The 51847-nt window shown below is 61.5% G+C and carries 73 protein-coding genes (1 of these 73 cut by a window edge); 34 read left to right on the top strand and 39 right to left on the bottom strand.

Translation table 11 applies throughout. From position 1 onward, the window contains the following. Positions 1–475, bottom strand: partial view of an NAD-dependent deacylase gene (locus KYK83_RS10945; RefSeq protein ID WP_196846889.1) — the 5' portion only. 227 nt of this gene lie to the left of the window's left edge; 475 of the gene's 702 nt are visible here — the first part of the coding sequence; the start codon lies at positions 473–475; its stop codon lies off the left edge, out of view. 81 nt (positions 476–556) lie between these two features. On the opposite strand from KYK83_RS10945, the gene dapB reads away from it, so the two are divergent. Genes dapB through KYK83_RS10930 form a run of 3 tightly spaced genes read left to right on the top strand, consistent with a single transcriptional unit; the run spans position 557 to position 2380 of the window. Then, entirely contained in the window at positions 557–1288 is a 732-nt protein-coding gene (gene dapB / locus KYK83_RS10940) for a 4-hydroxy-tetrahydrodipicolinate reductase (RefSeq protein ID WP_222828267.1), read from the top strand. Next, complete coding sequence (gene nth, locus KYK83_RS10935; protein ID WP_222828266.1) at positions 1285–1956, top strand: endonuclease III; 672 nt, start codon at positions 1285–1287, stop codon at positions 1954–1956. The genes dapB and nth overlap by 4 nt, the downstream gene beginning before the upstream one ends. A gap of 31 nt (positions 1957–1987) precedes the next feature. Next, the gene (locus tag KYK83_RS10930) at positions 1988–2380 is read left to right on the top strand and encodes a hypothetical protein (RefSeq protein WP_222828265.1); all 393 of its coding nucleotides are present in this window, start codon (positions 1988–1990) and stop codon (positions 2378–2380) included. 3 nt (positions 2381–2383) lie between these two features. Here the strand turns inward: KYK83_RS10930 and KYK83_RS10925 are convergent, their stop codons facing one another. Then, on the bottom strand, positions 2384–3622 hold the full coding sequence (locus tag KYK83_RS10925) for a dicarboxylate/amino acid:cation symporter (RefSeq protein WP_103022344.1): 1239 nt from the start codon (positions 3620–3622) through the stop codon (positions 2384–2386). Between the two features lie 21 nt (positions 3623–3643). Then, positions 3644–4780, bottom strand: coding sequence for a succinyl-diaminopimelate desuccinylase (dapE, locus tag KYK83_RS10920; RefSeq protein WP_222828264.1), 1137 nt, complete (start codon positions 4778–4780; stop codon positions 3644–3646). 29 nt (positions 4781–4809) lie between these two features. On the opposite strand from dapE, the gene KYK83_RS10915 reads away from it, so the two are divergent. Further along, the gene (locus KYK83_RS10915) at positions 4810–5277 is read left to right on the top strand and encodes a cupin domain-containing protein (RefSeq protein WP_222828263.1); all 468 of its coding nucleotides are present in this window, start codon (positions 4810–4812) and stop codon (positions 5275–5277) included. Here KYK83_RS10915 and KYK83_RS10910 read toward each other — a convergent pair. Beyond that, a complete protein-coding gene (locus KYK83_RS10910) occupies positions 5274–6164 on the bottom strand; it encodes a S1/P1 nuclease (RefSeq protein ID WP_196846896.1) in 891 nt (296 codons plus the stop codon). The genes KYK83_RS10915 and KYK83_RS10910 overlap by 4 nt on opposite strands. After that, positions 6131–6790, bottom strand: coding sequence for a glutathione S-transferase family protein (locus tag KYK83_RS10905; RefSeq protein WP_103022340.1), 660 nt, complete (start codon positions 6788–6790; stop codon positions 6131–6133). Before KYK83_RS10905 ends, KYK83_RS10910 begins: the two co-directional genes overlap by 34 nt. Positions 6791–6962: 172 nt before the next feature. On the opposite strand from KYK83_RS10905, the gene KYK83_RS10900 reads away from it, so the two are divergent. Continuing rightward, a complete protein-coding gene (locus KYK83_RS10900; RefSeq protein WP_221598071.1) occupies positions 6963–7382 on the top strand; it encodes a VOC family protein in 420 nt (139 codons plus the stop codon). A gap of 31 nt (positions 7383–7413) precedes the next feature. Here the strand turns inward: KYK83_RS10900 and KYK83_RS10895 are convergent, their stop codons facing one another. Next, positions 7414–8709 (bottom strand): mechanosensitive ion channel family protein, encoded by a 1296-nt coding sequence (locus KYK83_RS10895; protein WP_248284403.1) that lies wholly within the window; start codon positions 8707–8709, stop codon positions 7414–7416. Between the two features lie 603 nt (positions 8710–9312). Here KYK83_RS10895 and KYK83_RS10890 point away from each other — a divergent pair. Then, complete coding sequence (locus tag KYK83_RS10890; protein ID WP_222828262.1) at positions 9313–9483, top strand: hypothetical protein; 171 nt, start codon at positions 9313–9315, stop codon at positions 9481–9483. A gap of 407 nt (positions 9484–9890) precedes the next feature. Here the strand turns inward: KYK83_RS10890 and KYK83_RS10885 are convergent, their stop codons facing one another. The 7 genes from KYK83_RS10885 to KYK83_RS10855 all read right to left on the bottom strand — a co-directional run bounded on the left by KYK83_RS10885 (position 9891) and on the right by KYK83_RS10855 (position 15238). Further along, positions 9891–10136 carry a hypothetical protein gene (locus tag KYK83_RS10885; RefSeq protein WP_222828261.1) on the bottom strand — a complete coding sequence of 82 codons (246 nt, stop codon included), beginning with the start codon at positions 10134–10136 and terminating at the stop codon, positions 9891–9893. A gap of 722 nt (positions 10137–10858) precedes the next feature. Next, the gene (gene yihA, locus KYK83_RS10880) at positions 10859–11512 is read right to left on the bottom strand and encodes a ribosome biogenesis GTP-binding protein YihA/YsxC (RefSeq protein ID WP_103022334.1); all 654 of its coding nucleotides are present in this window, start codon (positions 11510–11512) and stop codon (positions 10859–10861) included. After that, positions 11509–13305, bottom strand: a complete 1797-nt coding sequence (yidC, locus tag KYK83_RS10875; protein ID WP_222828260.1) for a membrane protein insertase YidC — start codon at positions 13303–13305, stop codon at positions 11509–11511. The genes yihA and yidC overlap by 4 nt, the downstream gene beginning before the upstream one ends. A 68-nt stretch (positions 13306–13373) precedes the next feature. Then, positions 13374–13583: a membrane protein insertion efficiency factor YidD gene (gene yidD, locus KYK83_RS10870; RefSeq protein WP_103022332.1), complete on the bottom strand. Its 210-nt coding sequence runs from the start codon at positions 13581–13583 to the stop codon at positions 13374–13376. Beyond that, positions 13580–13963 carry a ribonuclease P protein component gene (gene rnpA, locus KYK83_RS10865; RefSeq protein ID WP_103022692.1) on the bottom strand — a complete coding sequence of 128 codons (384 nt, stop codon included), beginning with the start codon at positions 13961–13963 and terminating at the stop codon, positions 13580–13582. The genes yidD and rnpA overlap by 4 nt, the downstream gene beginning before the upstream one ends. 87 nt (positions 13964–14050) lie before the next feature. Continuing rightward, positions 14051–14185 carry a 50S ribosomal protein L34 gene (gene rpmH, locus KYK83_RS10860; protein WP_057884309.1) on the bottom strand — a complete coding sequence of 45 codons (135 nt, stop codon included), beginning with the start codon at positions 14183–14185 and terminating at the stop codon, positions 14051–14053. A gap of 123 nt (positions 14186–14308) precedes the next feature. Continuing rightward, a complete protein-coding gene (locus tag KYK83_RS10855; protein WP_222828259.1) occupies positions 14309–15238 on the bottom strand; it encodes an alpha/beta hydrolase in 930 nt (309 codons plus the stop codon). Between the two features lie 119 nt (positions 15239–15357). On the opposite strand from KYK83_RS10855, the gene KYK83_RS10850 reads away from it, so the two are divergent. Next, positions 15358–16866 carry a YifB family Mg chelatase-like AAA ATPase gene (locus KYK83_RS10850; protein ID WP_222828372.1) on the top strand — a complete coding sequence of 503 codons (1509 nt, stop codon included), beginning with the start codon at positions 15358–15360 and terminating at the stop codon, positions 16864–16866. A 22-nt stretch (positions 16867–16888) separates the two neighbouring features. Here the strand turns inward: KYK83_RS10850 and KYK83_RS10845 are convergent, their stop codons facing one another. Next, a complete protein-coding gene (locus KYK83_RS10845; RefSeq protein ID WP_199797711.1) occupies positions 16889–17236 on the bottom strand; it encodes a hypothetical protein in 348 nt (115 codons plus the stop codon). 232 nt (positions 17237–17468) lie between these two features. Between KYK83_RS10845 and KYK83_RS10840 the strand changes: the two genes are divergently transcribed. Continuing rightward, complete coding sequence (locus KYK83_RS10840; RefSeq protein ID WP_346729460.1) at positions 17469–18266, top strand: hypothetical protein; 798 nt, start codon at positions 17469–17471, stop codon at positions 18264–18266. 48 nt (positions 18267–18314) lie between these two features. Here the strand turns inward: KYK83_RS10840 and KYK83_RS10835 are convergent, their stop codons facing one another. Continuing rightward, positions 18315–18869: a winged helix-turn-helix transcriptional regulator gene (locus tag KYK83_RS10835; protein WP_221596192.1), complete on the bottom strand. Its 555-nt coding sequence runs from the start codon at positions 18867–18869 to the stop codon at positions 18315–18317. A 183-nt stretch (positions 18870–19052) separates the two neighbouring features. On the opposite strand from KYK83_RS10835, the gene KYK83_RS10830 reads away from it, so the two are divergent. Continuing rightward, a complete protein-coding gene (locus KYK83_RS10830; RefSeq protein ID WP_103022329.1) occupies positions 19053–19394 on the top strand; it encodes a DUF8200 family protein in 342 nt (113 codons plus the stop codon). A gap of 67 nt (positions 19395–19461) precedes the next feature. Here the strand turns inward: KYK83_RS10830 and KYK83_RS10825 are convergent, their stop codons facing one another. The 9 genes from KYK83_RS10825 to hisB form a co-directional block, all read right to left on the bottom strand. Next, on the bottom strand, positions 19462–20067 hold the full coding sequence (locus KYK83_RS10825; protein ID WP_222828370.1) for an HAD family hydrolase: 606 nt from the start codon (positions 20065–20067) through the stop codon (positions 19462–19464). 89 nt (positions 20068–20156) lie between these two features. Beyond that, positions 20157–20282 carry a type B 50S ribosomal protein L36 gene (ykgO, locus tag KYK83_RS10820; RefSeq protein WP_006833921.1) on the bottom strand — a complete coding sequence of 42 codons (126 nt, stop codon included), beginning with the start codon at positions 20280–20282 and terminating at the stop codon, positions 20157–20159. 126 nt (positions 20283–20408) lie between these two features. Beyond that, positions 20409–20804, bottom strand: coding sequence for a histidine triad nucleotide-binding protein (locus tag KYK83_RS10815; RefSeq protein ID WP_222828258.1), 396 nt, complete (start codon positions 20802–20804; stop codon positions 20409–20411). After that, a complete protein-coding gene (locus KYK83_RS10810; protein ID WP_222828257.1) occupies positions 20804–21118 on the bottom strand; it encodes a phosphoribosyl-ATP diphosphatase in 315 nt (104 codons plus the stop codon). The genes KYK83_RS10815 and KYK83_RS10810 overlap by 1 nt, the downstream gene beginning before the upstream one ends. Before the next feature lie 33 nt (positions 21119–21151). Further along, positions 21152–21313, bottom strand: a complete 162-nt coding sequence (locus KYK83_RS10805) for a hypothetical protein (RefSeq protein WP_196846906.1) — start codon at positions 21311–21313, stop codon at positions 21152–21154. A 73-nt stretch (positions 21314–21386) separates the two neighbouring features. Continuing rightward, the gene (gene hisF / locus KYK83_RS10800) at positions 21387–22157 is read right to left on the bottom strand and encodes an imidazole glycerol phosphate synthase subunit HisF (RefSeq protein ID WP_222828256.1); all 771 of its coding nucleotides are present in this window, start codon (positions 22155–22157) and stop codon (positions 21387–21389) included. Positions 22158–22173: 16 nt separating this feature from the next. Beyond that, positions 22174–22902, bottom strand: coding sequence for a 1-(5-phosphoribosyl)-5-[(5-phosphoribosylamino)methylideneamino]imidazole-4-carboxamide isomerase (hisA, locus tag KYK83_RS10795; protein ID WP_196846907.1), 729 nt, complete (start codon positions 22900–22902; stop codon positions 22174–22176). Next, positions 22899–23525 carry an imidazole glycerol phosphate synthase subunit HisH gene (gene hisH / locus KYK83_RS10790; RefSeq protein WP_222828255.1) on the bottom strand — a complete coding sequence of 209 codons (627 nt, stop codon included), beginning with the start codon at positions 23523–23525 and terminating at the stop codon, positions 22899–22901. The genes hisA and hisH overlap by 4 nt, the downstream gene beginning before the upstream one ends. Next, the gene (hisB, locus tag KYK83_RS10785) at positions 23518–24111 is read right to left on the bottom strand and encodes an imidazoleglycerol-phosphate dehydratase HisB (RefSeq protein WP_103022688.1); all 594 of its coding nucleotides are present in this window, start codon (positions 24109–24111) and stop codon (positions 23518–23520) included. The genes hisH and hisB overlap by 8 nt, the downstream gene beginning before the upstream one ends. Positions 24112–24225: 114 nt before the next feature. On the opposite strand from hisB, the gene KYK83_RS10780 reads away from it, so the two are divergent. From KYK83_RS10780 to gmk, 3 genes are read left to right on the top strand one after another with little or no spacing between them, the layout of a single operon-like run. Then, positions 24226–24729, top strand: a complete 504-nt coding sequence (locus KYK83_RS10780) for an SspB family protein (protein ID WP_103022323.1) — start codon at positions 24226–24228, stop codon at positions 24727–24729. 32 nt (positions 24730–24761) lie between these two features. After that, the gene (locus KYK83_RS10775) at positions 24762–25208 is read left to right on the top strand and encodes a hypothetical protein (protein ID WP_222828254.1); all 447 of its coding nucleotides are present in this window, start codon (positions 24762–24764) and stop codon (positions 25206–25208) included. Between the two features lie 55 nt (positions 25209–25263). Continuing rightward, entirely contained in the window at positions 25264–25911 is a 648-nt protein-coding gene (gmk, locus tag KYK83_RS10770) for a guanylate kinase (protein ID WP_222828253.1), read from the top strand. 40 nt (positions 25912–25951) lie between these two features. Here gmk and KYK83_RS10765 read toward each other — a convergent pair whose 3' ends face one another. The 4 genes from KYK83_RS10765 to KYK83_RS10750 form a co-directional block, all read right to left on the bottom strand. Then, positions 25952–26905, bottom strand: coding sequence for a hypothetical protein (locus tag KYK83_RS10765; RefSeq protein WP_222828252.1), 954 nt, complete (start codon positions 26903–26905; stop codon positions 25952–25954). Between the two features lie 145 nt (positions 26906–27050). Next, positions 27051–27848 (bottom strand): SDR family NAD(P)-dependent oxidoreductase, encoded by a 798-nt coding sequence (locus KYK83_RS10760; protein WP_196847947.1) that lies wholly within the window; start codon positions 27846–27848, stop codon positions 27051–27053. A gap of 14 nt (positions 27849–27862) precedes the next feature. Beyond that, a complete protein-coding gene (locus KYK83_RS10755; RefSeq protein ID WP_222828251.1) occupies positions 27863–29002 on the bottom strand; it encodes an acyl-CoA dehydrogenase family protein in 1140 nt (379 codons plus the stop codon). Between the two features lie 3 nt (positions 29003–29005). Continuing rightward, entirely contained in the window at positions 29006–30190 is a 1185-nt protein-coding gene (locus KYK83_RS10750) for an acyl-CoA dehydrogenase family protein (RefSeq protein WP_103022318.1), read from the bottom strand. A 177-nt stretch (positions 30191–30367) separates the two neighbouring features. On the opposite strand from KYK83_RS10750, the gene KYK83_RS10745 reads away from it, so the two are divergent. From KYK83_RS10745 to KYK83_RS10700, 10 genes are all read left to right on the top strand, one after another. Further along, positions 30368–31228 (top strand): SDR family NAD(P)-dependent oxidoreductase, encoded by an 861-nt coding sequence (locus KYK83_RS10745; RefSeq protein WP_222828250.1) that lies wholly within the window; start codon positions 30368–30370, stop codon positions 31226–31228. Then, positions 31228–32703: an MFS transporter gene (locus tag KYK83_RS10740; protein WP_196846912.1), complete on the top strand. Its 1476-nt coding sequence runs from the start codon at positions 31228–31230 to the stop codon at positions 32701–32703. The genes KYK83_RS10745 and KYK83_RS10740 overlap by 1 nt, the downstream gene beginning before the upstream one ends. A gap of 80 nt (positions 32704–32783) precedes the next feature. Next, positions 32784–34118 carry an acyl-CoA dehydrogenase family protein gene (locus KYK83_RS10735; RefSeq protein WP_222828249.1) on the top strand — a complete coding sequence of 445 codons (1335 nt, stop codon included), beginning with the start codon at positions 32784–32786 and terminating at the stop codon, positions 34116–34118. Beyond that, positions 34118–35206 carry a Zn-dependent alcohol dehydrogenase gene (locus KYK83_RS10730; protein ID WP_222828248.1) on the top strand — a complete coding sequence of 363 codons (1089 nt, stop codon included), beginning with the start codon at positions 34118–34120 and terminating at the stop codon, positions 35204–35206. Before KYK83_RS10735 ends, KYK83_RS10730 begins: the two co-directional genes overlap by 1 nt. Continuing rightward, entirely contained in the window at positions 35206–36285 is a 1080-nt protein-coding gene (locus KYK83_RS10725) for a phosphotransferase family protein (protein WP_222828247.1), read from the top strand. Before KYK83_RS10730 ends, KYK83_RS10725 begins: the two co-directional genes overlap by 1 nt. A 46-nt stretch (positions 36286–36331) precedes the next feature. Next, the gene (dapD, locus tag KYK83_RS10720; RefSeq protein ID WP_222828246.1) at positions 36332–37156 is read left to right on the top strand and encodes a 2,3,4,5-tetrahydropyridine-2,6-dicarboxylate N-succinyltransferase; all 825 of its coding nucleotides are present in this window, start codon (positions 36332–36334) and stop codon (positions 37154–37156) included. 80 nt (positions 37157–37236) lie between these two features. After that, positions 37237–37548 carry a hypothetical protein gene (locus KYK83_RS10715; RefSeq protein WP_222828245.1) on the top strand — a complete coding sequence of 104 codons (312 nt, stop codon included), beginning with the start codon at positions 37237–37239 and terminating at the stop codon, positions 37546–37548. Positions 37549–37567: 19 nt separating this feature from the next. Continuing rightward, positions 37568–37795 carry a hypervirulence associated TUDOR domain-containing protein gene (locus KYK83_RS10710; protein ID WP_103022312.1) on the top strand — a complete coding sequence of 76 codons (228 nt, stop codon included), beginning with the start codon at positions 37568–37570 and terminating at the stop codon, positions 37793–37795. Further along, positions 37795–37986, top strand: a complete 192-nt coding sequence (locus tag KYK83_RS10705; RefSeq protein WP_103022311.1) for a DUF3008 family protein — start codon at positions 37795–37797, stop codon at positions 37984–37986. The genes KYK83_RS10710 and KYK83_RS10705 overlap by 1 nt, the downstream gene beginning before the upstream one ends. Next, positions 37967–38410 (top strand): DUF1810 domain-containing protein, encoded by a 444-nt coding sequence (locus tag KYK83_RS10700; protein ID WP_222828244.1) that lies wholly within the window; start codon positions 37967–37969, stop codon positions 38408–38410. Before KYK83_RS10705 ends, KYK83_RS10700 begins: the two co-directional genes overlap by 20 nt. A gap of 54 nt (positions 38411–38464) precedes the next feature. Here the strand turns inward: KYK83_RS10700 and KYK83_RS10695 are convergent, their stop codons facing one another. Continuing rightward, positions 38465–39739, bottom strand: a complete 1275-nt coding sequence (locus tag KYK83_RS10695; protein WP_222828243.1) for a dipeptidase — start codon at positions 39737–39739, stop codon at positions 38465–38467. 68 nt (positions 39740–39807) lie between these two features. Between KYK83_RS10695 and KYK83_RS10690 the strand changes: the two genes are divergently transcribed. Further along, on the top strand, positions 39808–40110 hold the full coding sequence (locus tag KYK83_RS10690) for a DUF427 domain-containing protein (RefSeq protein WP_222828242.1): 303 nt from the start codon (positions 39808–39810) through the stop codon (positions 40108–40110). A gap of 97 nt (positions 40111–40207) precedes the next feature. Then, positions 40208–40606 carry a DoxX family protein gene (locus KYK83_RS10685; RefSeq protein WP_222828241.1) on the top strand — a complete coding sequence of 133 codons (399 nt, stop codon included), beginning with the start codon at positions 40208–40210 and terminating at the stop codon, positions 40604–40606. A 7-nt stretch (positions 40607–40613) separates the two neighbouring features. On the opposite strand, the gene KYK83_RS10680 is transcribed toward KYK83_RS10685, so the two are convergent. After that, positions 40614–40865: an SWIB/MDM2 domain-containing protein gene (locus KYK83_RS10680; RefSeq protein WP_067463687.1), complete on the bottom strand. Its 252-nt coding sequence runs from the start codon at positions 40863–40865 to the stop codon at positions 40614–40616. 25 nt (positions 40866–40890) lie between these two features. Next, a complete protein-coding gene (locus KYK83_RS10675; protein WP_222828240.1) occupies positions 40891–41475 on the bottom strand; it encodes a YbhB/YbcL family Raf kinase inhibitor-like protein in 585 nt (194 codons plus the stop codon). 254 nt (positions 41476–41729) lie between these two features. Between KYK83_RS10675 and KYK83_RS10670 the strand changes: the two genes are divergently transcribed. Next, the gene (locus KYK83_RS10670; protein ID WP_346729459.1) at positions 41730–43115 is read left to right on the top strand and encodes a S41 family peptidase; all 1386 of its coding nucleotides are present in this window, start codon (positions 41730–41732) and stop codon (positions 43113–43115) included. After that, positions 43115–43450: an Mpo1-like protein gene (locus KYK83_RS10665; protein ID WP_103022304.1), complete on the top strand. Its 336-nt coding sequence runs from the start codon at positions 43115–43117 to the stop codon at positions 43448–43450. Before KYK83_RS10670 ends, KYK83_RS10665 begins: the two co-directional genes overlap by 1 nt. Here KYK83_RS10665 and KYK83_RS10660 read toward each other — a convergent pair. Next, positions 43447–43899, bottom strand: coding sequence for a DUF3429 domain-containing protein (locus KYK83_RS10660; protein ID WP_346729458.1), 453 nt, complete (start codon positions 43897–43899; stop codon positions 43447–43449). The two genes, KYK83_RS10665 and KYK83_RS10660, sit on opposite strands and share 4 nt — an antisense overlap. Continuing rightward, entirely contained in the window at positions 43899–44330 is a 432-nt protein-coding gene (locus tag KYK83_RS10655; RefSeq protein WP_248284402.1) for a COG3650 family protein, read from the bottom strand. Before KYK83_RS10655 ends, KYK83_RS10660 begins: the two co-directional genes overlap by 1 nt. A 208-nt stretch (positions 44331–44538) precedes the next feature. Between KYK83_RS10655 and KYK83_RS10650 the strand changes: the two genes are divergently transcribed. Further along, positions 44539–45159: a hypothetical protein gene (locus KYK83_RS10650; protein WP_222828238.1), complete on the top strand. Its 621-nt coding sequence runs from the start codon at positions 44539–44541 to the stop codon at positions 45157–45159. A gap of 47 nt (positions 45160–45206) precedes the next feature. Here the strand turns inward: KYK83_RS10650 and KYK83_RS10645 are convergent, their stop codons facing one another. Then, positions 45207–45773 carry a hypothetical protein gene (locus KYK83_RS10645; protein ID WP_222828237.1) on the bottom strand — a complete coding sequence of 189 codons (567 nt, stop codon included), beginning with the start codon at positions 45771–45773 and terminating at the stop codon, positions 45207–45209. Positions 45774–45964: 191 nt separating this feature from the next. Here KYK83_RS10645 and KYK83_RS10640 point away from each other — a divergent pair, with 191 nt between their 5' ends. Genes KYK83_RS10640 through KYK83_RS10630 form a run of 3 tightly spaced genes read left to right on the top strand, consistent with a single transcriptional unit; the run spans position 45965 to position 47280 of the window. Then, complete coding sequence (locus KYK83_RS10640; protein WP_222828236.1) at positions 45965–46450, top strand: helix-turn-helix domain-containing protein; 486 nt, start codon at positions 45965–45967, stop codon at positions 46448–46450. Positions 46451–46503: 53 nt separating this feature from the next. Further along, positions 46504–46851, top strand: a complete 348-nt coding sequence (locus KYK83_RS10635) for a hypothetical protein (protein ID WP_221596238.1) — start codon at positions 46504–46506, stop codon at positions 46849–46851. A 3-nt stretch (positions 46852–46854) separates the two neighbouring features. After that, entirely contained in the window at positions 46855–47280 is a 426-nt protein-coding gene (locus KYK83_RS10630) for a hypothetical protein (protein ID WP_222828235.1), read from the top strand. A 57-nt stretch (positions 47281–47337) separates the two neighbouring features. Here KYK83_RS10630 and KYK83_RS10625 read toward each other — a convergent pair whose 3' ends face one another. From KYK83_RS10625 to KYK83_RS10610, 4 genes are all read right to left on the bottom strand, one after another. After that, positions 47338–47925 carry a fasciclin domain-containing protein gene (locus tag KYK83_RS10625; RefSeq protein ID WP_196846929.1) on the bottom strand — a complete coding sequence of 196 codons (588 nt, stop codon included), beginning with the start codon at positions 47923–47925 and terminating at the stop codon, positions 47338–47340. Positions 47926–48109: 184 nt separating this feature from the next. Continuing rightward, the gene (locus KYK83_RS10620) at positions 48110–48454 is read right to left on the bottom strand and encodes an HPF/RaiA family ribosome-associated protein (protein ID WP_103022295.1); all 345 of its coding nucleotides are present in this window, start codon (positions 48452–48454) and stop codon (positions 48110–48112) included. A gap of 183 nt (positions 48455–48637) precedes the next feature. Then, a complete protein-coding gene (locus tag KYK83_RS10615) occupies positions 48638–49099 on the bottom strand; it encodes a hypothetical protein (RefSeq protein WP_222828234.1) in 462 nt (153 codons plus the stop codon). Between the two features lie 48 nt (positions 49100–49147). Then, positions 49148–49570 carry a YbaY family lipoprotein gene (locus KYK83_RS10610; protein ID WP_196846931.1) on the bottom strand — a complete coding sequence of 141 codons (423 nt, stop codon included), beginning with the start codon at positions 49568–49570 and terminating at the stop codon, positions 49148–49150. 111 nt (positions 49571–49681) lie between these two features. Here KYK83_RS10610 and KYK83_RS10605 point away from each other — a divergent pair, with 111 nt between their 5' ends. The 4 genes from KYK83_RS10605 to KYK83_RS10595 all read left to right on the top strand — a co-directional run bounded on the left by KYK83_RS10605 (position 49682) and on the right by KYK83_RS10595 (position 51545). Next, on the top strand, positions 49682–50128 hold the full coding sequence (locus tag KYK83_RS10605) for a hypothetical protein (RefSeq protein ID WP_103022293.1): 447 nt from the start codon (positions 49682–49684) through the stop codon (positions 50126–50128). Between the two features lie 155 nt (positions 50129–50283). Then, positions 50284–50709: an ion channel gene (locus KYK83_RS10600; protein ID WP_103022292.1), complete on the top strand. Its 426-nt coding sequence runs from the start codon at positions 50284–50286 to the stop codon at positions 50707–50709. 129 nt (positions 50710–50838) lie between these two features. After that, on the top strand, positions 50839–50970 hold the full coding sequence (locus KYK83_RS17435) for a hypothetical protein (protein ID WP_255548735.1): 132 nt from the start codon (positions 50839–50841) through the stop codon (positions 50968–50970). A gap of 116 nt (positions 50971–51086) precedes the next feature. Then, positions 51087–51545 carry a YaiI/YqxD family protein gene (locus KYK83_RS10595; RefSeq protein ID WP_222828367.1) on the top strand — a complete coding sequence of 153 codons (459 nt, stop codon included), beginning with the start codon at positions 51087–51089 and terminating at the stop codon, positions 51543–51545. Between the two features lie 6 nt (positions 51546–51551). Here KYK83_RS10595 and KYK83_RS10590 read toward each other — a convergent pair whose 3' ends face one another. After that, entirely contained in the window at positions 51552–51707 is a 156-nt protein-coding gene (locus KYK83_RS10590; RefSeq protein ID WP_222828233.1) for a hypothetical protein, read from the bottom strand. Between the last annotated feature and the right edge of the window lie 140 nt (positions 51708–51847).

Here is a 51847-nt window from a genome sequence, read left to right as displayed (position 1 = left end):
CCATCTCGTAAGGCATTTCGCCGAACCAAACGACGTCGGGGCGCAGTGCACGTTCGCCGCATTCGGGGCAGGCCGGCCGGTCGAGCATCGGCCCGGTCCATTTCGTCCGCATATCGCAGGCCGTGCACCATGCATTGAGATGCGTACCGTGCATGTGCAACACACGGCTCGCGCCGGCCCGTTCGTGCAGATCGTCGACATTCTGGGTGACGATCAGCAATTCGCCGTCCCATGCGGCATCCAGCTTCGCCAGCGCCTCATGCGCCGCATTGGGCTGCTTGGCCTGAATCGCCTCTCGCCGCATATCGTAAAAGCGCAGCACAAGGTCCGGATCACGCTCGAAAGCTTCAGGTGTCGCGACGTCTTCGACCTTGTGCTGTTCCCAGAGCCCCCCTGCGTCGCGGAAGGTGTCGATCCCGCTTTCAGCGGAAATTCCCGCCCCGGTCAGGATCACGATGTTGCGCATATCGGCCATTGCCCTCAAGTAGCGAAGGCGCAGGGCAATTCAAACCACCTGCAAACAGCGATACCAAATCAAACCTCACATGGAGAACCAATGGCGCGGATCGGGATAATCGGAAGCGAAGGTGCCATGGGCCATGCGCTGGCTCACGTCGTCGCGTCGAGCGGACACGAACTGGCCGGCGGTATCGACCGCGGCGGCGATCCGGCGGGGCTGGCCGATGTGAGCGACGTGCTGATCGATTTCTCCGTTCCGCAAGCCCTGGATGCGAACCTTCACGCCGCCATCGGTGCCGGTATCCCCATTGTCATCGGCACGACCGGTCTCGATACATCGCACCATGATGCAATCGACAATGCCGCGCGGGTCGTCGCCGTTCTGCAGACGGGAAACACCTCGCTCGGCGTGACGCTGCTGGCGCATCTCGTGCGAGAGGCCGCGGCGCGGCTTGGCCCGGACTGGGATATCGAAATTCTCGAATTGCACCATCGCCGCAAGGTCGACGCGCCCAGCGGCACGGCGCTCTTGCTGGGCGAGGCGGCGGCGCAGGGGCGCGGCATCGACCTAGCCGAGCAGTCCGAGCGCGGGCGCGATGGGCATACCGATGCGCGGCAGGAAGGGGCCGTGGGCTTCGCCAGTCTGCGGGGCGGGACCGTGGCCGGCGAGCACAGCGTGATCCTAGCAGGCGAGGAAGAGCGGCTGACATTGTCGCACAGCGCGGAAAACAGAAGCATCTTCGCCCGCGGCGCCGTGCGCGCTGCCGAGTGGATGCTCGCGCGCGAGCCGGGCCGCTATACGATGGAAGAGGTTTTGGGTCTTCAATGACGAAGGACCAGATTTTCGAGTTCTTCCGCCGGCTTGCCGAAGACAATCCTTCGCCCGAAACCGAACTGGAATACGGCAATGCCTATCAGTTGGTCGTCGCGGTTGCCCTGTCCGCACAGGCGACAGATGTGGGGGTCAACAAGGCCACCCGCGCTCTGTTTCGCGAGGTGGAAACGCCGGAACAGATGCTGTCCCTGGGCGAAGATGGCCTGAAGGAGCATATCAAGACCATCGGCCTGTTCAATTCCAAGGCGAAGAACGTGATTGCGCTGAGCCAGTTGCTCGTCGACGAATACGACAGCAAGGTGCCCGACACGCGCGAGGATCTCGTGCGGCTGCCCGGTGTCGGGCGCAAGACGGCCAATGTGGTCCTCAATTGCTGGTTCGGGCAGGAGACCTTCGCGGTCGACACCCACATCTTCCGCGTCGGCAATCGCACCGGCTTGGCCAAGGGGAAAACGCCCGAACAGGTCGAGGCAAAGCTTGAACAGCGTGTGCCCCAACCCTTCCGGCTGGGCGCGCATCACTGGTTGATCCTGCATGGCCGCTATGTCTGCAAGGCGCGCACACCCGAATGCTGGCGGTGCGCCGTGGTGGACCTGTGCAGTTACCGCAAGAAGGTGCTAGAGAAGCCAGGCAGGGGCAACACAAAGACCGGTCCGGGCTGATGTGACGGTCCGGGTCAGCTGGAGATGCGCGATGATCCGTACCGCCACCGTTCTCGTTCTGCCCCTTGCCGTGCTCGCTTGTGCACCCGTCGAAGACGATCAGCCTTTCGTCAGCAAGGCCCCTGCAGCCACCGTCACCGGCGAACCCCAGCGGTGCCTCAATGCATCCACGATCAGCCGGACCATTGTGCATGACGATCGCACTATCGATTTCAAGGTGGGGTCGCGAACCTGGCGCAATACGCTTCCCAACAGCTGCCTGCACCTCGGCATCCGGCGCGCCATCAGCTACGACGTACGCGGCAACTCGCTCTGCGCAGGGGAGGTAATTTACGTGCTGGACGGCCACGGCAGCCCATCCCAACGCGGTGTGTCATGCGCGCTGGGAGAATTCGTGCCCGTTGAGCTAGCTAAAGCGAGCTAATCGTCACACGTCGTCCGCCGACACCATTTCCCCTGTGTCGATTTCGCCGGTCATCACCGCCACGGTCGTCGCCACGGCAGCATCGCCGCTGACATTGGTCGTGGTGCGCATCATGTCCATTATCCGGTCGACGCCGGCGACGAAGGCGATCGTTTCCAGCGGCACGCCGACGGCACCGAAGACCAGTGCCATCATGATCAGTCCGGCACCCGGGATGCCTGCAGCGCCCACCGCGCCCAATGTCGCGAGGATCGAAATGAGGAAGTAATCGGCCCAGCTGAGGTCGACGCCGAAGATCTGCGCGCCGAACAGCGTGGCGAGCCCCAGATACATCGCCGTGCCATTCATGTTGATGGTCGCGCCAAGGGCAATCACGAAACTTGCCACCGAGTTCGATACGCCCAGGTTGCGCTCCGCACAGCGCAGCGTCACCGGGAGCGTCGCGTTGGAACTGGCGGTCGAATAGCTCACCGCCATCGCATCGATGATCCCGCGGAAGAAATCGCGGACGGGCAGTTTGGCGAGAAACTTGATCATCGCGGAATACATGACGAAAATGATCAGCAGGCATCCCGCGTAGTTGAGCGCCACGAGTTTTCCAAGCGCCAGCAGCGCATCGAAGCCCAGGGTTCCTGCCACCCAGGCCATCAGGGCGAAAACGCCGAAGGGGGTGAGTTCCATCACCACCATCGTCACCTTCTGCATGATGACGGCCCCGCTATCGAAGACCTTCTGAACCGGGAGCCCTTCCTCCTTCGCCATCAGGATGCCGATACCGATGAGCATGCTGAACACGATCAGGGGGAGGACCGAGACGTCCGCCATGACCTGTACCGGGCTTTCGGGCACGATCGAAAGGATCATGTCGACTGCCGTGGTCGGGTTGGGTTCGGGCGTTGCGCCCATTTCGATCGCGCTAGTGTCTACCCCGCTGCCCGGTGCGACCAGTGTGCCGAGCCCCAGGCCCAGCCATACGGAGATTTGACCGGTCACGACGAAGAGAAGCATTGCTCGCCCGCCGACCGCGCCAAGCTTGCGCAGGTCGCCAATCGCGGCAACGCCTGACACGAGGCTGAAGAAGATGAGCGGAACGACCAGCATCTTGATCGACCTGATGAAGAAATCGCCGATCCACTTGATCGATTCCGCATCCGGGCCCCACGCCCAGCCGGTGAGCACGCCGAGGATGAGCGCGGTTATCACGCGCTGCCACAACGGAATTTCGAACCAGGTCCTCAGCATGCGATCCCTCCCTCGTGCCCGCTAGCGGGCCAGCGCATCCCTAGCAATGCGCGTATAGATGCGGCTTAGCGTCGAAAGGTCGGCCATGGCTACAGCTTCGTCGCGCTTGTGCATGGTTGCGTTGCACAGGCCGAATTCGATGACCGGACACACAGCCCGCAGAAAACGGGCGTCCGACGTTCCGCCGGTGGTGGAAGGTTCGGGCTCGACGCCGGTTTCCGCCTTTACTGCAGCATGGATGATGTCCGAGAATTGTCCCGGCGGCGTCAGAAAGGGTTCGCCACTGACGATAGGCAGGGCGGTGCCGCCATGCTTTCTGGCAATGGCGGCGATCTGATCGGATAGTGACGCGCCCGAATGGCAGTCGTTGAAACGGATGGAAATCCGCGCCTTTGCTTTTTCCGGGATGACGTTATGCGCCGGATTGCCGACCTCGAGATCGGTTATCTCGAGGTTGGACGGCTGGAACCAGTCGGTCCCTTCATCGAGTACCAGTGCATCCAGTTCGGCAAGCATGGCGACGAGCTTCGGGATCGGATTGTCGGCAAGGTGCGGATAGGCGACATGCCCCTGTGTGCCCTCAACCTCCAGCCAGATATTGACCGAACCCCGCCGGCCGATTTTCATCATGTCGCCAAGGCGGTTCACGCTGGTAGGTTCGCCAACCAGGCACAGATCGGGCGTTATGCTCTCTGCGGCCATGTAATCGATGATCGCCCGGGTGCCATGCAGTGCGGGGCCTTCTTCATCCCCGGTAATGATAAAGCTGATGGTGCCGGCATCGGCAGGAACCTGCGCGACCGCATCGACCATGCAGGCGATCGCGCCCTTCATGTCGACCGCGCCGCGCCCGTAAAGCAGGTCGCCGCGCTCTTCTGGCTCGAACGGCTCGCTCGCCCAGCCGCCGCCTGGCGGGACGACGTCCAGATGTCCTGCGAAGGCGAAATGCTTCGACCCTTCGGGGCCGCGCCGGATGGCGAACAGGTTCTCCACCGGCGCTTCGGGAGTGCCCTCCTCCCCGTCGCCGCGCATGAAGCGAGTGACCTCGAAACCGAGAGGGGCGAGCATGGCTTCCATCGCGTCGAACACGGATCCGGTAGCCGGGGTGATGCTGGGTGCGGCCATCAGTCGCTTGGCGAGGTCGATCACTTGCGTCATTCCTGCGTCGCTAGCAGGAGTGTACGACAATGCCCAAGCTCGATCTCGATGCCATTCCCCAGACCAATGCCACCGGTTATCCGGCGCCGTTCGATGCGGACGTACAAGGGCGGTGGTATCGCCGCCTCGCTCCGGCATCGGGCCTCACCCGTATGGGGGCAAGCCACGTGACGCTCAAGCCGGGCGCCTTTTCTTCGCAGCGGCACTGGCACCGCCTCGAAGACGAATTGGTCGTCATGCTCGCCGGCGAGGCCGTGCTGATCGAGGACGAGGGAGAAAGCATCGTTCGACCGGGCGATGTCCTCGCCTGGGCGGCTGGCGTGGAAAACGGGCATCGGCTGCACAATCGGTCCACGTCCGATTGCGTGTTCGTGGCAGTGAGCGCGGGCGACAAGGCCCGCGATTCGGGCGCATACCCGGATATCGACATGGTCTTCGGGCCGGATGGTTATACCCGCAGGGACGGCACGCCCTACCCTACCAAACGCCTTCCCTAATCGCTTGCCGGTTCCGGCAGGGGACCGGGCTCGAACGCCGCGTCGAGATAATCGGCCATGCGCAGTCCGGCCTGTAATACCCGGCGCCGGGCGATCGGCAGCGAGCGGTCGATGATCGCCTGCGACATGTCGACCTGGTCAGGCAGATCCCCCTCGCAAGGATCGCAGCCGAAGGTTTCGGGATAGATGAATTCCCGCGCGATTTCCCAGCTTTCACGGCCCCAGTCGGCGGATGTGCCGCCGGCCAGTTCGGCGCGCTCCTGCGCCGTATACCGCCGCGCTACCGGGGGATCGCCGCTGATCGCACGTTCTGCCAGCGGGCCGTCCCACACCCAGTGGAGATTGAGCCCGGGCACGATCCCATAGGTCGTTTCGCGATCGTTGCCGCCGCGATCGTCGAGGTCGCCCGAATGCAGCGGCATGTGGATGTCGCCGATGAAGTGGACGAGGAACGCCAGCGCTTCCACGCGCACATTGTCGGGCAGGCTTTCATCGGCAAGGATACGCTGGTTGCGTTCGACCTGCGCGCTGACGCAGTTGAGGCCGGAACAGTTCTTGCGCGCGTCGTATTCCTCGGTCACCGGCTCCGTCTGGTAGTGCCACGAAAAGGTGTAACCCCACCTCCAGTAGGCCCCGCGCAGGCAATCCGGCCATACGGCCGCATCCTGCAACGTTTCGATGGCGCAATCGGGTGTGCCCAGCATGGGCGATGCACGAAGCAGCCGTGCAATCTTCGCCCGCGTTTCGGGCCGCACGTTCTCCATCGCAATATCGGCGGTCACGGTATGGGCGTAAAAGCCCCATGCCTGCGCCTGCGCGGGGAGGAACAGCGCCCCCAGCGCAGCTATGGCGGTCAGCCAACCGTTTCGTATTGTTCGATAACCCATTCTTCGTTTTCCGATGCGGCGATCCAAGCTTCCATCCACTCATGTTCCCACAACGCCTGCATATAGGCGGCGGCGAAACCCGGGACGGGGATCTGATAGCTGATGAAACGCGACACTACCGGGGCGAAGAATACGTCCGCCGCGCCGAAAGTGCCGAACAGGAACGGCCCACCGCTGCCGAAACGGCTGCGCGCTTCGGCCCACAGGCCGAGGATGCGCAGGATGTCGGCCTTGCACGCCTCGCTCGGCTCGAAACCGTCGAAGCGCTTGCGCACGTTCATCGGGCATTCGCCGCGCAGCGCGGCATAGGACGAGTGCATTTCGGAAACCATTGATCGGGCCATGCCCCGCGCCACGGCATCCTTGGGCCAGAACCGGTCGCGTCCGACCTTGTCGGCGAGATATTCGAGAATGGCGAGGCTGTCCCACACCACCGCGTCGCCATCCCACAGCAGCGGCACCTTGCCCGACGAGGGTCGGATCTGACCGCCATGCTTGTCGGCTTCCCAGTTCTCGCCGAACAGCGGGACGACGATTTCCTCGAACGACAGGCCCGATTGCTTCGCGGCGAGCCACCCGCGCAGCGACCAGCTGGAATAGTTCTTATTGCCGATGATGAGCTTCATGCGGTGCCCCTTGCGATTCGTCTGGGGGTTAGGCGTTCATCCCGTCGCTGTCGATGCTGAACGATTGACCAGATCCTGGCCTTGCACGGAGCGATGGGTTTGAACGGGAGGCCTACCCCGACAGGCGCAGGTGACTGTAGGAAAATGTCAAACGCTGGCCTATTCCATCACCATGACATTGCGCCCGTTCCACCTCGCCTTTCCCGTCAACGATCTCGCCGCGGCGCGGGAGTTTTATGGTGATGCCATGGGCTGCCGCGAAGGGCGCTCGAGCGACGAATGGGTCGATTTCGACTTTTACGGCCACCAGATCGTCGCCCATCTCGCCCCCGGCGGGGCTGGAGATCGGACAAGCAATCACGTCGATGGCCACGGCGTTCCGGTGCCGCATTTCGGCATCGTGCTCGCCATGGAAGACTGGCAGGACCTGGCCGACAGGCTGACGGCGGCCGGGGTCGAGTTCGCGATCGAACCGACGATCCGCTTCAGGGGCCAGCCCGGCGAACAGGCCACGATGTTCTTCCGCGATCCCAGCGGTAATGCGCTGGAGATGAAGGCCTTCGCCGACGATGCGATGCTGTTTGCGACGTAGCCGGTTCGGGGCACCTTTCCCGCCAAGCCTCTCAAGAACTGGCCGCTTCTCTCCCGGTTTCGTCGATCCATCGATTGCGCGCGAAGGCTTCGGGGCAGGTTTGCGATATCCAGTCGGTGATCCCTTCGCGGATATCGCACCGCAAATCGAACAAGGTCGGCGAATCCTTGGCGCTCATCAGAAGCCTGACTTCCTTGGTATCGCGCGTCGTCTCCGTCACCTGCGTAACCTGAACGCGTCCGTCCCAGCGCTTGTTGGCGTTGATCTGCCTTTCGAATTCCCTCCGGATCGGCTCCACCCGCGCTGCCGGGTCGAGATAGAGAAAGACCGTGCCGAGCAGCTTGGCTGTCGTCTTCGTCCAGTTCTGGAATGGCTCTTCGAGAAACTTGGTCGTGGGGACGATCAGTCGCCTTTCGTCCCATATCTTGACGACCACATAGGTCGTGCGGATTTCTTCGATCCAGCCCCACTCACCCTCGATGATCACGACATCGTCGATGTTGATCGGCTCCGTGGCCGCCATCTGCACCCCGGCGATGAGCGAACGCAGCGCAGGTTGTGCAGCAGCACCCACCGCCAGTCCGGCAAGACCCGCCGACGCGACCAGTGTCATGCCGATATCGCGCACCCCCGGGATCGATAGAAGCATCACCCCGACCGTGACGAAAATCACCAGGAAAGTGGCGATGCGGTTGAACATGGCGAGCTTGGTCCGCCTTCGCCGTGCTCGCAGATTGTCTTCGACCGAAACGTCCGCGCTCAGGGCCATGGTGTTCACCAGGGCGTGCAGGACCGCCAGAACCATCCAGCCGATCAGGGCAGGCATGACGAAGCCGGCGACCTTCTGCCAGATTTCGTCCAGAAGCGGCAATTCCCGCGCCACGATAATCAGAGCAAGCGCGAGAATGGCGAAACGCGTGGGACGCCGGAGCCGGGACACGACGATATTGTCGGCCTTGCTGCCACTTGCATCGGAAAGGTGCTGCAATCCGCGGAACACCAGCCAATGCATAGCCAATGCAACCATCGCGACGAGCACGGCAATCAGAACCGCTTCCGCCACCTCTCCATGAAGGCCGATATCGGCACCGATGAAATCATTGATCCGGTCGAGCATTCGGCATTCCCCGTACAAGGTTGTCGACCTCTCCCCGCAATCCGTCTGCGCGAACTCTCCTTCTACCAATGGCAACCGGAAGGCGAGGTTCCGTTCGGGGACAAGGGTAGAGCTTCCGGCAAATGCGCCCTGCGCCCCTCGGAGCGTGCTTTCGTCAGTGACGGCCTGAGCCAGACAGCCTGTCAGCGGCCCCCTTGTGAACCAAAGCATTACCTGATTTGATTGAGAGTATGAGCAGTCCAGACGTTCCGCAGGCTAGAGGCCAGTGCCCTTCATGCAGCGCCCCGATCACCTTCGCTCGAGCGAACTTGCTGAGGAGAGGCGTTCCCTTCGGTTGCAATGGGTGCGGCACGCAGTTGATCCTGCCAAAGGTTAGCATCCCATTCTTTTTCGGCGGCTTTGCGCTGATCGGGTTGTTGGGAAAGCATGTTGGCATTTGGGCGGTCTTGGTCGTTCTCGTTCTTTTTTCCTTGGCCGAATGGATGCGGGTGAAAGTCTCGCTCGCACCGCAGCTAGAAAGTTAGCTGCCCGCCTGCCGGAGCAAGCCCAAGCTCCTACCGGCTCTTCACCCATGCGCGGCCTTTGAACTGCGTCGGACAATTGCCTGAACGTCAGCTGGCAGCTTCGAAACCCCCTTGCCTAGAGCCGCATCAGCCGCCGCCCCCCTTGCAGTCGTTCCATCGATGATCGATTGTCATGTGAAGCCACCGGAACAATCGCGAAGGAACAGACGAAACAATGCTTTGGAAACACGCCCTGCTAGGCATTGGCCTATTTCTCGCATCGTGCAGTGAGCAGTCCGAGCAGGACGCAATGACCGACACCCTCGCGAAGAGCATCCGTGTCGGAGAAGCTGCTACCGATGCCCGGCCCGGCTATGGCTTCGACCTTTATCCCGGCGCACAAGTTGTTGCTTCGATGATGAACGGGATGAGCCTGAGTATCCGATCGGACGCCAGCTTCGAGGAAATCGTGACGTTCTAAGAAAAACAACTCACTGAGAGGAAATGGGAGATCCAGAGCCGTAAGATGACTAACGGAAAGATGGTTCTAAAGAGCGTCAATCATGCAAGCCCAGAAGAGCTGATGAGCATCGCTATCGCTCCCGCAGAGAAATCTGGAAGATATAATTTGGTCTTCATCAAATTGCTCGTGGACAATTAGGCCCAAGGTTTACCGAGCGAAGCATCGACCAGCCCGCTTCCCACCACAACTTAGGCCAGAACGGACGAACGCAACGCCACCTACCGGTCATTCTTCATCGCTGTGGCGTTCCGCGCAATATGTCATTCGATCGGCAATTGACGGGCTATATTGGACTGATCAAAACAGGCTGTGAAAATCCGACAGGTTGTTACCCAATAGCATTGGTGAGCACCCTGATCGGAATTTCAGACATAATGAGGGGGTTTAATGTCCAGGTTACTTAAAATGCCGTCACCCGAATTGGTATGGGCCTCGATGCAGGGTGTGGCTGTTGGCGCTGTATTGTACGCGATAGTGAAGTATAATTTTTTCATGTAGGTATCGAGAGCCTCCACCAGATACGGCCGGGGCTTTTCGAGCGAAGAGTACACCCGTCCGCCCTCGACGTCATTCCCGCGCAGGCGGGAATCCAGCCCGGCCCGGCGCGTCATCGCCCTCTCGCCAATGACTGCAGCCGTCCCCGCCACAAGTCGTAGGACCCCCTCTCGAACAATCCTATTTCTGCGCTAAATACTTGACTTTCATGCACCTTTTCGGCATAGACCCCGCCGGATCGGGAGGGCGCGAAAGCTGGTGCACCCCCTTCCTTGCCCCCATGGCCCGCGACGGCGGTGTCCGGAAGGGTAACGCGGCCGGTGCGAAAGGCGCGGGCGTCCAGATCGGGATCGGATGACCTCTTCCGGATCGCAAGGACACCTCTCCTCCTTCACCGGATGCGGCAGGCAGTACGATAGCGGTTGCGGGGCCCTTTCGCCCGCGCGGACAGCGGCAGGGGCTCCACGCTTTGTAAGGCGAACCCTCCCCGTCGCACCGATTGCCCATGTCGCACTCGAGTATAATCGGGGTTCAGGTTCGTGTTCATGCCCTCCCGCCTCAAGGCTCCGGTAGTGCATGGAATATCCGTGCGATGCGGCTTTACCGCCCCGTCGCACGAGGCCCGGCAGGCAGCCACGCGAACCGCGCCGATACTCCCCGGCCACCGCCATCCCGCTCCCGGGCTACGCCGCGCGTCTCGCGCAAGGTTCGCCCCGGCCGCGTGATCTTGTTTTGTAGGCATTACAGTCCGGGCTCGCCGCCGGATGTTTTCGTGTGTCCGGAAACAAATGCTTCCGGCCATCCGCGGACGCGAACAAAGGGCCGGTTCCGCGGTCTGCTAGACCCCCGCATCCCCCAGCACGGCAGCGCGCAGTTCGGCGATGCCCATGCCCTTTTCCGCGCTGGTTACATGGATGTCGGGATAGGCAGCGACATGCTTGCGCGCTTCGGCCTGCGTGGCTTCGATGATCTTGGCGAGTTCGCTCGCCTTCATCTTGTCGGCCTTGGTGAGCACGACGCGGTAACCCACCGCCGCCTCGTCGAGCATCTTCATCATTTCGCGGTCGACATCCTTGGGGCCATGGCGCCCGTCGACCAGCACGAGCGTGCGCGCGAGTACCGGCCGGCCGCGCAGATAGGTGCGGACCAACGCCTTCCACTTCTCGACCACTTTGACCGGCGCCTTGGCAAAGCCATAGCCGGGCATGTCCACCAGGCGGAAAACGGTCGGGTCGCCGACTTCGAAGAAGTTCAGCTCCTGTGTCCGCCCGGGCGTGACGGAGGCGCGTGCGATAGCCTTGCGTCCCGTCAGCGCGTTGAGGAGCGAGCTCTTGCCTACATTGGAACGACCGCAGAAGGCGATCTCCGGCACGGTCGGTTCTGGCAGGAACTTGAGCTGCGGGGCCGAGAGGAGAAAATCCACCCGCCCCGAAAACAGCTTGTTCGCGCGCCGTTCGAGCTCGGCCCGTTCGGCAGCTTGTTCGTCGCTCATCCCCTGGCCTTCGCTTCGGCTTCGGCAGCCTTCTTTGCCTTTTCCTCGTCTATGGCAGCGCGCAGCTGCGGATGCCGTGAGTAGAGGTACTTCTGCTGCGCCACTGTAAGGATGTTCGAGGTCACCCAGTACAGCAGCAGCCCTGCTGCGAAGGGTGCCATCACGAACATCAGGATCCACGGCATGATGTTGAAAATCTGCTGCTGCATCGGATCCATAGCACTCGGATTGAGCTTGAACGTCAGCCACATGGTGAAGCCCAGCATGACAGCCAGCACGCCGATGCCGAACACGATCATCAGGAACTGCGGCACCTGAATGCCGACGAGCGAGAGCGCATTGGCGAGGTTTGCCGGATCGGGCGCGGCCAGATCCTTGATCCAGAGGAATTCGCGGTGCCGCATCTCGATGCCGAGAACCAGAACCTTGTAGAGCGCGAAGAAGACCGGGATCTGCAACAGCATGGGCAGGCACCCGGCAACAGGGTTCACCTTCTCCTGCTTGTACAGGGCCATGATCTCCTGCTGCTGCTTCTGTTTGTCGTCCTTGTACTTTTCCTGGATGGCTTTCATCTTCGGCTGGATGGCCTTCATCTCGGCCATGCTCGCGAAGCCCTTCTGCGCGATCGGGAACATGAGCCCGCGCACGATGAAGGTCAGCGCGATGATCGCGATGCCGAAATTGCCCACGGCTTCGTAGATCGTACGCAGCAGCCACAGCATCGGCTTTTCGAACCAGCGGAACCAGCCCCAGTCGATGGCGAGGCCGAATTTCTGCAGGCCAGCGTCTTCGTAACGATCGAGCACGACGCTTTCCTTCGCCCCGGCAAACAGCCGCGATGTGGTCGTCAGCGCCTGGCCTGCGGGAAGCGTCACCGCATCGTAGATCATGTCGGCACGGTAGATTTCGTTACCGAGCGCCCGGAATGTCGCGGTCGGCGCGCTGCCGGTCTGCGGCACCAGGGCCGACAGCCAGTAGATATCGGCGAAGCCCGACCAGCTCGGCCGACCGGCCGGTGTGATGGTCTGCGCTTCGTCGACATCGTCGTAATCGATGCCGTAATCGGCCGCGTCGGCGAACACGCCGATCGGTCCGGAATGCGCGATCCAGAGATCCTCGCTCGCGGTGCGGCTGGTCCGGTTGACGTAGCCATAGGGCTGGACGACCGCCGGGTTGGGCCCGGTATTGGTAACTTTCTGTTCGACCGTGAACATGTATTCGTCGTCGATCGAATAGCGGATCGACGCGCTGACGCCGTCACCCAGGTCGTGCGTCAGCGTCACCGGCGTTTCACTGGTGAGGATACGGCCATCGGCCTGCCAGACGGCATCGTCGGCAATGCGCGTGCCGTTGATGAGATAACCGAACTGCGCGAATTGCTGGGCGGGCGTCCCGTTCGGCGAAAACAGGCGTACCGGCTCGCTGTCGTCGCCTGTGCCTTCCATGTGATCCTTGAGAACCACGTCGTCGACCACGCCGCCGCGCAGATTGATCGAGCCCGCCACGCGCGGTGCATCGATGCGGATACGTTGCGGGCTGGCCAGCGCCGTCTTGAGGTCGGCTTTTTCCTGAGCCTGCAGCGCCGGATCGACGAGCCCGCCGGTGCGCGTGTGGCGCGTGGCAGCAGGCGCCTGCCCATCGGCAATGGCAGCCTGTTCGGCCGGGGTATCGGCCTTGTCCTGAACCAGCGCCTGTTCGGGCTGCGGATAGAAAAAGTCCATCGCCGAAGTCCAGCCCACCAGCAGCAGGAAGGAAAGCGCAATGGCGATGATCACGTTGCGATGGTTGTCCAAGGTCGGTCCCGTCTATGTCCGGTCGAAAATCTGAATGTGGGGCGGTGTCTTAGCCTGTCAAGACAGTGCTAGGGCACCGGGTCGTGGCCATGACCGCCCCAAGGGTGGCAGCGCATTATACGCTTCGTCGCCAACCATCCACCCTTGATCGCACCGTATTTCGTCAACGCCTCTATGGCGTACTGGCTGCAGGATGGCTGATAGCGGCAGGTGGAAGGCAGAATGAGGCTGGGCCCCAACTGCCAGAAGCGGGCAATCCAGATGAGCGGATACTTCATGCCCGGCGGCTCCGGCGATGACGCGGCGGGCGCGGGCGGTCGCCCTTGCCTTCCGCGGCGCGGGTCAGGGCCGCGGCCAGTTCGGTGCGCAAGGCAGCGAAATCACGCTCCACACCGCCGTCACGGCCGATGAGGATGTGGTCATGGTCGGGCAGCCCGCCTTCCGGCAGCGCCGCCCACAGAAGTTCGCGAAAGCGCCGCTTCATCCGGTTGCGGACCACGGCGTTACCGATCTTCTTGGTCACCGTTATGCCGTACCGCTTGCCCTTCCCGCCATTGGGATTGGCCAGCAGCACGAAACCCGGGCGCGCAACGCGCAGCCCCCGATTCGCGGCGAGGAAGTCGCTGCGCTTGCCGATCACGGAAAGAGATGGATGCATGGAAGCCAGATACGCGAACGGGCCCCCGAATGGGAGCCCGCCAGCATTTCGGTGATTGTCGCCACGCCTGAGGCGCAGCGGCTCATATCACGCGCAGAGCTTCTTGCGGCCGCGGGCGCGGCGAGCGCGGAGAACCTTGCGGCCACCCGGAGTAGCCTTGCGAGCGAAGAAACCGTGGCGGCGTGCACGCACGAGGTTCGAGGGCTGGAATGTCCGCTTCATCGGATCGTCCTTACAAAAGAATTTCGTTCAGTTTCGGCACGTACGAATCGCGCCAACAAAAAGGGCCGCTGCTGCCAGCGACCGCCTACAGGGCCGCGCGATTAGGCGAAGCCCGCCTTGTCGTCAAGAGAAAGTAACGTCGGCATAGGCCAGATTCGGGGCCGGTTGCACCGGCTTTGACTGCGCGCGCACCGTGGCAGGCTGCGGGTGTCCAGTCCAGCGGCGCATGTCGCCGGCACCAAGCCACAAGGCGCCGTGATGCGGTACGGAATTGGTAAAATCGTAAAAGGCACGCGCCTGATCGCTGCTCATGCCCATTTCGCGATAGTAATCGAGATACTGCCGGTTTTCCGGTGAATCGATCGAGAAATCACCCGCCTCGCGGCCATAGGGATCCATCCAGCTATGCACTGCGAATTCGGCACCCTGGCTGATGTCCCGCTGAACGCCGGCGAAGAAAAGCTCGACCGCGCCCGAGCGTACCGACCCGATGGCCGGAACATGGGTTACGAGCCTCGCAGCGCGAATCATGCGCCCCAACCTGAGATTTGCGCGATCGTCCTGAGTACCCGGACATTCGACCATGTCGAGCTGGCGCAGACGGGGGAACTCCCTCAACATCGCGCGAAACTGGCTAGGCGTGGAAGCATCGGTTTCACCGATCATGGCTACCCGCCTGTCATCGAGTACGAGGAACGGCCCATATTGTGCGATGCCGTCGCGATAACTGCGGAAACGGCGGTCGACGAATGCGGGCGGTGTCCAGGCGGGTAAGGCCGCAGCCTCATAGGCTTGCGGGCGGATCGCAGCGAACTGCAAGGTTTCTGCATGTTGCGGGACCGTCGGTCGGGCTGCCCCGGTCGAAGTGATCGCCCGCCCCTGATGTGTCTTTTGGATGGAGGGCATCGACACATACACCACTGGCAGATTGACCAGCGCCAGCGATTGCGCGGAAATCGGCGATGCGATCAGAGCGCCAAGGGCGGACAGCAGGAGCGCAGCAAAGCGAAACATGTCGCATGCGTGCAGCAGGGCAAGTTTCCGGCTTGCCAATGCATATGCCTAAAGTGTTGTTAGGCATGATTCTTCGCCGTGGTTCTGAACCCGCTTTCCGCTCGACATTCGTCTGGCTTGCCGTCATCACACGGGCGAATTCGGGGTGGGGGTTAACTCTGGTCGCACTAGTAAAAACGGTCGCTTATCTAGGGTTGGAAGCGCGCAGCGTAGAGGTGCAATGCTCCGTCGCGCCGGGCTTGCCCAAGTTCAATATCGTCGGGCTGGCGGACAAGGCCGTCGGTGAAAGCAAGGAACGCGTTCGCGCCGCGCTGTCGAGCATGGGGCTTGCCCTGCCGCCCAAGCGAATCACCATAAATCTGTCCCCGGCCGACCTGCCGAAGGAAGGATCGCATTACGATCTTCCGATCGCACTCGCCCTGCTTGCCGCGATGGGGGTCACGGATGCGGAACAGTTGGGCGACTGGATCGCGGTAGGGGAACTGGCGCTCGACGCGCGAATCGTACCCTCGCCGGGCGTCCTGCTCGCGGCCATCCATGCGAGCGAGCAGGAAATCGGACTTATCTGCCCCAGGGCTCAAGGGTCGGAAGCACGCTGGGCGAGCGAAGTCCCGGTGTGCGCGGCCCCCGATCTCGCCAGCCTGCTCAATCATCTGAAGGGAACCCAGCGCCTGCCCGATCCGGAGCCGGGCGTGGTCGAAAGCGAACCGGCCGGTAGCGATCTCAAGCAGGTCAAAGGGCAGGAAACTGCAAAGCGCGCGCTGGAAATCGCTGCGGCAGGCGGACACAATCTCTTGATGATCGGGCCTCCCGGCGCGGGCAAGAGCCTTTTGGCCAGCTGCCTTCCCGGCATTCTCCCTCCGCTTTCGCCGTCGGAAGCACTGGAGGTTAGCATGGTGCAGTCCGTGGCCGGAACGCTGGAAGAAGGGCGTATCAGCCGCACCCGTCCGTTTCGTGCGCCGCACCATTCGGCGAGCATGGCAGCGCTCACTGGCGGAGGGTTGCGGGTCAAGCCAGGCGAGGTCAGCCTCGCGCATCTCGGCGTCCTGTTCCTCGATGAATTGCCGGAATTCCAGCGTGCCGTGCTCGATTCGCTGCGACAGCCGCTCGAGACTGGCAAGGTCGATGTTGCGCGCGCCAATGCGCACGTGTCCTTTCCCGCCAACGTCCAGCTCGTCGCGGCTATGAACCCATGTCGCTGCGGCCATCTGGGCGATGCCGCACTGGCCTGTAGCCGAGCGCCGCGGTGTGCCGCCGATTATCAAAGCAAGGTTTCCGGCCCCATGCTCGACAGGATCGATCTGCATGTGGAGGTCGATCCGGTCAGCGCCGCCGACCTGGCCCTTCCGCCCCCGGCGGAGGGAAGCGCACAAGTTGCTGCACGCGTGTCACAGGCGCGAGAGCGGCAGACAGCGCGGTTCGATGCGACGAAGGCCCGGACCAATGCGGATCTCGAAGGGGACGCGCTGGAACGTTTTGCCACACCTGACGAGGCCGGGCGGCAACTACTTATGCAGGCGGCAACAGCCATGCGCCTGTCGGCACGCAGCTATACGCGCATGCTTCGCGTGGCGCGTACGATCGCCGATCTCGCCGGTGCAGAGGAAGTCGGCCGGATCCATGTTGCAGAGGCGCTCAGTTATCGCAGACAGGCGCCGAGAGCCTGATGGCTCTGGGCAAGCGTGGCGATCAATCTTCGCTCATGTCGAGGTTGAGCCTGACCGTTTCGTGTTCGTAATCGCCTTCGAATTTCTTGAGGAAATCCTCGATCGGCATCTGCTGACCGCGATCGACCAGCGGGTTCGCCCGCGACATTTCGATCGCCTTCAATTCTTCCGGGGTCATGCGGACATGAATGTACGGCACCCATATTTCGCCGAATTCGGCCTGTTGATACCAGACATCGAGAATGTCGTAGGACGCCCATTGCCCGTTCGGCTCTTTCAGTCGGATGCCTTCGCCAATGCGCGGCACACACATCGCCTTGATACGATGCACGTCCTGGTGCGTTTCATTCTGAACTTCGATTTCGATCACAATGGCCCGTCCGCGCTGCAGGGTTGGATTCGCGAAATGCCATTTTGTGACGGCGACTTGTTGAGATCGTTTTAACGATGACGTCACGGTGGCACGGAGCGGTGATATTCACACGCCCCTATGCTTTTCTTGTAACTGCGCATCGTTTGGCCCATGCGGAAATACGTGGGGTAGGCATGAATTGTCGGCTTGCGCCGGCCAGAGGCACAGACGTCAGAACGCCGCAGTATCCGTGACAGAACGCACCACCCCGATCGATTCGCTACGGCGACGCTATGACGAGCTACGTCCCGAACTGCGCCAGCGGTTGCCCGCGCTGGCGCTGGCACTGGCGCTCGAAGCCCTGTTGGTTCTTATACTGCTTTCACTTGGATCGGTGAAAGAACAGGCAGGCCAGGTTCGCGACACGCTGGTTGCTTTCACGTCCGCCCCCGATGAGGCAGACCAGCCTGAAGAATCCCCGGCACCTTCTGCCGCCGCGCCGGACCCATCGCCGCAACAGCCCACTGCTGAACAGCCACCCCAGGACGAAACGACACCGCAGCCGCCCGTTTCGCAGCCAGCGCCAGCACCCAGACCGATCCTGCGGAACGATTTCTCGCTCCAGGAGACGCCGAGACAGGCGCCGCCTGCTTCCCCGGCGCAGGGTCCGCCGGCACCGGCCTATGGGCCGCCAGACACTCCCGCTCCCGGGGACACCCCCCGTATCGCCGGCAGCGGGCCCAATGGCGAACCGCTATATGCCGCTCGCTGGTACAGGCGACCGTATGACGACGAACTGGCCGGTTATCTTTCTACTGCCCAGGGCCCCGGCTGGGGTCTGATAGACTGCAGGACCGCGCCCGACTTCCGCGTGGAAGATTGCGTGATCGTCGGCGAATCGCCTCAGGGCTCGGGCATCGGCCGCGCGGTCCAGGCGGCGGCATGGCAATTCAAGGTCCGCCCACCGCAAAAAGGCGGTCGCCCCATGGTGGGCGAATGGGTGCGGATAAGGATCGATTACGGAATCAGAGGCGCTGCAGCGCGATAGACCACTGTGAGCAGGGGCTCCTCGCCCGATTGTGCGGGTAGATACTGCTCAAGCAGCGTTCTTGGTCTTCTGCCCGCCGGTAAATTGTACGACGTCGCCCCGATCGATCGGCTCGCCGCCTTCGGCTTTTGATCCATCCGCACGAATTCCGAGATTGTTCCGTTCGACGAGGTGAAGGTCTGCCGGGCCGAGAATGCGGCCATCGTGACTGAGGATCGACGTAGGCCCGATCGGCAACCGGTCGCGTTCGTCGACCAGCACGGGATTTTCGACCACCTCTGCGCCGTATTTCTGCCCCCACTGGCGCAGAGCCACCATGGCCGGGAGCAGGTCCAGCCCTTTTTCGGTCAGGCGATATTCGATCTTGCGCTTGTCGTCGGCACAGGGGTCCCGCTTGAGAATTCCGTTTTCAACCAGCTTGGCGAGACGGTTGGACAGTATATTGCGGGCGATGCCCAGTTCAGTGAGAAATTCTTCGAAGTGGTGCAGTCCGTTGAAGCTCGCGCGAAGAATCATGAACGACCATCGTTCACCCATCGCCTCCAACGCCTGTGGCAGGCCACATTCGGTCAATTCACGCAGCGGTTCGCGGATCTCGCCCATAATTTCAGTCCTTTTCCAGAAACCTATCTAGCGCAAAAAACCATTTTGCCAAATTCTTCAAATTTAGGTTGCATTGCGAAACCTATACGGCTATCCGGCCTTTCAGGATAAGTTGCGAATTGCAACCTAGTTGCAACAACAGCAATCTCCGTTGAAAAATTTGCAATTAGAAAGGGACTTCTCATGACCACTCTCTCGCGATCAACCAATGTCGGCGCGCTTGCGGCCGCATTTGCTTACACCACGCTCATCTTCGGCGCCGCCATCGCCCCGTCCAGCGCGGAAGCAAAATCCGGTTCCATGTTCTATACTGTCGAACTGGCACAGCCGGTGACCAAGACATCGACCACTATCGCCGGCGGCGTGGCTTGGGCCTGCAAGGGCACCACCTGTGTTGCACAGAAAAGCAACTCGCGCCCGCTGCGCGTCTGCCGCGAACTGCAGCGCGAACATGGCCAGATCACATCCTTCACCGCCAAGGATGAAGCTCTGGATGCCGACAATCTTGCCAAGTGCAACGCCTGATCCAGTCGATCCCCACCCCTCTCCATCGGGTGGCAACTCAGGACCCCGGCTCAGGCCGGGGTCTTTTTCACATCAGCCCCCGCCTCTCGAGATCTGCCTCCAGTCGAGGCGCATCGACGAAATGATGCACCTGCCAGCCGCAGTTCGCCGCACCTTCGATATTGGCGTGATTGTCGTCGATGAAGAGCATCGCTTCTGCCGGATAGCCGAACCGCGTCTCGGCAAGATCGAAAATTGCCGCGTCGGGCTTGGCCAGCTTTTCCGTACCCGACACCACGATATCGCGAAACGTATCGAATATGGGTGCCGTGGGCCTGAAGCCCGCCCAGAATTCATGTCCGAAATTGGTGATCGCGAATAGCGGCACACCGCGTCTGTCGAGCAGATCCACCAGCGCATGACTGCCGGGCACCGGCCCCGGAATGGTTTCGTTGAAACGCGCGGCATAAGCACGGATTTCCAGTTCGAAATCGGGGAACTGAGCGATCCGTTCCGGCACCATTTCCGACAGAGGTTTCCCCTGATCGTGCTGGAAATGCCATTCCTCGGTCACGACGTCATCGAGCAGTGTCTGTAAACGCACCGGATCGTCGACGATCTTCTCGAACAGCTGGGCGAGACGCCATTGATAGAGCACTCGCCCCACATCGAACACGACCGCTTCGACCTGCATCACGCCACCTCAAACACGAACGGCCCGCACTCCTCGTCGGAGCCGGGCCGGTCGAACAACGCATCCGCCCTTATCGGGCGGAGCCGCAATTAGCCCTGGCGGGCCTTGAAACGGCGGTTGGTCTTATTGATAACATAGGTGCGCCCACGGCGGCGGATCACGCGGCAATCGCGATGACGGCTCTTGAGCGACTTGAGGCTGTTGCGGATCTTCATGATGTCTCTCGTGAAATAAATGCGCGCCGGAGATGGTGCTCCGACGCGCCGAAATCAAGCGGCCCGTTAACCGGCCCCAGGGATTCGGTCAACCTCTTTCCGGCTACGTCGCAGGACCGGGTCGACTTACTTGCCCGCCCCGCGTCCCCTCGCAATCATCGGCCCCAGCGGCTCGCCCCCGAAGATATGGACATGCAGATGCGGGACCTCCTGCCCCCCGTGTGTGCCGATATTCGCCATCATGCGATAGCCGGGCTCCACCAGCCCGAGATCGCGGGCGACCTTGCCGACAGCGCGGACGAAACCGGCGATCTCGTCCGGCTCTGCCTTTGCGCTGAAATCGTCCCAGCTGACATATCGCCCCTTGGGAATGACCAGCACATGGACCTGCGCCTGCGCATTGATATCTTCGAAGGCGTACGCCCACTCGTCGTCGTAGACCTTGTTCGACGGTATCTCGCCCCGCAAGATCTTGGCGAAGATATTGTCGTCGTCATACGGCTGGGTCGGATCAATCGGCATTACACGCTCCTGCTGACTTTTTCCTCGATACCCGAAACGCCCTCGCGCCGGTCGAGTTCGGCCAGAACATCGGCGAGCGGAACGTCGCGCGCATTCAGGGCGACAATCAGGTGGAAGAGAATATCGGCTGCTTCGCCGACCAGTTCCTCACCGCTTCCCGAAAGGACTGCAACCGCGGCTTCGACGCCTTCCTCGCCCAGCTTGCGGGCGATCTGAGGCAGGCCCTTGGCATGGAGGCTCGCGACATAGCTCTGTGACGGATCGGCCGTACGTCGCTGCGCGATCGTCTGTTCAAGGCGGGATAACGTTTCCATGACCCGCGCTATGCACGGACCGCCCTTACAGCGTCAATCCGGGTTGCGTCCCAGCAGGAAACGTCCGACCACTACACCGGCCAGCCCGATCAGAACCAGCACCATGGCACTGGGTTCGACCATTTGCATGTGCATGGCAGTGGAGCCTCCGATATTCGCAATATGCGCAGCAAGCGAGACGAACTGGAGGGTCATGGGCCGCCCTTACCACCTTCGTTGCCTGGCGCCTGCAATCAAGTCGGGTCGTCCCGCCGCGGGACGAAACCCCCTAACCGCGCGCTGGCAACCCAGCCGCGCGCAAGGCAGCATGCGCTTCTGCGATGGTATGTTCCCCGAAATGAAAGATCGAGGCGGCGAGAACGGCACTGGCGTGGCCGCGCGTCACGCCTTCCACCAGATGCTCTAGCGTGCCGACGCCTCCGCTGGCGATCACCGGCACGGAAACCGAATCCGCGATCGCCCTTGTCAGTTCGACATCGTATCCCTGCTTGGTGCCATCGCCGTCCATCGATGTGACCAGCAATTCCCCCGCACCCAGTTCCGCCAGCCTGATCGCGTGTTCGATGGCATCGATACCGGTCGGCTTGCGTCCGCCATGGGTGAATATCTCCCAGCCGCGCACCGAACCGCTTGTTGCGGCGCGGGCATCGACACTGGCAACCACGCACTGGCTACCGAACTTTTCGGCAATCTCCCGCACCAGCTCAGGGCGGGATACGGCAGCCGAATTGACGGCGACCTTGTCGGCACCGGCCAGCAGCAATGCGCGGGCATCCTCGACGCTGCGCACGCCGCCTCCGACGGTCAGCGGCATGAAACAGACCTCCGCCGTGCGGCGTACCATGTCGAGCAGCGTGCCGCGTCCTTCATGACTGGCCGAAATATCGAGAAAACAAAGCTCGTCGGCGCCTGCCCGGTCATAGGCCTGGGCCTGTTCTACCGGATCGCCCGCATCCTTGAGATCGACGAAATTGACGCCCTTCACCACGCGCCCGTCGCGCACATCGAGGCAGGGGATGACGCGAACCCTCACGGTCATGGCAAAACCCTCACCCTCATTGCCTTGCCGCCATGGCGAGCGCTGCCGCAAGGTCCAGGCGCCCGTCATAGAGCGCCCGCCCGGTGATGACGCCTTCGATGCCTTCATTGGCGTAGAGCGAAAGGACATGGATGTCGTCGAGCCCCTTCACGCCGCCGCTGGCGATGACCGGGATATCGACGCGCCTCGCGAGATCGACGGTCGCGTCGATGTTCACGCCCTTAAGCAGACCATCGCGCCCGATGTCGGTGAACAGCAGGCTGGCAACGCCCGCGTCTTCGAACCGGCGCGCCATGTCGACAATCGACACATCGGAAACTTCGGCCCAGCCATCGGTCGCGACCATGCCGTCGCGCGCATCGACCGCTACGACTATGCCGCCTTCATACTCGCGGGCCATGTCCTTGACGAATTGCGGATCTTTCAGCGCCGCGGTCCCGATCACGATGCGCGCAACGCCCGCCTCGAACCAGCCTTCGACATCGGCTGGCGTGCGAATGCCGCCGCCCAATTGCACATAACCCGGAAATGCCGCGACGATCGCCTCCACCGCTTCGCGGTTCTGCGCCGAACCCGCGAACGAGCCGTCCAGATCGACGACATGCAGATGGCCTGCCCCGGCAGCGTCGAAAAGTCTGGCCTGCGCGGCCGGATCATCGCCATAGACCGTCGCGCGGTCCATATCGCCTTCGGCAAGGCGGACGACTTCGCCGCCCTTCAGGTCGATTGCGGGGAAAACGATCACGGCTTCCACTCCAGAAACTTGCTCAGCAGGTCCAGCCCGTAGGCCTGGCTCTTTTCGGGATGGAACTGCACTCCGACGACATTGTCGCGGCCCACTGCCGCCACCAGCCCGCCGCCATGATCGCTCATCGCCAGCACATCTTCGCGGTAACGCGCTTTGAAGTGGTAGGAATGCAGGAAATAGGCCTCGCCTTCGGCGACGACTTCGTGCCTTCTTGCATGCGGCAGGGGCGCCACATCGTTCCAGCCCATATGCGGCACCTTTACGCTGGTATCGATCGGTTCGATCAGACGAACGGTCCCGTCGATCCAGCCGAGACCCGGTGTCTCGCCGTGTTCCAGCCCCCGCACGGCGAGCAACTGCATGCCGACGCAAATGCCCAGGAAGGGCGCCCCGCCGACGAAGACACGTTCGTGCATCGCCTCGATCACGCCCTGTTCGGCCCGCAGTCCTTCGGCGCAGGCCCGGAACGACCCGACGCCCGGCAGAACGATACGGTCTGCCGCGCGCAGCACGTCCGGGTCGGCCGTAACCTTTACCGTCGCGCCGACCTTGCGGAGCGCGTTCTCGACCGAGTGCAGATTGCCCGCGCCGTAATCAACGAGGGCGACTATCTCAGCCACCCAACTGCCCCTTCGTGCTCGGGATCGTGCCGCCCTTGCGCGGATCGACTTCGACCGCAGCCCGCATAGCACGGGCAAAGCCCTTGTAGATCGCCTCGCAGATATGGTGGTTGTTGGTACCGTATAGCAGTTCGACATGCAGTGTCAGGCCGCAGGTCTGCGCGACCGAATGGAACCAGTGTTCGATCAGCTCGGTGTCCCACTCGCCAAGCTTTTCCTGGCTGAAGCCTGCGCGCCACACGAGATAGGGTCGCCCGGAAATGTCGAGCGCTACCCGGGCCAGCGTTTCGTCCATGGGCGAATAGGCACTGCCATAACGCGCGATACCGCCTTTATCGCCCAGAGCGGCTGAAAGTGCCTGGCCGAGCGCCAATGCGCTGTCCTCGGTCGTATGATGCTGATCGACATGCAGATCGCCTTCGACCTTCAGCGTCACGTCGATCAGCGAATGTTTCGCAAATTGTTCGACCATGTGGTCGAGGAAACCGATGCCCGTTGCAACGTCATAGCTTCCTGTGCCGTCGAGATTGACGTCCACAAGAATATTGGTTTCCGCAGTGTTACGCTCGATACGGCCAGTACGCATGGCAGCCGCGCTAGAGCGCTGGCGGGCGGGGCGCAAGAAATTGCGCATATCGGCAGGGTAAAGGCGCGCTTAAAGCGCTTGACCCATGACGCGCCTCGCTCCACCTAGCAGCGCATGAGCGAAGAGACGCCCGACAGCCTGATCCCTTACGATTCCATCGTCCAGGAAGCATTGCGCGCCGTCGTCGGGCGCGTGCTGAGTGAAATCGAAGATGGCGGCGGCGAACTTCCCGGCGCCCATCATTTTTACATCACCTTCAAGACACACGCTCCGGGCGTATCCATCCCGGCCAGCCTGCGCGAACGGTTCCCTGACGAAATGACGATCGTGCTCCAGAACAAATTCTGGAACCTCAATGTCCGCGAAGACGGTTTTGCCGTCGGCCTGTCGTTCAATCAGGTGCCGGCAGAACTGGACATTCCTTACGCGGCTATCACGCAGTTCGTCGATCCTGCCGTGGACTTCGGGCTCCAGTTTCAGGCCACTGTCAACGACATGGCCCCCGCTCCAACCGAACATCCCGACAATGACGGCACGGAACAGGCCGCAGAGGAAGGCGTTAAGGGAGCAGACGACGGTTCGAATGTCGTCACGGTCGATTTCGGCCGCAAGAAGTAGGCGCCGGGCCTTCCCGGCAAGCGGGGCAGGACATGGCGAAACGCCGGAAAAACAGGCAGAACAAACCAGATCACATCACTGACATGGTCGGTGAACCCATCAGTGCACCCGATCGCGCCGCGAGGCATCGGCACGTGGTCGCCGGGCCCAGCACGAACCCCGCCACCAATCTCATCATTCATGACATAGCGCTGCGCAGTGCCGGGCGCCTGTCGCGCATGGCGGTAGAGAAAGCCGTCCTCGGCAAGCAATACGGCACGAAGTTTGCCAAGGAAGCGGTCGAAAACCGCTCCATGTTGCAAACGCTGGCTGCTTACGGCGTGACCAAAGTCGCTACCCGCTCTGTTCCGGGGGCCCTGGTGGTGGGCACCGGCCTTGCCCTGAAAGTGCTGTTCGACCGCAGCCAGTCGAAACGCAAGGCCCGCAGAGAAGGCGACCGGTCCTTGCGCAGGCAGGCCGGACGCGACGACAAGAACTGAAACTTATCCGTCGGCAGGACTTGATTCGCCTGTGCCTCATGCGCCAACAGCGCGCATGACCGATTCCACGATTTCGCACGACAAACTGGCCCGGCGGGGCCTGCTCTTCATCCTTTCATCGCCCAGCGGTGCAGGCAAGACCACGATCAGCCGCATGTTGCTGGGCGCCGACGAAGAGATCAAACTGTCGGTCAGCGCGACTACGCGCCCTCCCCGTCCGGGCGAAATCGACGGGGTGCATTATTATTTCGTCGATGACGCCGAGTTCGACCGCATGGTCGAGGAAGACGATTTCTACGAATGGGCGCCTGTGTTCGGCCATCGCTACGGTACGCCCAAGGGGCGGATCCGCGGCGCGCTCAAGGAAGGCCAGGACTTTCTGTTCGACATTGACTGGCAGGGCACGCAGCAGCTCTACCAGAAGGATCAGCAGGACGTCGTCCGCGTGTTCATCCTCCCGCCAAGCATCGCCGAACTGGAACGGCGGCTGCGTAGCCGGGGTACCGATGCCGACGATGTGATCGCCGCCCGCATGGAACGTGCGCGCGCGGAAATCAGCCACTGGGATGCTTACGACTACGTCATCATCAATGAAAATGTGAATGCGTGTTTTGCGAAAGTGCGCGAAATTCTCGATGCCGAACGCATGAAGCGCCAGCGCCAGACCGGGCTGATCCCCTTCGTTCGCGAACTCATGAACTAGCGGACGGGCGGGCCGGTCGCCCTGCCCGTCCGTTTATGCATCAGCTGCCGATCAGCGATCCGATGTATTTGCGCACATCGTCTTCGTCTTCCTCGCCTTCATCGTCCACCTTGACGACATAGAAGACGACGAACACTTCCTCGCGCGAAGGTCCGGCGAGCGATCCGACGAAATTGCCGGCGAAGCCATTGGCTTCGTCCTCGATCAGCCCGTTGAAGAATCCGTTGGTGCCCACGTTCCCGGAAATGGGGAGAACGGCCCGTACGACGTTATTACCATTGACGGTTTCCAGAATACGGATCGTGCCGTTGATCTTGATGTTGTTCCCGTCAGGACCGACGACCAAAGTGGTTTCGGGCGACGTAATAACGCCGGACGGCGTAACGCCTGCCTCGCCGCCGGTCGCCTGCGGCGTACCTGTATAGGAAAGGTTCGCCGTGATAGTTGTATCCGTGGTGACCGGATTGAAGAACAGCGCATAGCGGAAGCTGCGCAGCGTGCCGGGCACCGTGTCGCGGATGAATGACTGCGACTTTTCATAGGCTACGCGCAGAACGTGCTCGAACGGCAGCTCCATCTGAAGCCCGTCTGTCGTTCCCTTGCGATATGTCCTGATCGTGGGGGACGAGTTCAGCAGGTTTGCTGCCGTGAAACTTTCCAGCTCGAGCGTGTCGGGCCAAGTGTATTCGACGTTCTCCGGCGCGACCTCATATGCGATCGTGCTCTGGCCGTTGCGGCGCGAACCGTCGCTCCACACTTCGGCGCCGCCTTCCGGCGCGAAATAGGCGAAGGCATAGGCCGAGTTGGTGATGCTCGACGTGAAATCGGTGGAGAAATCGAAATCGACTTCGGTTGGCGTCGGCGTGGGGCTCGGCGAGGGTCCGGGCGTCGGGCTTTCGGTGGGGGTCGGGGTCGGCGAATCGTCACCGCCGCACGCGGTTACGAGAACGCAGCAGAGTGCTGCACTGATGGCACGGACGGAAACACTACGCACTTTATCGACCCCTCACCGCTGGCGAATGCCGGCTGACTGCTTGAAAAATATTCGCGCCAGTTAGCTTGGCTGCGCCGCCACCCGCAAGGAAATTCCGCTCTCCTTCAACGGGTAGTGGCGCTTATCGGATCAACGGTTCGAACCCTTATCCCGGATCGGCAAAGTGGGTCGGAAGGAGAGCATTCACAATGCCGCCATCGACCGTCAGCGTCTCGCCGATGGTATAGTCCCCGGCCCGGCTGGCGAGGTATACGGCGGTGCCGCCCATATCCAGCTTGTCGCCCACGCGCTTGCTCGGGATGCCGGCGGCCGATTTCTCCTCATGGTCGCGCGCTGCGCGGTTCATGCTGGAGGGGAAGGCGCCGGGCGCCAGGCTGGTGACGTAGATGTGGTCCTTCACCAGCCGCGCCGCCATCCGGCGGGTCAGGTGGATCAGTGCGGCTTTCGACGCCTGATAGCTGTAGGTTTCCCAAGGATTGACCCGTTGCCCGTCGATCGAGGTGATGTTGATCACCTTGCCCGGTTTGTCCGCACTGGCGGCGGCGGTCAGCAGCGTGTGCAGTTTCTGGGTCAGGAAGAACGGCGTCTTCACATTGAGGTCCATGACCTTGTCCCAGCCCGCTTCCGGGAACTCGAGATAGTCGACGCCCCAGGCCGCCCCGGCATTGTTGACGAGGATATCGAGCTTGCTCTCGCGGCTCGACAGCTCTTCCACCAGCGCCTCGATGCCCGAGATCGTCGACAGATCGCCCTGGATGCCGATCACCCTGTCGCCCAGCTCGGCGCAGGTTTCCTCGATTTCGTCGATCTTGCGCGCGCTGATGTAAACGCGCTCGATCCCGGCGGCGAGGAAGCCTTCGACGATCATCTTGCCGATGCCGCGGCTCCCGCCCGTGACGAGCGCAACGCGCCCCTTGAGGCTGAACAGGTCTTCAAGCGTCATCATGTCTCTCCCGCTCAATAACCGCTCAGCTCGGCAACGCGGCCGGCGTGGTAATACTGGTCGCCCAGGAATTCCTGCAACGCCCGGTCGCGCTTCATGTAGAGCCCGATGTCGTATTCGTCGGTCATGCCGATGCCGCCATGCATCTGCACGCCTTCGCGCACGGCCAGTCCCGCCACCTTGGCCACCTTGGCCTTGGCGACCGATGCCATCAAATCGGCCTTTTCGCTGGCGCCGTCGACAAGCTGGGCTGCCTTGATCGTGACAGCGCGGGCGATCTCGACTTCGGAATAGAGATGCGCGGCGCGGTGCTGCAGCGCCTGGAATTCGCCGATCACCTTGCCGAACTGCTTGCGCTGGCGCAGGTAATCCACCGTCATGTCCATCGCGCCGCGGGCAACGCCCACTCCTTCCGCTGCCGAACCGACGCGGCCCGCCATCAGCATGGCGTTGAGGACTTCGCGCCCGCCATCGACTTCGCCTATCACGGAATCGCCGTCCAGCTCCACGCCGTCGAAGGTGATGTGGCTGGCCATCGAACTGTCGACCAGGCGCACGCTGTCGTGGCTCATGCCCGCGGCATCCTGCGGCACGGCGAACAGGGTCACGCCGTCATCATCGCTGTCACTGCCCGAAGTCCGGGCAGCCACCACGATCATCTCGCTGCTGGCGCCATAGACCACGAAATCCTTCTTGCCCGACAGGCGAAAGCCATTGCCCGATTTCTCGGCATTGCAGGCGATCGTTTCGGGACGGTGCTTGGGCCCTTCGTCGATCGCGACGGCATAGACCTTGTCTCCCGAAATCAGGTCCGGAAGCCAGCGGCCCTTCACATCGTTGCTTCCGTGCTTGAGCGCCGTCGCAGCCAGCACGGAAGACGACAGGAAAGGCGACGGCGTCAGATTGCGCCCGATTTCCTCGAGCACGATGTTCGCCTCCACCTGGCCCATGCCGAGCCCGCCGTCGTCTTCGCCCACCAGCATTCCGGTGAAGCCCATTTCGCCGAACTGCTTCCACAGGGCATGGCCGAAACCGTCCTTGCAGTTGCGGTCGCGCCAGTGGCGCAGCTGGTTCTTGATCGACCCTTCTTCCGCCATGAACTGGTTGGCGGTTTCGGCCAGCATCGTCTGGTCGTCGTCGTAATACAGAGGCATCGATCAGGCTCCCGGCAGGTCGAGAATACGTTTGGAAATGACGTTGAGCATGACCTCGCTCGTACCGCCTTCGATGGAATTGGCCTTGGTGCGCAGCCAGCTGCGGGCGGTCTTGCCGCCGTTGCTCTCTTCGCTTTCCCATTCCAGCGCCGCACTGCCGCCCGCTGCCATCAGCAGTTCGTGGCGGCGCTTGTTCAGCTCGGTCCCGGCATATTTCAGCATGTTGGGCTGGGCGGGATGCCCCTTCCTGGCCTTCAGTTCGTCCATGAATTTCTCGCTCATGGCGGTGAAGGACAAGGCATCCACATCGAACATGGCCATTTCGGCGCGCAGCACCGGATCCAGCAGGCCCGCACGCGACGTCACGGCACCCAGCGAAGAGGCACGGTCGCCGCCGCCGGTAGCCGAAATCATCTCGCGCTCGTGGCCGAGCAGATATTTCGCCACGTCCCAGCCGCGGTTGATCTCGCCGACATAGCCGGGAATGTCCTCGCCATAGCTCTTGGGGACGGTGACATCGTCCATGAAGGTTTCGCAGAACGGGCTGTTGCCGCTGATCAGCTTGATCGGCTTGGTGCTGACGCCCTCGTTCTCCATGTCGAACAGCATGAAGGTGATGCCCTGGTACTTGTTCTCCTTGTCCGTGCGGACGAGGCAGAAAATCCAGTCGGCTTCGTCGGCATAGGACGTCCAGATCTTCTGGCCGTTGACCACCCAGTGGTCGCCCTTGTCTTCACCGAACGTCTGCATCGAAACCAGGTCGGAACCGCTGCCCGGCTCGGAATAGCCCTGGCACCAGCGGATTTCGCCGCGCGCGATTTCGTTGAGGAACTTCTGCTTCTGGCCTTCGGTGCCGAAATGCAGCAGCGCCGGGCCAAGCATCCAGATGCCGAAGCTGGACAGGGGCGGGCGGGCGTTGATGCGCGCCATTTCCTGCCGCAGGATCTTGCCTTCGGGCGGGGTCAGGCCCGCACCGCCATAGGCCTTGGGCCATTCGGGCACGGTATAGCCCTTGTCGCGGCACGCCTCGAACCAGGCTTTCTGCGCATCGCTTTTGAAGCTGGCATTGCGGCCGCCCCAATAGACATCGCCCTCGTCACGGACGGGTTCACGCATTTCGGGTGGGCAGTTGGCCTCGAGCCATTCACGCGTTTCCGCGCGGAAGGCTTCCAGATCGCTGTCGGACATGTGCCGAATCCTCTCTTCTAAAGCAGCGGTATGTTGACGCTTACGTTAGGGTGATTCGCATGGCATGTGCAAGACCACTGGCGACGGTCCGCATTGCCGTAACGTCAGCCGGAATGCGTTGACGCGGCGCAGCGCTCCCCTAAGCTTGAAACGGAGAAATTCGGGGAGAGAGTAGGCATGCGATTCTCGGGCAAGACCGTAATCGTTACTGGCGCAGCGTCGGGAATCGGCGCTGCTGCAACCGCGCTGTTCGCCAGCGAAGGTGCCATCGTTTTCGCCGCCGATATCGATGTCGACGGGGGCGAGAAACTGGCCGCCGATACTCCGGGTGACGTGCGCTTCGCCCGATGCGATGTCTGCGATCCTGCTGCCATAAAGGCGCTGATGGATCGCGCAGGCGATGAAACGGGCGGTATCGACGTCGTCTTCAACAATGCCGGCGCCGGCGGCACCCGCGCCGACATCTCCGAAATGGAACCGGATGACTGGGACCGCACGATGGACCTGCTGCTGCGGTCCGTGGCCTTCGGCATCCGTTATGCCGTCCCGCATATGAAGGGGCGCAGGGGTGCCAGCATCGTCAACGTATCCAGCGTGGCGGCCGTCGGCCCGGGCTACTCCCCCACCGCCTATGCCGTGGCCAAGGCGGGCGTGCTGCATCTCACCAAATGCGCAGCGACCGACCTTGCCCGGCACGGCATTCGCGTAAACGCGGTCCAGCCCGGCTTCATCAACACCAATATCTTCACCGCCAGTCTGGAACTGACGGGCGAAATGAAAGCGATGGCCAAGGCCGCAATCGCGCAGATGTCCGCCAACGCCCAGCCCGTGGCGCGCGGGGGCCAGTCGATGGATATCGCCAATGCGGTCGCATTCCTCGCCAGCGAGGACGCCGGCTTCGTAACCGGAACGTCGCTGCTGGTGGATGGCGGTCTGACAGTCGGCCCGCGCCATAGCTGGGACCCCGAAGAACCCGGCCTGCTGGCTTCTCTCGAAGCGATGGAAGCGCAGGCCAGGGAGGCGCAGAAAGCGCCCTGATGCCCTTCGTCAAAGGCCCCCTCCCCCAGCGTCTGAAGCTGGCCCACGGCTTCGGGGCCGTGGCCTTCGGCGTGAAGGATTCGGGCTTCAGCTTCTTTCTGCTGCCCTTCTACAATCTCGTTCTCGGCGTGGACGCCAGCACGGTCGGGGCGGCGCTGGCGACAGCGCTGCTGATCGATGCGCTGGTCGATCCGCTTCTCGGCCATCTGTCGGACCGTACCTATACGAAATGGGGCCGCCGCCTGCCGTGGCTTTATCTCGCTCCGATTCCGCTGGCCGTTCTGTGGACACTCCTGTGGTCGCCGCCCTTCACCGGCGCGCCGGGCTATTGGGATATCGTCGCACTGGCTGTCGGCGTGCGCCTGCTCCTGTCGGCCTGCGAAGTGCCGTCGGTCAGCCTGGTGCCCGAAATCACCGACGATTACGATGAACGCACCACGCTGTTCCGCTACCGCTTCCTGTCGGGCTGGCTTGGCGGCCTGCTGATGATGGTGCTGACCTTCACCCTGTTCCTGCCCACCCCGCAATCCCAGCTCCAGCCCGAAGGCTATGCGCTCTACGGAATGTTCGGGGCGGGCCTGATCGCGCTTTCGGTCATCGGTTCTGCGGCGGCCCAGCACCGCGTCGTGGCGCATCGCCCGCCGCATCGGCCCCCTGCCTTCTCTATCCGCAATGCTTTTTCGGAAATCTTCGATGCCTTCCGCGAAAAGGCCTTCGTCATTTTCGCGCTCGGCGGGCTGGCCGCTTACATCCTTCAGGGCATGACCTTTTCGATCACGCAATATGTGAACCTCTACGTGTGGCAGTTCAGCGATCTGGCCTTCAAGCTCTATCCCGCCGTCCTGTTCCTTTCGGTCGTGCTCATGTTCCTGATCGTCAGCCCCATCCATCGCCGCTGGGGCAAGCCGAAAGCCGCCGCCGTCTCCGCGCTGGTCGGTCTGGTATTCTACTGCGGCCCCTACTTCCTGCTGCTGGCAGGCGCATGGCCGCCTCCGGGAACGACCGCTTCCACCGTCCTGCTGTTCGCCCTGCTGATCGTCGCCAATACGTCCAGCGTCATTTCGATCATTTCGGCCACCTCCATGGTCGCGGAAATCGTCGAGGCGTTCGAAGAACGTACCGGCAAGCGGGCGGAAGGCACGTTCTATTCGGGCAACTGGCTGGTGCAGAAATGCGCCACCGGTGGCGGCATCATGCTGACCAGCCTGATCGTGCAATCGGTCGATATCGCTCCGGGCACACCGCAGGCCGCTGTTTCGCCCGATGCCGTGCGGCAACTGGTGGTGCTGTTCGTCATCGCGGCCAGCGCGCTGGCGCTCTTCGCAGCCTTCTGGCTGGGGCGTTTCCCGATCACGCGGGCCCAGCACGAAGCGCGGGTGGCGAACCGGCTGTCGCGCCGCCCGCCAACCGAAGAAAACGACCCGATCGATGATGCCGTGCGCGCCGACCCGGATGCGCATTCGATAACCCCCTGACCGGCCAAGCGGGCTTGGCTTGGCACTAACCTTATGCCAGTTTCATGGCGCAACCGAATTGAGAGAAGAGGACAGATACGATGGATTTCGAACCCACTGAGAGGCAAGCATACTGGCGCGACCGGGTGAAGAATTTCATCGACGATCACGTTCGCCCGGCCGTCTCCACCTACAAGAAACAGGATGCCGAAGGCGAACGCTGGAAAGTCATTCCCGTGGTCGAAGATCTCAAGGCCAAGGCGAAGAAGGAAGGCATCTGGAACCTCTTCATGCCGCCCCGCAACGACGGCCATCACCACGTCGAAGAAAGCTTCGAATTCGAAGGTCCGGGCCTCACCAATCTGGAATATGCCCTCTGCGCGGAAGAAATGGGCCGCATTGGCTTCGCTTCGGAAGTGTTCAACTGCTCCGCGCCCGACACCGGCAATATGGAAGTCTTCCATCGTTACGGTACGCGCGCGCAGAAAGACCAGTGGCTGACGCCGCTGATGAACGGCGAAATCCGCTCTGCCTTCCTGATGACCGAACCGTTCACTGCCTCGTCCGACGCGACCAACATCGAAACCCGCATCGAACGCGAAGGCGATGAATATGTCATCAACGGCCGCAAGTGGTGGTCGTCGGGCGTGGGCGATCCGCGCTGCAAGGTTGCCATTGTGATGGGCAAGACCGATTTTTCCGCCGGGCGTCACGCCGCCCAGTCCATGCTCCTGATGCCGATGGATGCTCCGGGCGTGAACATCCTGCGTCACCTGCCTGTCTTCGGTTATGACGATGCCCCGCACGGCCACATGGAAGTCGAACTGAAGGACGTGCGCGTTCCGGTCGACAACATGCTGCTGGGCGAAGGCCGCGGCTTCGAAATCGCGCAGGGGCGCCTCGGGCCGGGCCGCATCCACCACTGCATGCGCACCATCGGCGTTGCCGAAGAAGCGCTCGCCAAGATGTGCAAGCGTCTCCAGGAACGCGAAGCGTTCGGCAAACCGATCTACAAGCACTCGGTCTGGGAAGAACGGGTGGCGCGTGCCCGTATCGACATCGACATGACCCGTCTGCTCTGCCTCAAGGCCGCAGACATGATGGACAAGGTCGGTAACAAGGCGGCCAAGCAGGAAATCGCCATGATCAAGGTGCAGGCACCCAATATGGCGCTGCGCATCATCGACGATGCCATCCAGGCGCATGGCGGCGGCGGCGTGTCGGACGATTACGGTCTGGCCAATGCCTATGCCCATCAGCGCACGCTGCGCCTTGCCGATGGTCCGGACGAGGTGCACGCACGCTCGATCGCACGGATGGAATTTGCCAAGCATCTTCCCGAAGCCGGTCCCACCGCCAATGCCCTGCGCGAAGGTGCGGCGCCCACATCGGGCAACGACAACCACAGCTCGGGCGACATGGGGGCGACACGCTGATGGCAAAGGCAGCTATTCTTGAAAAGGTCGGCGGGCTCACGATCGGCGAGGTGGAACTCGCCGATCCCGGACCGCATGAAGTCCTGATCGACACCAAGGCATGCGGCCTGTGCCATTCCGACCTCCACTTCATCGACGGTGCCTATCCGCACCCGCTTCCCGCCATTCCGGGGCACGAAGCGGCGGGCGTGGTGCGTGCGGTCGGATCGGAAGTGAAGACGGTGAAGCCAGGCGATCACGTGGTTTCGTGCCTGTCCGTGTTCTGCGGACACTGCGAATTCTGTGTCACCGGCCGTATGGCCCTGTGTCTTGGGGCCGATACGCGCCGTTCGGCCGACCAAACACCCCGGATCATACGTTCGATTGACAAGACTCCTGTAGGGCAGATGCTCAATCTGTCCGCCTTCTGCGAACAGATGCTGATCCACGAGAATGCCTGCGTCGCCATCGACAAGGACATGCCGCTGGACCGTGCGGCCATCATCGGCTGCGCCGTAACTACCGGAGCGGGAACGATTTTTAATGCCTGCAAGGTCGTCCCGGGCGAAACCGTTGCCGTGGTCGGCTGCGGCGGCGTCGGTCTGGCGGCCATCAACGCAGCCAAGATCGCCGGCGCGGGCAATGTCATCGCCATCGATCCCCTCGCCGAAAAACGTGAACTCGCTCAAGTACTTGGCGCCACCCACACGGTCGATGCCATGGCCGATAACGCGGTCGAGGAAGTCATGAAGATTTCCCGCGGCGGCGTGCACCACGCCATCGAGGCCGTCGGCCGCCAGGCCTCCGCCGACCTGTGCGTGAAGATCCTCCGCCGCGGCGGCACCGCCACGATCCTCGGCATGATGCCGCTGGACTGCAAGGTCGGCCTCGGCGCCATGGACCTCCTGTCGGGCAAGAAACTCCAAGGCGCGATCATGGGCATGAACCACTTCCCGGTCGATCTGCCCCGCCTCGTCGACTTCTACATGCGCGGCCTCCTCGATCTCGACACGATCATCGCCGAGCGTATCCCGTTGGAGAAGATCAACGAGGGATTCGAAAAGATGAAGCAGGGAACCTCTGCGCGCAGCGTGGTGGTCTTCGACTGATGGCCGAAGAACAGGCGATCGATTTCGACAAGGAAATGGTCGGCACCATCGAGGTTCCCGAAGCCGACCGGATGGACCTCGACGCGCTGTCAGATTGGTTTACGGCCAATGTCGAAGGTTTCGAGGGCCCCCTGAGCTATACCAAGTTCAAGGGCGGTCAGTCCAACCCGACCTACCGGATCGACACGCCGGCGCGCAGCTATGTGCTGCGCCGCCAGCCCTTCGGCAAGCTGCTGCCAAGCGCGCATGCCGTGGACCGGGAATACACGGTGATGCATGCCCTCGGGCCCACCGGCTTCCCCGTGCCCAAGACATACGGCCTGTGCGAAGATCCGGAAGTTATCGGTTCGAAGTTCTTCGTCATGGGTCTCGCCGACGGGCGCAGTCTCTGGAACGGCTCCCTGCCCAATAATACACCGGCCGAGCGGAGGGAAATCTACAACTCGATGATCGACACTTTTGCCGATCTCCACACCAAGGATCCGGTTGCCATCGGGCTTGGGGATTTCGGCAAGCCGACCGATTATTGCGCACGTCAGATCAGCCGCTGGTCCAAGCAGTACAAGCTCTCCGAAACCGAGCACATGCCCCAGATGGAGCGGCTTATCGAATGGTTGCCCGAGACCATCCCGCCGCAGCACGAGAGCAGCGTGGTCCATGGTGACTACCGGCTCGACAATATGATCTTCCGGTCAGATTCCAACGAAGTACTCGCAGTGCTCGATTGGGAACTGTCCACCCTCGGCGATCCGATTGCGGATTTCAGCTATCTGATGCTGAACTGGCATAATCCCCATGACGGGCGCGCTGGGCTGGAGGGTCTCGACCTCAAGGAACTTGGCATCCCGTCGCAGGACGAAGCAGTGGAGCGCTATGTAGCGCGCACCGGCTATCCCGTGCCGCCAATGGACTGGTACTTTGCCTATAATCTGTTCCGCCTGGCGGGCATCATGCAGGGTATTAAGAAACGCGTGATCGATGGTACCGCATCATCCGCTCATGCGAAGTCGATGTCCGAACGTGTCGCGCCGCTGGTCGACAGGGCATACCAATTCGCCACGGCAGCAGGGATGGACTAGCGCAGCAACGCTGCTAACGCGTGCTCCGAATTATCCGGAGATGAAGATGAGCGCCGACCTCGAAAATCGCATCGAAGCTGCGTGGGAAGACCGCGCCAATGTCACTCCGCAATCGAGTGACGTGCGCCAAGCGGTCGGAGCGGCGCTCACCTTGCTCGACAGCGGCGAAGGTCGCGTTGCAGAACCCGATGGCAAGGGCGGGTGGACCGTCAACCAGTGGCTGAAGAAAGCTGTTCTGCTCAGCTTCCGCCTCAACGACAACCAAGTCATGGAAGGCGGGAGTGCGGGCCATCCTGCATTCGACAAGGTTCCAAGCAAGTTCGCCGGCTGGGACGATGCCCGTTTCCGCCAGGCCGGGTTCCGCGTTGTGCCCGGCGCAATTGCCCGCGAAGGTGCCTACATCGCCCCCGGCTGCGTACTGATGCCCAGTTTCGTCAATATCGGAGCCTATGTCGGCAAGGGCACGATGGTCGACACCTGGGCCAGCATCGGCAGCTGCGCGCAGATCGGCGAAAATTGCCATATATCCGCCGGTGCGGGTATTGGCGGCGTGCTGGAGCCGATGCAGGCAAATCCCACCATTATCGGCGACAATTGCTTCATCGGCGCACGGAGCGAGATCGTCGAAGGCGTGATTGTCGGTGAAGGCTGTGTCGTCGCGATGGGCGTTTTCATTACCCAGTCGTCCAAGATCGTCTATCGCGACACCGGCGAGGTCATCCGCGGACATATACCCCCTTACTCGGTGGTCGTGCCCGGAGCCCTGCCGGGCAAGGACGGCGGCCCGGGCCTGGCCTGCGCCGTGATCGTCAAGACGGTGGACGCCCAGACGCGAGAGAAAACCGGGATCAACGATCTGCTGCGCGACTAGCGCAAAGGAACATTCCCCGCACGGAAGCGTAAATCTCCCTGATACCTGCGGGTTCGCACATTTTGAGGGAGTATTACCGCGTGCACAAAGAAGGCGAAGAGATCCACATCGACGAAACCGAAGCAAGCGGTGGCTCGAAAGAGGGCGTCGTACGCTGGGTACTGGCCGGAGGTCTGCTTCTGGCAGTGATCCTTCTGTCGATTACCTGGATTATTCCCGCAATGACCACGGGCGATGTCGAGGAAGAAGGCACAGTGAGCGGTCAGATTTCGTCCATGGAAGACGGTAGCACCGATACCGACAGCATCGTGACCGATCTGGGCGATGACGAGGCGACAACGCAACAAGACCGCACCACTACCGAAGACGGACTGGAAGTTGTCGAAAACTGAGCATCTGCGGAGAGGTCGCATGAGCAATTCAAACAGTTTCAGGTCCGGCCAGTATGTCGAATGGAGCTGGGGTAACGGCAAAGGTAAGGGTCAGATTTCGGAGCGGTTCGAACGGAAAGTCACCCGCACCCTGCAGGGTGCGGAAGTGACGAAGGATGGCGACGGAGATAATCCGGCTTATCTCGTCCGGCAGGATGATGGCGACGAAGTCCTGAAATTAGGATCCGAACTGGAGGCGCAGAACTGATGCCTGCACAATCGAAAGCCCAGCAACGCGCGGCCGGCGCTGCGCTGGCCGCCAAGAGAGGCGAGACAAAGGTCGGTGACCTTCAGGGCGCTTCGAAAGACATGTACGATAGCATGAGTGAAGACGAGCTCGAGGATTATGCCTCGACTAAGCTCGACGGGCTCCCCGACCATGTCGACGAAGACGACTGAACGTAGCGAGTTCGCCCATTTCCTGAACGCTCAGGACGGCGGCGCTTACGACGTTGCACTTGCCGAACTTCACGAAGGCAAGAAAGTGGGCCACTGGATGTGGTTCATCTTTCCCCAGATTGCCGGACTAGGCAGCAGTGCAAACGCCCGGAGATTCGCGCTTGCCGACAAGGCCGAAGCGACGTCCTATTGTACCCATGACGAACTTGGCCCGCGGCTTTTTGAAGCGACGGAAGCCATGCTGGACTGGGCCGGCACAATGTCGGCCGAAGATATTCTCGGACCTGTCGATGCACTGAAGTTTCGAAGCTCCATGACGCTTTTCGAACTCGCCTGCGGAGATGAAGACGCGCAAGTCTTCTCCGAAGCGCTCGAACAGTTCTACGACGGTGAGCGAGATCCCCTCACACTGGCAAAACTCTGACGGCGTCTCCAGCGCCAGTTTACAGATTGTCGCCTGGGCATCGCATGTTGGCGTTCATTCGCTATCGTCACGAGGTTCGCCAGCCGGGTATTCGATCGGAGGGAGGTCGGAAACGCTGGCGGCGAACGCTTCCGCTTCACGCAGAACCCGCATCATATTGCGGGATGATATCTTCTCGAGATCATCCTGCGAATACCCACGCCCGGCGAGTTCCGCAAACAGGGCGGGATAGCCGGCGACGTCTTCCATTCCTACAGGGCCGCTCGGCATGCCATCGTAATCGCCCCCGATGCCGATATGATCGATGCCGGCAACATCGCGAATATGATCGATGTGGTCAGCCATATCCGAAATGGTCGCGACCGGTTCGCGATTTTCAGCGTCCCATTTGGCAAGCTCGGCTTCGACTGTATCTGGAAGGCCCGGATATAGGGCTTTCAGACGGGCTTCTTCGCCTGCTCGATTGGCCGAATGAGTGCGAAGGTCCTCCTTGATGAACCACGGCAATGCAACGACCATCACGATACCGCCATTTGCAGGCATGCGGGCAAGCACACTATCCGGAACATTGCGCAGATGCCCCGCGACGGCCCGCGCCCCCGAATGACTGAAAATGACGGGGGCCTGCGCTACATCGAGCGCATCCATCATCGATGCTTCGCTGACATGGCTCAGATCGACCAGCATCCCGATGCGGTTCATTTCGCGCACGACATCCTTGCCGAACGCGTTGAGCCCTTCATGCCTGGGAGCGTCGGTGGCGCTGTCGACCCAACTCAAGGTCTTTCCGTGCGTCAGCGTCATGTAACGCGCGCCAAGATCGTACATTTGCCGCAATACGGCGAGGCTCGACCCGATCGAGTGGCCACCCTCCATCCCGATGAGCGAGGCAATACGCCCGGCCGCCATCGCCTCCTCTACCTCATCCGCGCTCAGCGCGAGCTGCATATCGTCGGGATAGCGCGCGATGAGGCGCTTCGTGACGTCGATCTGCTCGATCGTAGCCTGAACCGCTTCGGGCTCCGCCAAGTTTGCACTGACATAAACGGACCACCACTGCGCCCCGACCCCCCCCTGCTTTAGGCGGATCAGGTCCGAATGCATGGCCGAATGATCTGCAGAGGCCGTATCAAGCGTATCGCGAAAATCGAAATCGTTGATCACGTTGCCAACCCGCGAACGCAGCTGGATGGGAACATCGTTATGCCCGTCCCATACAGGAGCCGCTTCGAGAGCGGCTGCAGCGATGCGCTCCGCATTGTCTTGAGCGAATGCCGGGGAGCCGCACGCGATGGCGGCAGCCGCAGAAGCTAGCAGGAAACGGCGCATGGACAGGAACCCCTTGTTGTTTCGCGGACTGTCCTAGCAAACACGAACAACAAGAAAAGGCTTCGCCCATGACCGTATCTGCGCATTGGAATGGCGAGCTGCTTGCCCGCAGCGACGAAACGATCGTCGTGGAGGGAAACCATTACTTCCCTGCAGACGATGTCGCGCGCGGTGTTCTGGTGCCCAGCGATACCACCAGCGAGTGCCCGTGGAAGGGTACGGCGAATTATTACTCGATCAACGCCGGCGGGCAGATCAATCCGGATGCGGCATGGTATTACCCCGAACCAAAGGAGGCAGCGGAGGAAATAAAGGGCCGCATCGCTTTCTGGAAGGGCGTCGAGGTTGTCGACGAACGGAGCACGGGCTAATCCCCAAGAAATATAGAGCCACTTTTTGGCGCCGGGATCTCTGTCTTTTCATGATCGATTGTCTGGAACCGGCAATCGCATACTGATAGCGGGGCTCATGATCAGGACCGGACTTCGTTGGCTACTGGCAGCCTTCTATGCGTTTGCAGGCGTCATCCATCTAGCCGACCCACAGCCTTTTCTGTTGATTATGCCGGGCTGGGTGCCGATGCCGCACGCAGTGGTTTTCTGGACGGGTGTTGCCGAACTGCTGGGTGCGGCGGCGCTGGTGCAACCGGTAAGCCTGGCTTTGCGGAGGGCCGGAGCGATCGGCCTTGCAGCTTATGCCGTTTGCGTATTCCCCGCCAATATCCATCATTTCGCTTTGGATATGGCCCGCGCCGATGGCGGATTTGGGCTCGGCTATCACATACCGAGGATGATCGCGCAGCCGATCCTGGTCTGGCTCGCGCTATGGACCGGCGGCGTAACGGACTGGCCGTTACACCGCCGATAGCCAGTTGTCAGCTCATGTGCTTCGAGACGGCGCCCGTCATCTTGAACATGGAGATCTGTTCCTTGCCGATCACCGCGCCGAGCTTGTCGTCGGGGTTGATCATGCGCTTGTCCTTGGAATCCTGAAGGTCGTTAGCCTTGATGTGATCCCACACCTTGGAGGTGACCTGCGCACGGGTCATCGGACCCTTACCCACGACATTCTCCAGTTCCGGCGATAGATTTACCGGCTTCTGCAGTGCGTTGTTCTTGCCAGCCATGACTAATCCTTTCCTAGGCTATGCTTCAATCTACGTCGCCGAGATCCTCGACGTCCAGTTCCTCGACCTCATGGCCTTCGAACCGGGCGGTGAGAACCGCAGCGGCGGTCACGTGTCCGTCCAGATTGCGGACGAGTTCCTCATGCGTTGCCCCCGGCATCAGTGTGAGCGGGAGATCAATCGCGAAAAGCTGAAAGACATACCGGTGTTCCTCGCCCAGCGGAGGATCGGGCAACAGCCACTCCGAATTGCCATGCGCGTTCTTGCCGGTGCGGGGGGGCGTTTCGCCCTCCATCAGCTTGCCCTTCTGCGGGGGAAGGCCCCAGACCGTCCAGTGGACATGGCCCTTATCGGCATCCTCTGCCACGAGAACAATTTCCTGGGCCCCTGGGGGCGGCGACGTCCACTCCAGCGGAGGAGCGACCGCATCCTCCTCGATCGCCGTAAACGATGGGTCGAGTTCGCCGCCGTTTTGAAAAGCTGCGCTGGTCAATGCAAAGCCGCCGCGTCCAAGCACGCTCTCGTCGGCAACCTTCTCCAGTGTTAGAGTATGGCCGACGGGAACCCCGCCAACCGCATTCAGCACCCAAGGCGCTACGCCGCTCGCCATGAAATCTCCTCTTTTCCGCTATTGCGGGCATCTTTCGGCCTGCCCTTAAGGCATAGCTCGGGGGTGCAAACCATCCCATGAGGCGAAATTTGCACCGATTTTACGGGGAAATGGGCCTTGCAGGCGTTTATTCGTGCTATTGCTCACCCTCAATTAAGCCGTCATGGTCAGAAGAAGGCCGATCGCCGGGATTTAAGGCGGATAGCAAGGGGAGCAGGATTATGGGGTTGGGTCGCACCGTTCTAAGCGCAACATTGGCAGTCTCACTGGCCGCATGCGGGGGCGGTGGTAATTCCAGTGGCGGCGGCGGCAACACCGGAACTGGCGGTGGCACCATTGCCGATGCCTGCTCTCTTGCAAGTCGGCAGGACTGGGCGCTTCAGCAGCTGAACGAATTTTATCTCTTCCCCACCCTGCTCGATCAGACCGTTAACCGTGCAAACTATTCGACGGTCCAAAGCTATATCGATGCTCTGGTTGCGCCAGCCCGCGCCCAGCAGCGCGACCGGTTTTTTACCTACATCACGTCGATCGCGGAAGAGAATGCCCTCATCAGTAGCGGGTCGAGCGCAGGCTTCGGCATCCGGCTGTCTTACCAACAGGCATCTCAGCAGGTTTTCGTGGTGGAAGCGTTCGAGAGCGCTCCGGCACTGGCCGAAGGGATCGACCGCGGCAGCGAGATCATCGCGATCAATGGGCAAAGCGTCAGCCAGCTTATGGCCAGTGGCGGCCCGCAAGCCGTGGTGAATGCGCTGGGCCCTAGCGATCCGGGCGTAACCCGGGAGCTGACCGTGCGTCAGCCCGACGGCACCGAACTGACAGCATCGGTGACGAAAACCGAATTCTCGCTCGATCCGATTTCGGATCGATATGGTGCCAAGATCTTCGACAATGGCGGTACCAGGGTCGGCTACGTTAACTTGCGAACCTTCATTATCGAAGATGCCACTCGCCAATTGCGGGAGGCATTTCAGGTTTTCCAAGACGAGGGTGTAACCCAGATCATCCTCGATTTCCGTTATAACGGCGGGGGTCTCGTTTCGGTCGCCGAATTGCTTGGCGATCTCCTGGCGTCTGACAAGGTCGGTCAGGTGTTCAGCAAAACCGTATTCCGCGATTCCCAAAGCCAGTTCGACGAAACGCGCCTGTTCAATTCCGAGCCGCAAGCAATCTCAGCGACCAAGATCGCCGTAATCGGTACCGACGGCACGGCATCAGCCAGCGAATTAGTACCGAATGCGTTTATTCCCTACCTCGGCAACAATATCGCGCTTGTCGGGTCGGATACCTTCGGCAAGCCGGTGGGCCAGATCGCGCGCGACCGTTCAGCCTGCGACGATCGCTTTCGGGTCGTCGCATTTCGCACAGTGAATGCCAACGACGGCGGGGATTACTATGACGGCCTCGCCAGTGTGATGCCGCGGACATGCCGGGCCGAGGACGATATCTCGAGACAGTTGGGCGATCCCCGGGAAGCTTCGATCGCTACCGCGCTCGATTTCCTCGCCGGCCGCAGCTGCACGGCGATTGGTTCGGCACCCGGTTCGACTACTGCCAGGAGTGCGGCACCGGATACGAGCCAATTGATGATGCCCGACGCGCCCAATTCCGCGCAAATCGAGATACCAGGCTTGCAGTGATGGCAGAGCGTTACACCACCTTTGCCGAGTTCTGGCCCTTTTATCTACGCGAACACTCCCGCCCCGGCACACGCGCGTTGCATTATATCGGCACCAGCTTGGTCGTGGCGGTAGCGATCGGCGCCGTGGTGACAGGAAGATGGTGGTGGTTGCTCGCTATGCCGGTAGCTGGCTATTTCTTCGCATGGATCGCGCATTTTGCTCATGAGAAGAACCGGCCCGCGACGTTCACCTACCCGTTGTGGAGCTTCAGGGCCGACTTCCAGATGTGGTGGTTGTGGCTGACGGGCAGGCTAGGCCGCGAACTTGACGCCGCTGGTGTCACCTCGAGCTAGGCCAATGCGGCTGCCAGGGTCAGTAGTCCCAAGCCGATAGATAGCGGCACCCGCAGTGCCATCCACCATGGCGGCGCGAGAGAGTTTAGCTTTGCATCGACACCGAGGCTGACAAGAAGCCCGCCGGCGAGCATGATCAGCGACGGCTCAGGCCATTCCCAACCCAGAAGCCAGGGTAGGAAACAAGCAAGTCCGACAAGAGCCGGCAAAACCGCTGCAATCCAAACCCAGCCAAGAGCCCGCCTGCGTTCGGCGGCCGGGGCCATGGCTGCTATTCCCCACCATGTTCCACCCAGAAAAGCCAGGATCAGTGCGGCATAAGCTACGCTGATGATCTGTGCCGGTTCACGGCTATAATCTGGCCCCCAATAGAGGACAGCGACACAGATGAACTGAGGCAACAAACCGGCAAGGCCGAGCCAGCGTGGCATCCGGGGAACGTTGCCCACTACTGAGCCTCGGGCCCGCTAAAGGGCTGGCTGTCCGTCCACGCGCACCCTTGCCGTTGCTCCCCACCGACAAGCAGGGTGGCAGTATAGGGAAAGATGCGGTCGCTCATGCCATCGGAGCATTCGCCGGGAGTGATCATCAGATCGAAGCTCGCTCCGTTCAGGCTGCCGCTGATGCCAAGGCCGTTATTGCCAGCAAAACGTTCAACCGGAAATTCACTTCCGTCAGGATTTTCGGGGGTGGAATATGTGGCCATGCCCGCTCCGGATGCGCCTCCCCAGAACGGCTCAGTTCCAGTATAGTGGATGACCTCACCAGCCGAGATCGCATCGAATGTGCCACCATCCTTCACGCTGTTCGACGCTCCATTGTCCGCGGTACAAGCAGCCAGCAAGATCAAAGAGCTTGCCACTAGAATCTGCAACTTCATCGCTTTTCCTGTGATAACCAATGCGTTTTTGCGCCTTCCCACTGTTTGTCTGCCTTGAAGAATGCGGCAGCCGGGAGAGAAGCCAAGTCCCCTATAAGCTCCATCACCCCTAATTCGCACATATCTTTTCCCTCTGCGAAGGACCGGCCAATAGAACGGAACGTACCAATGGCTTGCCTTGCGGGTATGCAGATGAAACACTGCATGCATGAAGTCGACGCGTCTCCATTTCGTCTGGTACGCCGCCCCCGCCGTGTTTGCCGTCGTGTGCGCGGGGGCGTTAGGCGGATCCTCCATCGGCTCAACAACTAGTCTGACAAAGCCGACTAAAGTTCTTCCCGATATGTCGGGAAATTCTGCCATTGGGGATTACCAGCCATCTGACAGCCGAAAACTGCCCAATCACTATCCATTGGTGACACCCTCCGGGACTATTCCCGTTGCCGAATTGGCCAGGCATGGGCGCTTGCGTAATTCACGAAATGAATGGCGCGGCCCGTTCGACGAAAGCGGGGTCGATACCAAGCAGGAATGGGAACTCGACAATAACGAGATTGATCGTTTGGCGGACTGGCACCCCACAAACAATCGAGCTACTGAAGCGTTCGATCGCGCCTATCAATCCGATCGGACAAAGAACGCATTCAGCGAAAACGCAGAAACCGGGTCGAAAGAGGCGCAAGCGATCAAATCTGTTCGCGCAAAAATGCAGGTGGCCGACGCCTCAATTAAGAGCCAGCGACCTCCAGGCTCTGATAATGTGCGCAGAAGCGATGCCGAGATTGGAGAACCTCTTCCTATCTCGCCGCGCCCCGCGGTCACGCAGTAAACTGGTCTGTGTGGGCGCTCGCTTGGTAGAACAGCGACGGCGATAATTTAGGCACAGCCTTCAACATAACCCAGCTCGGGCATCACACCGACATGGATGATGGAAACCTTCCCGTCCGGGTTAATCTCGAACCGAAGTCTGGGCTCATCGCCGGGCTGGGTAAGGTATTTGCCTTCAGGACCGGTATATTTGTGAGGCTCTTCCCGGAAGCTCGGGAATTCAGCACGCACGTCCTCGATGGTCGAACCTGGACCAATGCCTTCAATGAGCTTTACGCCGCTACCATCAGCGACTGAAATGCGGCGCACTTCTCCGTTGGTTCGAATGGCGTAAACCCCCGGCCATTCGGGAGATGACAGGGTTTCGCACCCATTTCCGATCTGACCGTCGCCCGCAGTAAAATTGCTGTTGGCGGGTACCGGCCGCCCAATTGTCAGGCCTCCCAGCCCCTCGAGCGTTAGTGTTTTTGGCCCGGGCGACGCGGTTTTGTCGGATGCGGGACTGGCGATGGCTTTGGTAGCTGCCTCGGATTGCGTCGCAGCAGAAGGGTTATCGTCCTGCGATGAGCACGCGGACAAAAGAGCCGCGGCGAGAGGAATGGCTAGATATCTCATGACGACATTAGCGCCTGTCAGGGCCGCTGGTTCCCCAACGATCGCAAATCAGAGCGAGAGGCGGCCGCGTGGCTTTTGGAATTTTACGAAATGCTTGCGCGGCTAGACCATATTATACTTATATTTCATACCCAATCGTGGGAACATTTCCGCATCCTGGAAATTCGTTCGACAATGGAGGAAAGGAATAGATGCGAGCAGCACCGCAGCATCAGGACGATCCATTAACTGGGCGCCAGAAAGAATGTATGCTGCTGCTTCAGGATGGGCTGAGCTCAAAGCAGATCGCCCGTGAACTGGGCATTTCCCCGCGTACAGTAGACCAGCACATTTCGGCTGCGCTTGAAAATTTGGGCGTTCACAGTCGTCTGGAAGCTGTTTCCCTCCTTCACGATCAAGAGCTTGTGGAAGTCTCGGAAGGCACCGAACCTCCTCAAGCACCGTCGCGCGATAAGCGCCAGCATCACCTGAGCCCGCTCCCTCGCCCTAGCGAAGTTTACCGGCGATCAGGCTATCTTCCCATTTTCCCTCCGATCGGAGGCGGGGTGAACGCAGCGTCGACCAAAGATCGTATCATGTGGATAATCCGCATCGGCATCCTCAGCCTGATGCTGACCTGCCTCGCGGTTGTATTCATTTTGGGCCTTTCCGAGATGGTCAGGCACGTATCCGGATGATTTCATGCCCCCTGCATTCTCCAATCGTGGAGACGGCGAGAAAGGACATAACCATGCATGATATCGAACCAGCAGCGGGCCAGGTAGTCGCCAGCGATACGCAGAAATCGGTCGAGGCAGTCGATCAGGCCGTGATGTCGCTTGCACATCTGTGCGCCAGCATTGTCGAGGTGAGCAAAGCGTCACGCCTTCCCATCAGTACGGCGCAGGGCGCCCTTGCAATGGCCGGAACGGGACTGACGAAAGCGATCAGCAGCCGGGAAGACCTGAGCCGCGCCACCAGGGAACTGATCAAGATCCAGAATGCGTCCAATCTGGAAACGGTGGCGTTCGGATGCCCACCGCTTCATGAAGCAAGCGCTCGCCTTTCAGACGATGTTGCCGTGGACCTGGCTGCCTGAACAATGAACGTGATTTTCCTGCTTGCCTTCTGGCTGTTTCTGCTCACGGCACTGACACTCGGATGGCAGGCAGGTAATCGCTACGACCGCAGGGTAATTACCGCGATTGCGGCAGCAGCGCTAATTTCGGCTGGCGCCAGCCTTTTCTTGCAAGAGCGCATTTCGCTTCCCCTCGTCGCAGCTGTCGATGTGCTGCTTTTGGTCGTCGTGATGCGATACGCATTGTCGAGTGGGCGCTACTGGCCCATCTGGTTTGCGGCGTTTCATATGACTTCGGTCGTGTTCACCGTACTGGCCGTTGTGCTTCCGCCCACCCCCCATATGGTGGCCGAACGCATTGCGGGGTTCTGGTCTCTACCGTGCCTGATTGTGATGGTCGTGGGGCTGATTGTGGATCAACGGCGCGGTGTGAACCCGTCACCTACATAGAAAAGGGCGACCCGAACGGATCGCCCTTCGCATTTTCAGATCAGCATCAGCAGTCGATTACGACGGCATCATCACAGTGTCGATCGCATGGATGACGCCATTCGATGCTTCGACATCCGTCATGGTGACGGTGGCCTTGTTGCCAGCCGCGTCGGTAAGAACGACATTGCCGCCTTCCATGGTCGCAGTCAGCTTGGCACCGTTCACGGTGGTGATTTCATAGCCGTCTTCACCGGCGCCCTCGATTGCCTGCGTCAGTTCGCTGGCAGGCGTTGCGCCTTCGACTACATGGTATGTGAGAATACCGGTCAGGTCCGACTTGCCAGCCGGGCTGAGCAGTTCGTCACGGGTCGCCTTGGGCACCTTTTCAAACGCAGCATTGGTCGGTGCGAATACCGTGTAGGGTCCGTCACCCGAGAGGGTTGCACCGAGATCGGCTGCCGTGACGGCCGAGACCAGCATGGAGAAATCCGGGTTGCCCTGAGCGACTTCCACGATGGTGCCGGGTTCGGTGGTGGTGTCGTTGGCCATCTGATCCGCAGCGGCGGCATCAGTGTCCATGGCGGAATTATCGGCAGGTTCTTCGGCGCAGGCGGCGATGGCGAGCGATGCGGCCGAGGCGAGTGCTATTGCGAGCTTATTCATATCCGGGTCCCTTTTCTATTGGTTCCGAGAACGTATTGGCCGGCGGTGCCGACCTTATCGTCGCTCCATCCAACGAGCGCCGCGGCTGAATGTGCCCAAATGCTGCCACAATGTGGCGAGCCGGTGCACCGACGCGACGAATGACATAAGCCCACTCGCGCTGTCGATGCACTGGCGCGCGCGGCTACATCACCTTTTCGGGGCGGGCTTCGTGCCGGTGCTTCGCTTCCTTGCCGAACAGGCGGGTGAGGCGCTGGGCCATGGTGCTGGCCGCCTTGCGCGCAGCGGCATCCACGGAAGAGCCATGCTCGGTCACGCCGATCGGCTTGCCGCCGCGGGGGCGCGCTTCGATGGTGCAGCCCTTGTCGTCATTGCCATGGGTGTGATGGTGTTCGTTGTGGACGTGCACTTCGAGGCGGGTGAGGCGTTCTTCGAACCGCGTCAGTTTTTCGCGCACCTGTGCTTCGATGCGTTCGGCGACGTCGTCCGTGCCCATGACGCTGCTGTCCGAATTGAACTGGAATTGCATGGCGTTGTCTCTCCTTTTGCATGCTTGTCTATTCAACGCCCGGCAGGCGCATTCCGGTCCGCGTTTTCGACGCGAATGAGCAACTTTCCGACCGGGTTCAGCGCAGCGACGGGAGGAGACATGGACCGGGTGTTACACAGTCCAGGGAGAAAACTTTGTCGGCTTGTGCGAACAGGCGTCGGCTTATGGGTCCGCAGCGTCGGCTTCATGCATTATCATGTCGGCATGTTCGGCCCGCATGTCGGCTTGCGCGGCCAGCATGTCGGCATAGGCCCCGGATATGTCGGCTTGCGAGGGGGCTGCGCGCAGATAGTCGAGCGCGGCAAGGCCCGGCCCTTCCCAGCGCGAGCGAGCAGCCTGCAGACGCTGCCTGCTGGCAGCCGCGCGGGCCCGCAACCCCATGCGCCGGGCCCCTTCGAACGCTTCGCGGAATTGCGGCCCGTCGAGCCGGGCGCGCAGCGCATAGGCCGACTGCCGGCTCATCCCCACAGCCTTCGCCGCCTCCGCCACGCGCCCGCATTGTTCGAGCGCGAGAAGGAAGGCCTTCACCTTGGGCACGGTCCAGCGATAATCGGCATTGCACTGCCGCACCCGACTGCTCGGGCGGGCGGGAGAGGCAGGTGGCGCGTCGGTTTCATCGGTCATCCGGCAGGATGAGCCACAAAACCGGGTGTGTAGGAAAATGTTTTCGTATCAGCCGGGCGTGCGCACAAGCATCAGGCTGCCGAGATCCACACGGTCGCTGCCAGCCGTCGGCGTGACGGGCGTATTGGTATCGGTGATCCAGAGGAGCTGGCCCGAGCCATCTTCGATACGCACGCGGGCAGTCGTGCGCACGGCACCCTGCAAGGCGTCGCGCGGCACCTCCACACTGAAGGGCAGCGGGACCTGACGCCCATTGGTGGGCATGATTTCTTCGGCCAGAACCGTGGCGGGCGCATCGGCGCGCGAGACATCTTCGATCCGCACGGACATCACCGCCTGCGGCGGCAGGGCGATGCGTTCGCGATAGGTGGCTTCGCCCGAAACCGTCACCACGTCGGCGCTGGAGGGCACAGTGGCACAGGCGGCCAGAGGGATGGCGAGTGCGGCGGCGAGGGGTGCGAGGATCTTCATTTCCAGCAAACGCCGGTATGCGCGCCTGCGTTCCCGGCCCCACACCGTCCGGGCGGAACGCGGCGGCGCGACGAGCATTGGGACACATAACAAAAGTGAAAGGAACCGTTCATGAAACTGCCCAAGCCAATCCTTTTGAGCATCGTCGGCGCCACCGCCCTGACGGCCGCCTGCGGCGAAACGCCGGCCGAACAGCAAGCCGACACCATGGACGACCAGATCGAGATGGAAGCCGACCGCAGCGCGGTAGCCGCCGGCACGGACGAGGCGGCGCTGGGCATGACCGAAGCGCAATTGCTGGACGCCGATTTGGTGACTGCCGACGGTACCGATCTGGGCGATGTCGCGCTGGTTCGCCGCGACGACAATGGCACCGTGACCGGGCTGGTGATCGAACTGGAAGACACCGATCCCGACCGCTGGGTCGAAATTCCGATGGATGGCCTGACCCTGCGCGGCAATGCCACCGACGGCGATGTCCAGACATCCATGACCGCCGCCGATCTGGCGGCCCTGCCCGACGCCGACATGAGCGCTGTCAACAACACGACGATGTAAGCGCAGCGCAATTTTCCGTTTTTTGCGAAGGCCCGTCCCGGAGCGATCCGGGGCGGGCTTTTCGGTGTGGGGGTGCCCCTTCCTGCGATCCGGTTATGACGGAGCGACTGTGCGCGCGGCCCGGATATGCTATTGCCGGGGCAGGAGGGGCCGGGATGATCGAGCAGCTTGCGATTGCGACGGGCATGGTGCTGGCAACGGTGGCGATCCATGGGGGCGGCCTGGTGCTGCTGAACCGGCTGCTGCGGATCGAACAGCGCGAGGAACGGCAGGAACACCTTTCGCCCGTGAGCCTGCCGGGCATGATATTCACCTTTGCGCTGGTGATGGGCCTGTTCGCGATCCACGGGGTCGAAATCTGGCTTTATGCCCTGCTCTACTGGCTGACGGGCGCGCTGCCGGACCTGCACATATCGGTGTATTTCAGCACCATCACCTATGCCACGATCGGTTATGACGACGAGGGGCTGGAGCGGGCGTGGCAACTGGTCGCCGCGATCGAGGGGATCAACGGCATCCTGCTGCTCGGCTGGTCGACGGCATTCTTCGTATCGCTGATGGCCCGGATGGGACGGCGCTAGACCGTCCTTGCATTCGCCGGGCCGGATCGCGGCAGGTCCGGTTTCCCGGCGCCTGCCGAATTGATGCAGGCGATTGCGGGAAAGAGCGTAGGGTGCGTGCGGGGCATGCCGCCCCGACTGGAAACGATCATGGCCAAAGGCCAAGCAAAGAAGAGCCGAGAAGCGCGCAAGCCGAAGAAGGAAAAGATCAAGACCAACGCGTCCCAACCATCGCAGAAGCCGGGTGCGATCAAGGGCCTGGAGAATATGAAGAACAGCTGAGGCTGCGGCACGCCTTGAAGCGGCCGAATTATGCGCGGGCGGCATGCGGTGCTAAGGCGGCACCGATGCCCGCGCCCCAATCCCCCGATCGACCCGGCCCCGACGATACCGGCGATATGCCGGCAACCATCCTGGTCGATGCCGACGCCTGCCCGGTGAAAGACGAGATATACCGCGTGGCCGAACGCCATGGCGCGCATGTGCGCGTAGTGAGCAACGATATCTTCCGCGTTCCGGTGAGCGAGCGCGTAAAACGCGTGGTGGTGAGCGACGGTTTCGATGCCGCGGACGACTGGATCGCCGACAATGCGAGCCCAAGCACCGTGGTGATCACGGCGGACATCCTGCTGGCCGAGCGCTGCCTGAAAGAAGGCGCGCAGGTGCTGGCACATAATGGCAAGCCATTCGATACTGCGAGCATCGGCGGCGCGGTCGCCACGCGTGCGATCATGGCGGATCTGCGCGCCGGAATGGACGGGATCGGGGGCGGCCCGCCGCCCTTCAGCAAGGCCGACCGTTCGCGGTTCCTGCAGGCGCTGGACCGGGTGCTGACCGGGATGCGCCGAACAGGCTGACAGCGATCAGCCCGATTTCTTGGCCTTGTGCGCGGCAATCGCCTCGTCGATCGCGACGATCCGTTGCCGCTCGGGCGTGTCCTTCGCCAGCCCCTTGAGGCGGCAGGTTGCCCATAGCTGGCGGCGTTCGGATTCGAGATTCTTGAGATAGAGATCGGCCATGCGGATGCCTATGCGCGCATCGGCGCGCGCTGGCCAGTGGGGCGTGCAGCGATCATTCCTCGTCGCTGCGCCGCCCGTCGCGTTCCTTGGCGACACCCTTGAACGGCTCGCCATCCGATTTGACGTCCATGAACTGCCCC

The sequence above is a fragment of the Qipengyuania pacifica genome (assembly GCF_019857205.1).
GTDB lineage: Bacteria > Pseudomonadota > Alphaproteobacteria > Sphingomonadales > Sphingomonadaceae > Qipengyuania > Qipengyuania pacifica.
The sequence above is the reverse complement of the archived record's forward strand: the minus strand, read 5'-3'. Positions and strand labels throughout refer to the sequence as shown.

What these genes read in the sequence shown, in the direction of transcription:
- KYK83_RS10775 (WP_222828254.1), top strand. Translation starts at nt 24,762, where the DNA reads ATGGCGAAACGCCGGAAAAACAGGCAGAACAAACCAGATCACATCACT.
- KYK83_RS10740 (WP_196846912.1), top strand. Translation starts at nt 31,228, where the DNA reads ATGCCCTTCGTCAAAGGCCCCCTCCCCCAGCGTCTGAAGCTGGCCCAC.
- KYK83_RS10630 (WP_222828235.1), top strand. Translation starts at nt 46,855, where the DNA reads ATGAACGTGATTTTCCTGCTTGCCTTCTGGCTGTTTCTGCTCACGGCA.
- KYK83_RS10685 (WP_222828241.1), top strand. Translation starts at nt 40,208, where the DNA reads ATGATCAGGACCGGACTTCGTTGGCTACTGGCAGCCTTCTATGCGTTT.
- KYK83_RS10890 (WP_222828262.1), top strand. Translation starts at nt 9,313, where the DNA reads ATGACCGACACCCTCGCGAAGAGCATCCGTGTCGGAGAAGCTGCTACC.
- hisF (WP_222828256.1), bottom strand. Translation starts at nt 22,157, where the DNA reads ATGACCGTGAGGGTTCGCGTCATCCCCTGCCTCGATGTGCGCGACGGG.
- dapB (WP_222828267.1), top strand. Translation starts at nt 557, where the DNA reads ATGGCGCGGATCGGGATAATCGGAAGCGAAGGTGCCATGGGCCATGCG.
- KYK83_RS10605 (WP_103022293.1), top strand. Translation starts at nt 49,682, where the DNA reads ATGAAACTGCCCAAGCCAATCCTTTTGAGCATCGTCGGCGCCACCGCC.
- rpmH (WP_057884309.1), bottom strand. Translation starts at nt 14,185, where the DNA reads ATGAAGCGGACATTCCAGCCCTCGAACCTCGTGCGTGCACGCCGCCAC.
- KYK83_RS10760 (WP_196847947.1), bottom strand. Translation starts at nt 27,848, where the DNA reads ATGACGCTTGAAGACCTGTTCAGCCTCAAGGGGCGCGTTGCGCTCGTC.
- yihA (WP_103022334.1), bottom strand. Translation starts at nt 11,512, where the DNA reads ATGAGCGACGAACAAGCTGCCGAACGGGCCGAGCTCGAACGGCGCGCG.
- KYK83_RS10595 (WP_222828367.1), top strand. Translation starts at nt 51,087, where the DNA reads ATGCCGGCAACCATCCTGGTCGATGCCGACGCCTGCCCGGTGAAAGAC.
- KYK83_RS10680 (WP_067463687.1), bottom strand. Translation starts at nt 40,865, where the DNA reads ATGGCTGGCAAGAACAACGCACTGCAGAAGCCGGTAAATCTATCGCCG.
- KYK83_RS10885 (WP_222828261.1), bottom strand. Translation starts at nt 10,136, where the DNA reads ATGACGCGCCGGGCCGGGCTGGATTCCCGCCTGCGCGGGAATGACGTC.
- KYK83_RS10755 (WP_222828251.1), bottom strand. Translation starts at nt 29,002, where the DNA reads ATGCCTCTGTATTACGACGACGACCAGACGATGCTGGCCGAAACCGCC.
- KYK83_RS10695 (WP_222828243.1), bottom strand. Translation starts at nt 39,739, where the DNA reads ATGCGCCGTTTCCTGCTAGCTTCTGCGGCTGCCGCCATCGCGTGCGGC.
- dapD (WP_222828246.1), top strand. Translation starts at nt 36,332, where the DNA reads ATGAGCGCCGACCTCGAAAATCGCATCGAAGCTGCGTGGGAAGACCGC.
- KYK83_RS10635 (WP_221596238.1), top strand. Translation starts at nt 46,504, where the DNA reads ATGCATGATATCGAACCAGCAGCGGGCCAGGTAGTCGCCAGCGATACG.
- KYK83_RS10835 (WP_221596192.1), bottom strand. Translation starts at nt 18,869, where the DNA reads ATGGGCGAGATCCGCGAACCGCTGCGTGAATTGACCGAATGTGGCCTG.
- dapE (WP_222828264.1), bottom strand. Translation starts at nt 4,780, where the DNA reads ATGACGCAAGTGATCGACCTCGCCAAGCGACTGATGGCCGCACCCAGC.
- KYK83_RS17435 (WP_255548735.1), top strand. Translation starts at nt 50,839, where the DNA reads ATGGCCAAAGGCCAAGCAAAGAAGAGCCGAGAAGCGCGCAAGCCGAAG.
- KYK83_RS10925 (WP_103022344.1), bottom strand. Translation starts at nt 3,622, where the DNA reads ATGCTGAGGACCTGGTTCGAAATTCCGTTGTGGCAGCGCGTGATAACC.
- KYK83_RS10600 (WP_103022292.1), top strand. Translation starts at nt 50,284, where the DNA reads ATGATCGAGCAGCTTGCGATTGCGACGGGCATGGTGCTGGCAACGGTG.
- KYK83_RS10590 (WP_222828233.1), bottom strand. Translation starts at nt 51,707, where the DNA reads ATGGCCGATCTCTATCTCAAGAATCTCGAATCCGAACGCCGCCAGCTA.
- KYK83_RS10830 (WP_103022329.1), top strand. Translation starts at nt 19,053, where the DNA reads ATGACCACTCTCTCGCGATCAACCAATGTCGGCGCGCTTGCGGCCGCA.
- KYK83_RS10900 (WP_221598071.1), top strand. Translation starts at nt 6,963, where the DNA reads ATGACATTGCGCCCGTTCCACCTCGCCTTTCCCGTCAACGATCTCGCC.
- KYK83_RS10825 (WP_222828370.1), bottom strand. Translation starts at nt 20,067, where the DNA reads ATGCAGGTCGAAGCGGTCGTGTTCGATGTGGGGCGAGTGCTCTATCAA.
- KYK83_RS10625 (WP_196846929.1), bottom strand. Translation starts at nt 47,925, where the DNA reads ATGAATAAGCTCGCAATAGCACTCGCCTCGGCCGCATCGCTCGCCATC.
- KYK83_RS10615 (WP_222828234.1), bottom strand. Translation starts at nt 49,099, where the DNA reads ATGACCGATGAAACCGACGCGCCACCTGCCTCTCCCGCCCGCCCGAGC.
- KYK83_RS10640 (WP_222828236.1), top strand. Translation starts at nt 45,965, where the DNA reads ATGCGAGCAGCACCGCAGCATCAGGACGATCCATTAACTGGGCGCCAG.
- KYK83_RS10665 (WP_103022304.1), top strand. Translation starts at nt 43,115, where the DNA reads ATGGCAGAGCGTTACACCACCTTTGCCGAGTTCTGGCCCTTTTATCTA.
- KYK83_RS10750 (WP_103022318.1), bottom strand. Translation starts at nt 30,190, where the DNA reads ATGTCCGACAGCGATCTGGAAGCCTTCCGCGCGGAAACGCGTGAATGG.
- nth (WP_222828266.1), top strand. Translation starts at nt 1,285, where the DNA reads ATGACGAAGGACCAGATTTTCGAGTTCTTCCGCCGGCTTGCCGAAGAC.
- KYK83_RS10675 (WP_222828240.1), bottom strand. Translation starts at nt 41,475, where the DNA reads ATGGCGAGCGGCGTAGCGCCTTGGGTGCTGAATGCGGTTGGCGGGGTT.
- KYK83_RS10815 (WP_222828258.1), bottom strand. Translation starts at nt 20,804, where the DNA reads ATGCCGATTGATCCGACCCAGCCGTATGACGACGACAATATCTTCGCC.
- ykgO (WP_006833921.1), bottom strand. Translation starts at nt 20,282, where the DNA reads ATGAAGATCCGCAACAGCCTCAAGTCGCTCAAGAGCCGTCATCGCGAT.
- yidD (WP_103022332.1), bottom strand. Translation starts at nt 13,583, where the DNA reads ATGAAGTATCCGCTCATCTGGATTGCCCGCTTCTGGCAGTTGGGGCCC.
- KYK83_RS10810 (WP_222828257.1), bottom strand. Translation starts at nt 21,118, where the DNA reads ATGGAAACGTTATCCCGCCTTGAACAGACGATCGCGCAGCGACGTACG.
- KYK83_RS10610 (WP_196846931.1), bottom strand. Translation starts at nt 49,570, where the DNA reads ATGAAGATCCTCGCACCCCTCGCCGCCGCACTCGCCATCCCTCTGGCC.
- KYK83_RS10905 (WP_103022340.1), bottom strand. Translation starts at nt 6,790, where the DNA reads ATGAAGCTCATCATCGGCAATAAGAACTATTCCAGCTGGTCGCTGCGC.
- KYK83_RS10930 (WP_222828265.1), top strand. Translation starts at nt 1,988, where the DNA reads ATGATCCGTACCGCCACCGTTCTCGTTCTGCCCCTTGCCGTGCTCGCT.
- KYK83_RS10745 (WP_222828250.1), top strand. Translation starts at nt 30,368, where the DNA reads ATGCGATTCTCGGGCAAGACCGTAATCGTTACTGGCGCAGCGTCGGGA.
- KYK83_RS10655 (WP_248284402.1), bottom strand. Translation starts at nt 44,330, where the DNA reads ATGAAGTTGCAGATTCTAGTGGCAAGCTCTTTGATCTTGCTGGCTGCT.
- KYK83_RS10620 (WP_103022295.1), bottom strand. Translation starts at nt 48,454, where the DNA reads ATGCAATTCCAGTTCAATTCGGACAGCAGCGTCATGGGCACGGACGAC.
- KYK83_RS10730 (WP_222828248.1), top strand. Translation starts at nt 34,118, where the DNA reads ATGGCAAAGGCAGCTATTCTTGAAAAGGTCGGCGGGCTCACGATCGGC.
- KYK83_RS10710 (WP_103022312.1), top strand. Translation starts at nt 37,568, where the DNA reads ATGAGCAATTCAAACAGTTTCAGGTCCGGCCAGTATGTCGAATGGAGC.
- KYK83_RS10705 (WP_103022311.1), top strand. Translation starts at nt 37,795, where the DNA reads ATGCCTGCACAATCGAAAGCCCAGCAACGCGCGGCCGGCGCTGCGCTG.
- KYK83_RS10735 (WP_222828249.1), top strand. Translation starts at nt 32,784, where the DNA reads ATGGATTTCGAACCCACTGAGAGGCAAGCATACTGGCGCGACCGGGTG.
- KYK83_RS10915 (WP_222828263.1), top strand. Translation starts at nt 4,810, where the DNA reads ATGCCCAAGCTCGATCTCGATGCCATTCCCCAGACCAATGCCACCGGT.
- rnpA (WP_103022692.1), bottom strand. Translation starts at nt 13,963, where the DNA reads ATGCATCCATCTCTTTCCGTGATCGGCAAGCGCAGCGACTTCCTCGCC.
- KYK83_RS10690 (WP_222828242.1), top strand. Translation starts at nt 39,808, where the DNA reads ATGACCGTATCTGCGCATTGGAATGGCGAGCTGCTTGCCCGCAGCGAC.
- KYK83_RS10780 (WP_103022323.1), top strand. Translation starts at nt 24,226, where the DNA reads ATGAGCGAAGAGACGCCCGACAGCCTGATCCCTTACGATTCCATCGTC.
- KYK83_RS10910 (WP_196846896.1), bottom strand. Translation starts at nt 6,164, where the DNA reads ATGGGTTATCGAACAATACGAAACGGTTGGCTGACCGCCATAGCTGCG.
- KYK83_RS10895 (WP_248284403.1), bottom strand. Translation starts at nt 8,709, where the DNA reads ATGCTTTGGTTCACAAGGGGGCCGCTGACAGGCTGTCTGGCTCAGGCC.
- KYK83_RS10650 (WP_222828238.1), top strand. Translation starts at nt 44,539, where the DNA reads ATGAAGTCGACGCGTCTCCATTTCGTCTGGTACGCCGCCCCCGCCGTG.
- KYK83_RS10805 (WP_196846906.1), bottom strand. Translation starts at nt 21,313, where the DNA reads ATGACCCTCCAGTTCGTCTCGCTTGCTGCGCATATTGCGAATATCGGA.
- KYK83_RS10700 (WP_222828244.1), top strand. Translation starts at nt 37,967, where the DNA reads ATGTCGACGAAGACGACTGAACGTAGCGAGTTCGCCCATTTCCTGAAC.
- hisB (WP_103022688.1), bottom strand. Translation starts at nt 24,111, where the DNA reads ATGCGTACTGGCCGTATCGAGCGTAACACTGCGGAAACCAATATTCTT.
- gmk (WP_222828253.1), top strand. Translation starts at nt 25,264, where the DNA reads ATGACCGATTCCACGATTTCGCACGACAAACTGGCCCGGCGGGGCCTG.
- KYK83_RS10645 (WP_222828237.1), bottom strand. Translation starts at nt 45,773, where the DNA reads ATGAGATATCTAGCCATTCCTCTCGCCGCGGCTCTTTTGTCCGCGTGC.
- KYK83_RS10725 (WP_222828247.1), top strand. Translation starts at nt 35,206, where the DNA reads ATGGCCGAAGAACAGGCGATCGATTTCGACAAGGAAATGGTCGGCACC.